The sequence below is a fragment of the Nonomuraea sp. 10N515B genome, from assembly GCF_052245915.1.
Classification (GTDB): domain Bacteria; phylum Actinomycetota; class Actinomycetes; order Streptosporangiales; family Streptosporangiaceae; genus Nonomuraea.
In genome coordinates this window covers 115,344-171,621 of record NZ_JBQQBQ010000001.1, presented here as the reverse complement: position 1 = coordinate 171,621, position 56,278 = coordinate 115,344, and the positions used below count along the sequence as shown (strand labels likewise).

Below are 56,278 nucleotides of genomic sequence, written 5' to 3'. Positions count from 1 at the left end.
CCGACCTGTTCGACGCGGGCACGGCGCGGCGGATGGCCGGCTGGTACGTGACGCTGCTGGACGGCATGCTCGCCGACCTCGACGCCCCGGTGGGTGCGGTGCCCTTGGAGCCGGTCACCGGCCCGCTGATCGCCGGGCCGCGCCGGGACTTCGACCTGTCCAGGCCGCTGCACGCCTGGTTCGAGGACTGGGCGGCCCGCACCCCCGAGGCCGTCGTCGTCGCCGACCCCAACGGCACGATGACGTACGCGGAGGTCGAGCGGCAGGCCAACCGGATCGCGCACCGGCTGGTGGCGGCCGGTGTCGAAGCCGACGACGTGGTGGGCATCCTCGCCGAACGGCACGGGCCCCTGGTTCCCGCGATCCTGGGCGTGCTCAAGGCGGGGGCCGCGTACATGCCGCTCGAACCGGCCTACCCGGACGACCGGCTGGCGTACATGGTGTCCTGCGGAGCGCGCCTGGTGCTGGCCGAGCGGGCGCTGGCCGGGCGGCTGCCCGGCGCGCTGGTCCTGGAGGACGTGCTGGCCGAGGACCTGCCGGAGACCGCGCCGGGCGTGTCCGTCGCGCCGGACCACCTGGCCCATGTGCTGTTCACGTCCGGCTCCACCGGGCGGCCGAAGGGCGCGGCGGTGGAGCACCGGGCCGTCCTGCACTACCTGCGTGCGGTGGCCGAGCGCCTCGACGCGAGCTCCGGCGGCCCGTACGCCTCCTGGGGCGTGGTCTCCACGATGGCCTCGGACCTGGTGATGACCTGCCTGTTCGGCGCGCTCCTGAGCGGCGCCACCGTGCACCTGGTGGACCAGGAGACCGCCACCGACCCCGACGCCTACACCGCCTACCTCGCCGCCCATCCGATCGACGTGATCAAGATGGTGCCCAGCCATCTGGAGCTGCTGGCGGCGCACGGCGAACTGGCCCGCATGTTGCCGGCCGAGCTGCTCATCCTCGCGGGCGAGGCGACCTCATGGGAGCTGGCCGAGCGGGTCAGGGCCGCCCGTCCCGGCCTGGAGCTGCAGATCCACTGCGGCCCCACGGAGACCACGGTGTCGGTGCTGAGCTGCGTCGCACCGCAGACCCCCACGGATTCCGCGAACGTCCCGCTGGGCCGGCCGCTGGCGAACGTGGACTGCTACGTCGTCGACCCGGCCGGCCGCCCGCTGCCCGCCGGCGTGCCGGGCGACCTGTGGATCGGCGGCCCCAGCCTGGCTCGCGGCTATCTCGGCCGCGACGACCTGACCGCCGAGCGTTTCGTGCCCGACCCGGTCACCGGCACCACCCGCTGCTACCGGACCGGCGACCGGGTACGGCTCAACGCCGACGGCATGGTCGAGTTCCTGGGACGGGTCGACGACCAGGTGAAGATCCGCGGGTTCCGGGTGGAGCTGGGCGAGGTCAAGAGCGCGCTGCACGACCAGCCGGGCGTGCTGGAGGCGGCGGTGCTGCCGATCGGGGAGGCGCACAACCGCCGTCTCGCCGCGTGGATCGCGCCCGCCACCGTCGACCTCGCGGCGGTTCGCGCCGGGCTGCGGGAGCGGCTGCCCGAGTACATGGTGCCGCCGGCCATCGTCGTCCTGGACACCCTGCCGCTCACGCCGCTCGGCAAGGTCGACCGGGCGGCGCTGCCCATGCCGGAGGCGGCCGCCGCGGCCGACCGGGTCCCGCCGAGCACGCCTGCCGAGGTGCGGATCGCCGCGGTCTGGGCGAGCGTGCTCGGCACCGATGACCTGGGCGTCGACGACGACTTCTTCGCCCTCGGCGGCGACTCGTTCATGGCGGTACGCGCGGTCAGGGAGATCGATCCGGCGCTGCGCGTGATCGACCTGTTCACCCGGCCGACGATCCGCGAGCTGGCCGCCCATCTCGATTCCGGCAACGGCGCCGAGCCAGGGCTGCTGCACCGGCTCGCCGGTCCCGCGACGGCGAGTCGTACCGTGCTGTGCGTGCCGTACGGCGGCGGCTCGGCCGCCGCCTACGGGCCGCTCGCCATCGAGTTGGCGGCCCGCCATCCCGGCACCGCCGTCCTGGCCGTCGAACTGCCCGGACACGACCCTGCCCGGCCCGACGAGCCGATGCTCACGCTGCCGGAGCTGACCGACCGGGTCGTGGCCGAGCTGTCCACCCTGAGCACCGGGCCGGTGGCCCTGTACGGCCACTGCGTGGGCTCGGCCGCCACCACCGAGCTGGCGCTGCGCCTGGAGGAGTCGGGCGTGCCCGTCGCCGGGTTGTTCGTCGGCGGCAGCTTCCCGGAAGCCCGGCTGCCCGGCCGGATCTCCGCCTGGTGGAACCGGAGGTTCCCGGCCAACAGGTGGTCCTCCGACCGGTCGCAACGCGACTTCCTGCGTACGCTCGGCGCCCTTGACGAGGACACCGGCGACACCGCGATCATGCTGCGTGGCCTGCGGCACGACGTGGAGGAGGCGCAGGCGTGGTTCAGCGGCGAGCTGGCCGCCGCGGGCGCGCGCAAGCTCGCCGCCCCGGTGCTGTGCGTGATCGGCGAACGCGACCGCTCCACCGAGCTCTACCAGGAGCGATACCGCGAGTGGGGCGCCTTCGCCGAGCGCGTGGAGCTGGCCACGATCCCGCGCGCGGGCCATTACTTCCTCAAGCACCAGGCGCCGCGACTGGCCGAGCTGATCGACGGCCATCTCGCCGACTGGGCGGCGGGCCGGCTGCCCGAGCCGGTCGCCGACGTGGAGGTGGTCGGCGAGCGCGCCCGCAGTGACCTGCGCCGTTTCTACACCGTGGCGGTCGGTCAGACCGCGTCGCTGCTGGGCAGCGCGCTGACCTCGTTCGCCCTGGGCGTGTGGGCCTACCAGGAGAGCGGCCGGGTGTCGGACTACGCGCTGGTTTCGATGCTGGCCACCCTGCCGTCGCTGCTGGCCTCCCCGCTCGGCGGGGCGGTGGCGGACCGGGTGGACCGCCGGCTGGTGATGCTGGCCTGCGACGCGGTGTCGGCCGTGGCGACGGCCGCGCTGGTGGCCCTGCTGGTCGCCGGGCGGCTCGAGGTCTGGCAGGTCGGCGCCATCTCCGGTGTGTTGTCGCTGGTGACGGCCTTCCACCGGCCCGCGTACCTGGCGGCGGTGGCCCAGCTCGTGCCCAAGCCGTACCTCATGCAGGCCAACGCGGTCGCGAACCTCGGCACCGGCCTCGGCATGCTCATAGCCCCGCTGGCCGGGGCGGCGCTGATCACCATGATCGGGGTGCACGGGGTGGCGGCGGTGAACATCGCCACCTTCGTCCTCGGCCTGTCGACGCTGCTGCTGGTGCGCTTCCCCGATCGGCTGTTCCGCCGGTTGGAGGAGACGTTCACGCAAGCCATGGCCGGCGGCTGGCGGTTCCTCATCCGGCGGCGGCCGCTGATGATCATGATTGGGTTCTTCGTGGTGGAGAACTACCTCGGCATGCTGGCCCTGGCGATCACCGTGCCCACCGTGCTGTCGTTCGGCGACGTCGCGGCCGTCGGCACGGTGACCGCGGCCCAGGGACTGGGCGCGGTGCTCGGGGCGCTGGTCATGGTGTTCTGGGGCGGCACGGAGCGGCGGGCGATCGGGATGGTCGGCTTCGTCAGCGGCTTCGGCTTCGGCATCCTGCTGATCGGCCTGCGCCCGTCGGTCGCCCTGGCGGCCTTCGGCGGCCTCCTGTCGTGGTTGTTCCTCAGCATCCTGAACACGCACTGGTTGTCGCTCATCCAGCTCAAGGTGGGACTGGAACTGCAGGGCCGGGTGCTGGCCACCAACCAGATGCTGGCGGTGTCCATGACGCCGCTGGCCTTCCTCACCGCGCCCCTGCTGTCCGACCTGTTCGGCCCGCTGCTGGAGCCGGGCGGGGCGCTGGACGGCACAGTCGTCGGGGACCTCGTCGGCGTCGGCCCCGGCCGGGGCGTCGGACTGCTGCTCGCCGTGACGGGCGCGCTCTTGGTGGTGTGGGGCGCCTTGGGCCTGTGGTACCGGCCGTTGCGGCGGATGGAGGACGATCTGCCGGACGCGGTGGCGGGCGCCGAGATCGCCGACGACCTCGACAGCGTCCAAGAGGAGGCGGACAGGGAACTGGCCGGCGTACGCACCTGATGCCGCACCACCGCGACAGCGAGGCCGTCCTCCGTGTGAGCGCCGTGAAAGGCCACGGCCGAGTCTTTGCTGAGAGACACCGGTAGGAGCCGGTCCCTCGGGAAAGGAGACCGGCTATGGACCAGGAGAAGGTGAACGAGTTTCTGGGCCGGTTCGTGGCCGACCTGGCGGCGACGGAAGCCGCCGGCTCCGTCGTGATCGGCCAGCGGCTCGGTCTCTATCGGGCGCTCGCGGAGGGTCCCGCGACGCCCGAGGAGTTCGCCGAGCGCACCGGTTGCCACCGGCGTTACCTCACCGAGTGGCTGCGCGGCCAGGCCGCCGGCGGGTATGTCGCTTACGAGCCCAAGACCGGCCGCTTCTCGCTGACCGAGGAGCAGGCGTACTGCCTGGCCGACCCGAACGGCCCCAACCTGCCGGCCGCGTTCCTGATCGCGCTGGGAATGTTGCGTGCCGAACCGCGGATCACCGAGGCGTTCCGCACCGGTGAAGGCTTCGGCTGGCACGAGCACCACGAGGACGTCTTCGTCGGATGTGACGCGTTCTTCCGGCCCGGCTATGCGGCCGAGCTGATCCCGCACTGGATCCCGGCGTTGGACGGGGTCGACGAGAAGCTCACCGCCGGGGGCCGCGTGGCCGACCTCGGCTGTGGTCTCGGCTCGTCGTCGCTGCTGCTGGCAGAGGCGTACCCGCGGGTCACGGTCGCCGGCTCGGACTACCACGCCGATTCGATCGCGCTGGCACGCAAGAAGGCCGCGGAGGCCGGGCTCAGCGACCGGGTGAGCTTCGAGGTGGCCACGGCGCAGACCTTCACCGGGACGGGCTACGACCTGGTGACCATGTTCGACTGCCTGCACGACATGGGCGACCCGCTCGCGGCCGCACGCCGGGTGCGGGAGGCGCTGGCTCCGGACGGCACGTGGCTGCTGGTGGAGCCGAACGCCTCCGACACGGTGGAGGAGAACTTCAATCCGGTGGGACGCCTGTACTACAGCGGCTCCACGTTCCTCTGCGTGCCCAACGCTCTGTCTCAGCCGGGCGGCTACGCGCTGGGCGCGCAGGCCGGCGAGGCGGCGATGCGCGAACTGATCGCGGAGGCGGGTTTCTCCCGGTTCCGGCGGGCCGCGGAGACTCCGTTCAACGTGGTCTACGAGGTCCGCTTGTAAGAGGCCGACGCCGCCGTGTGCACCGTGGGCCCGGACGGGCCCGCGATGTCGTACACGACGTGCCCGTCCAGCGTTTCCTCCGCCAGCAGCCGCTCGACCAGGTCGTGCAGCGCGTCCCGGTGGGTGCTGAGCAGGTCGAGCGCGTACTGCTCGGCCAAGCGCACGAAGCGGGCGACCTCGCGGTCCACGATCCGCTGGGTGGCCTCCGCGTAAGGGCGGTCGGACAGGTCAGGCGGATAGGCGACCGGGCCCAGCTCGGGGGACAGGCCGTACTCGCGGACCATGCGTACGGCCAGCTGGGTCGCGCCGACCAGGTCGCTCGCCGCGCCCGTCGAGGCCTCGCCGAAGACCAGCAGCTCCGCCGCACGCCCGCCGAGGCGGACGGCGAGGGAGTCGTGCAGGTGCTGCTCGGTGTACAGGCGCCGCTCGTCCTCGGGAATCTGGTGGGTGGCGCCGAGTGCCATGCCTGACGGCAAGATAGTGATCTTGGAGACGGGGTCGGCGGTGGGGGAGAGCGCGGCGACGAGGGCGTGGCCGCTCTCATGGACCGCCACCCGCTCGCGCTCCTCCGGCAGCAGGGCGATGCTCTCGTCGCGGCGGCCGAGGACGAGCCGGTCGCGGGCGTCGTCGAAGTCGGCCGCCCGGATCTCCGCGCGATCGCCACGGGCGGCGCGCAGCGCGGCCTCGTTGACCAGATTGGCCAGGTCGGCACCGCTGAATCCGGGCGTGGCCCGCGCTACGACCGACAGGTCCACGTCCAGGCCCAGCCGCTTGCCGCGGGTGTGCACGGCCAGGATGCGGGTGCGGTCGGCCAGGGTGGGCAGCGGCACATGGATCTCCCGGTCGAACCGGCCGGGACGCAGCAGCGCCGGGTCGAGTGCCTCCGGGCGGTTGGTGTTGGCCAGCACGACGACCGAGCTGTCGCCCGCGAACCCGTCCATTTCCGCCAGCAGCTGGTTGAGCGTCTGCTCGCGCTCGTCGTGCCCGCCCACCCCGGCGATGGTACGGCGGGCGCCGATCGCGTCGATCTCGTCGATGAAGATGATCGACGGGGCGCTCCGCCGGGCCTCGGCGAACAGCTCGCGCACCCGCGAGGCGCCCAGCCCCACGAACAGCTCCACGAAGCTGCTGCCGGTCACCGCGTAGAACGGCACGCGGGCCTCGCCGGCCACCGCGCGGGCCAGCAGCGTCTTGCCGGTGCCGGGCGGGCCCATCAGCAGCACGCCCCGGGGGCCGCGTGCCCCCGCCAGCAGGTAACGTCCCGGGTTCTGCAGGTAGTCGACGACCTCCATGATCTCCTGCTTCACGCCTTCCTACCCGGCGACGTCGGAGAAACGGGTGTCCGGCCGCTCGGCGTCGGCGACGCGCGCCTTCGTACGCAGCAGACCGCTCATGCCCCCGCTCAGGCTCTGTGCCCGCCGCCCGAGCCACCAGAAGCCGCCGAGGAGCAGCAGCGTCGGGAGCATCGAGACGACCAGCTGGTAGAGGGTGTCGGTCTGCTGGTACGCCGACACCCCCACCTTGGCCGCCTCCAGGTGCGAGGACAGGTCGCCGGTCGTGAGCGCCCAGGTCGGCGCCTGGGTGGTGAAGCGCCGGCCGTTCGTGAGTGTGCCGGTGACGGCGCCGTCGCTGCCGACGGCCACGGTCGCGACCTGGTGGCCATCCACTTTGGCGAGCATCGTGCTGTACGGCAGGCTCTCGGTCGTGATCGCCGTCCCTATGGCGGGGCCGAAGAAGAACAGCGCGAAGAGCAGGAGGGCGAGCACGAACCACCAGCCGCGCCATTGCGGCGGCCGCGGCGGCTTGGACGGCGGGGCGGGAGCGCGCGCGGGCTTCGGCGGCGGGCCCACCAAGGGGTGCCGATTGATTTCGGGCATGGCGAAGCTCCTGTACAAGCCGGGGCCGGTCAAGAAGAGCTCAGACCGCGGGATCGAGGCGGTAGCCGGCGCCGCGCACGGTCTGGATGGTGTCGCGGCCGAACGGCCGGTCCACCTTGTCCCGCAGGTAGCGGACGTACACGTCGACCACGTTCGAGCCGCCGTCGTAGGCGAAGTCCCAGACGTGCTCGATCAGATGGGTGCGGCTGAGCACCTCGCCGGGCCGCCGCATGAACTCGTGCAGCAGTGCGAACTCCTTCGGCGACAGCGTGATCGCCGACTCGCCGCGCCGCACCACGTGGCTGACCGGGTCCAGGATGAGATCCCCGACCTCGAGCACGGCCGGCCGCTCGTGCGGGTCGCGGCGGGTCAGCGCCCGCAGCCGGGCGTACAGCTCCGACAACGCGAACGGTTTGGTGAGGTAGTCGTCGGCGCCCGAGTCCAGTCCGCGGACGCGGTCGGTCACGGCGTTGCGCGCGGTGAGCATGAGCACCGGTGCCCAGCGGCCCGCCGCGCGCATCCGCCGGCACACCTCGAACCCGTCGGGCGCGGGGATCATCGCGTCGAGCACGACGGCGTCGTAGTCGTTCTCCGTGACGCTCCACAGCGCGTCCTGGCCGTTGCCCGCGGCGTCGACGGCGTAGCCCTCGCGGCGCAGTCCGCGGATCAGCATGCGGGACATGCCGGGATCGTCCTCCACGACCAGCACCCTCATGATTCCACCCTAAACGTCCGTCAGGCGAGCAGGTCGTCGATCGTGCGGCGGGCGCCGTTGATGGCGATGGCGAAGCCGATGTTCTGGGCGTCGCCGGCGGCGGCCGTGTTGATGCCGACGATGCGGCCGGAGGCGTCCACGAGCGGGCCGCCGCTGTTGCCGGGGTTGATGGCCGCGTCGGTCTGGATCACGTGCTGCAGGCGCGCCCCGGCGTCGGTCTGGACGGTACGGTCCAGCGCGGACACGATGCCCTCGGTCACCGTCGGCCCGCCCGGCAGGGCCAGGGCGTTGCCGATCGCGATGACCGGGTCGCCGACCTTCAGCGTCGAGGAGTCCCCGAGCGGCGCGACCGGCAGGCCGGTGGCGTTCACCCGCAGCACGGCCAGGTCGGCCGCCGGGTCGTTGCGCAGCACCTTCGCCGTCAACGTCCGCCCGTCCCGCAGCGTGACCGTGATGGCCTGAGCGCCCTCGACGACGTGGTTGTTCGTCGCGATGAGGCCGCCTGCGGCGAGCACGAATCCGGTGCCGGTGCCCTGCTCGGCGACCGGCTCCATGAGCGCGTTCACCCCGACGGAGCGGGTGCGTACCGTGACGATCGACGGCTCGATCGTGGCCAGGATGGCGGGTGCGTTCACCGCGGCCCCGGACACCGCGGGAACGGCGGCGGCAGGCGTGCTCGCCCTGGCGACGTCGCGGCCGCCCAGATAGCCCCCGGCGCCGGCGGCCGCCACCGCGGCGACGATGGCGAGGGAAGCGGCCAGCACCCGGCCGCCCGCCCGCCGCGACCGGTGAGAACGGACGTGGGGGGCGGGCCCGGGATAGACGTGCGACTGGCGTGGCTCGAAGGTGGGGACGCTCATGACAGGCTCCTCGGGTGAGATCCGGTCTTCGTGGCTTCAGGATGTGAGCCCGTCGATGAGAGGCAGATGAGAGCCGTCTCGGCCCGATCGGGCGGACTGTGCCAGGCTGTGCACGTGCGGCTGCTACCAGCCTCGATGCGGGCCCGCGTGACCCTCGTCACCGCGGCGGGGGCCGCCTGCGTGCTCGCCGTCTGCCTCGCCCTCCTGTACACCGCACTCGACCGCCAGCTCTGGGCCGCCATCGACGCCGGGCTGACCGCCCGCGCCGGCGACCTGGCCGCGGCGCTCGAGGTCGGCGACGCCGCCGCGCTGACCGACGACCCGATGGCCCAGCTGTATGGCCCGGACGGCGGCGTGCTGGCCGGCTCCGCCGCGCTGCGGGAGCGGCGTCTGCTCAGCCCCGAGCAGGTCCGCCAGGCCGTGGACGGGACGCCGGCCACCCGGTCGCTGCCGGTCGGGGAGGACGACGAGCCGATCTCCGTCCGGGTGCTGACCGAGCGCATCGGCTCGGGCGTGCTGGCGGTCGCGGTGTCGGCCGAGCCCGTCCACACCGCCCGCGACCGGTTGGCGCTGGTGCTCTTCATCGCCGCGCCCCTGCTTGTCGGCGCGCTGGCCATCGGCGCCTGGGCGGTCGTGCGTGCGGCGCTGCGGCCCGTAGACGCCCTGACCCGTGAGGCCGCCATCATCTCGTCGCTGGAGAGCGGCAGCAGCCTGCCCGCCGTGCCGGGGGACGACGAGATCGCCCGGCTCGCCCGCACCCTCAACGACATGCTGGCCCGGCTCGGCGTCGCGGCCGAGCGCGAGCGGGCGTTCGTGGACGACGCCAGCCACGAGCTGCGCACCCCTCTCGCGGTGCTGCGGGGCGAGCTGGAGCTGGCACTCGACGCCATCGGCGACGACCGCGAGGTCGAGCAGTCACTGCGGGCCGCGCTCGGCGAGGCGGACCGGCTGTCGCGGCTGGCCGACGACCTGCTGCTGCTGGCGCGGGCCCGGACGGGCGCGCTCGTCGTCCGCACCGAGGCCGTGGATCTGCTCGACCTGGCCGCCGCCGAGGCACATCGTCTCGGGCCCGCGCTCGGCCTGCGCATCGAGGCCTCCGGCGAGCCCATCGTGGTGAACGCCGACCCCGAGCGGCTCCGGCAGGTCCTGGCCAACCTGGCCCGCAACAGCGCGGCCGCCGGGGCGGGCACCGTGCGGATCCGGGTCACGGGCGAGCGCGAGTCGGCCACGGTGGAGGTCGCCGACGATGGGCCCGGCTTCCCCGACGACCTGCTCGACGCGGCGTTCGCCCGTTTCACCAGAGGCGACGACGCCCGCAGTGGCGCGGCGCCCGGCGCGGGACTGGGCCTGTCGATCGTGCGGGAGGTGGTCATCGCGCACGGCGGTTTCGTCTCGGCCCGCAACGGCCCGCCCCTCGGCGGCGCCGTGGTCACCGCCCGCCTGCCGCTGATCTAGCCGCGCTTTCATCCGGTTCTCATGCGCGGCCCGGCACGATCGAGCCATGCAGACCGATCACCACCTCGGCCGGTCCTGGCGAAGCCGCTGGGAGCGTCATCCGGGGGTCCGCACCGGCAGCCGGCTCACCCTCGGCGAACGAGCGGCCGACCGGACGCGGCTCGTCATGGGGTCGTGGCCGTTCGTCATCACCTTCCTCGTCGTGCTCGCCGTCTGGATCACCGGCAACGGCCGGCACGGCTTCGACCCGTATCCGTACATCCTGCTCAACCTGGTGCTGTCGTGCCTGGCGGGACTGCAGGCGTCCGTCCTGCTCATCGCAGGCAGGCGCAGCGACCAGGTGGCCTCCGAGCTCGCGATGCACGACTACCAGACCAACAAGAGCACGGCCGTGGCCATCGCCTCGCTGCGTTCCGAGGTCGCCGACCTGGCCGCCCAGCTGGCCCGTGTCGAGGCGTTGATGAAGACACGGCTCTAAGCCGCGCTGCGCCGCAGCGTCACGAGACCGCCTCGCTGCCCGCCGCCCACACCGCGCACCTGGCAATGAGCCGCCGCGCCGAGGTCGTGAACTCAGCGGTGGCGGGCGGCGGCTCGGGTGTGGGCGTCGGCCAGCAGGGAAAGCGCCTGCTCGCCGGGGTTGAGGATAGAGATCCACCCCTGGACGGCGTACACCGGGTGTGGCAGGACCTGGTCCGTGACCGTGTAGTCGAAGCCGGCGTGACGGTCGGCGTGCGCGGCCGGCGGGTAGCCGAGGAGGCGCTCGAACGCGGCCCGCCCGGCGGCCACGTTGAGCCGGAACACCTCCGGCCTGTTGAGGTCGGAGGCGGTGTCGAAGCCGGGGTAGTCCTTGGTGACGATCGTGGCGAACGGCTGCTGCCGCTCGGGCACCTTGCCGTCCGGGGCGTAGTAGACGAACGTGTCTCCCCATGCCACTTCCGGGGCCTCGGTGCCGGGACCCGCGGTGAAGACGACGACGCCGGGCAGGCCGGTGACGAAATCGATGATGTCCTTCTCGGTCATGCCTTGAAGTCTGTCATTGAACGACCCTGTGAGACTTTGCACGCAAAAGCCGAGGAAATCGGCCGCAAACCCTCAATGCGCGGCAAGCTCCGGGACGGGCACGTAGTCGTGGCGCATGCCGTGATCGCCCAGCCACCGGCGCAGCCCCGCCACCGCCGCCGGGTTGGCCGCCACCTGGGCCGCGTACTCCGACAGCGCCACTTCCTCCCCGTCGTCGAACAGCAGCCGCGCGGGCCCCGACCACGACAACGTCCACTTGGCCTCGCCGAGCTGGATCAGCACCGCCTCGAGCGCCTGGCCCAGCACCCCGGCGAGCAGGGTGTCCGACGGGTTCCAGCCCAGCTCGCGCAGCCGCTCCTCCAGCTCGGCCTGCCGCCCGCGCGCGATCGCCTCGAACGCCGCGTCCAGGTACGGCCGCGCCGCCCCCATCACCCGCTGACCGGCCACCGCCAGGTCGTGCAGGGCCTCGGCGTTGCGGCCCGCGTACATGCCGTGCGCCACCAGCTCGTCCCACGGCACCGGCCGCAGCCCGGTCAGAGCCTCCGGCGTCCACATGGACTGCTCGACCGCCTGCACCGCCACGTTCGCGTCGCGCAGCAGGGTCAGGGCGGAGCGCGGGTCGGGCACGTGCTGCGGTTCCTGCAGGTACTCGATGGCGGCCAGCCGCTCGGCGAGGCTCGGGTGTGAGTCGTACGGCGAGACCTCCTCCGGTTCCTCGCCCAGCTTGGTGATCTCGGCCTGGCGGGCGGGATCGCTCATCATCGCGTGGAAACCGCCGAACACCGAGGCGGGACGGGCGCCGCCCGAGCCCGTCAGCGACAGGTAGTGGTTGACGTACAGGTCCCAGCCCAGCGCGGTGGCGTGGATCTTGCGCAGGGCGCCCGCCATGGCCTGCCGGCCGCCGATCGCGACCGCGAACTGGTCGGCCTCCAGCTCCTGTTTGCGTGAGACGGCCTGCGAGGCGCGTAGGTAGAGCTTGGCGTACCAGGCGAACAGCCGCTGGATGAACGGGTGGTTGCCCAGCCCCTGGACCGTGGCGATGAGCGAGACCCGGCCCCGGTAGACCGGCGCTCCCAGGCGGGTGTGGGCGCCGCTGTAGTGGCCGAGCTCGTGCCCGAGCACCGCCCGCATCTCATCCACCGTCAGCGTTTGCAGCAGGGGCAGGCCGACGAACATCCGCCGCCTCGTCGCCCGCAGCCCGAGCCAGCGCGTGTCCTCCGACACGGCCGCGTTGACCTCGGGGACCAGCCGGATCTCGTCCGGCGGCGCGGTGCGTACCCGCTGGGCCAGGTCCTCGACCGTCTGCCATAACACGGGCTCGTGCTCGCGCCCCACCGGCACGCCCGGCTGCTCGCCACCCTGGCGGCGGCTCACCATGAAGAGGGCACGGACGAGCGCGCCCGCCGCCAGGGTGAGCACGATCGCGATCTTGACGGTGTTCGCGTGGAAGTCGACGAGCAGCATGACGTCGAAGAAGATCGCGGCCGCCAGGATGAGGCCGACAAGGACGTAGAAGCCGGCGAGCAGGGCGAAGGCCAGCACCGCTCGAAACGCTGTGGTCATGGGGGAGGGCTCCCAAGGAAATGGTTTCTCGCGAGGCTCGACCTTAGCGGAGTCGGGAAACTGGATAAAATTGCTGATACAGATGTCGTACTACGACCAGCATGACCAGGAGCGTTGGGTTCCGGAACCTCCCGGCAATCCTGAGCGAGCCGCGTTCGAACGCGATCGCGCCCGCGTCCTGCACAGCGCCGCACTCCGCAGGCTGGCCGCGAAGACGCAGGTCGTGGGCCCTGGCGAGACGCTCGGCGGCGGCCAGCACATCCCCCGCACCAGGCTCACGCACTCCCTCGAGTGCGCCCAGGTCGGCAGGGAGATGGGGGCCACCCTCGGCGTCGACCCCGACCTGGTGGAAACCGCCTGCCTGGCGCACGACCTCGGCCATCCGCCGTTCGGCCACAACGGCGAGGTCGCGCTCAACGCCCTGGCCGCCGCGTGCGGCGGGTTCGAGGGCAATGCCCAGAGCCTGCGCCTGCTCACCAGGCTGGAGGCCAAGGTCCTCACCGAGGACGGCCGCAGCGCCGGGCTCAACCTGACGCGGGCGGCGCTCGATGCTTCCATCAAATATCCCTGGACATGCGAAAAGTCAGCCAAATTCGGCGTTTATGACGACGACCTGCCCGTGTTCCGGTGGATCAGGAAGGGCGCCCCGGAGGGACGGGTGAGCTTCGAGGCGCAGATCATGGACTGGGCCGACGACGTCGCCTACTCCGTCCACGACCTCGAGGACGCCCTGCACTCCGGCCACGTCACCCCCGAAGCGCTCCAGTCGCCCACCGAGCGCCGGCACGTCTGCGAGATCACCCGCACCTGGTACGCCCCCGGCGCGGACCTCAACGAGCTCGAGGAGGTCTTCGCCAAGCTGATCGCCGACAAACTCTGGCCGCGCCGCTTCGAGGCCACCCTTGCCGACCTGGCCGGGCTCAAGGCCCTCACCAGTGGCCTCATCGGCCGCTTCTGCCGCTCCGCCCAGGCCGCCACCAGAGGGGTGTACGGCTCCCGCCACCACGCCGACCTCATCGTCCCGCACACCACCCGGCTGGAGTGCGCGCTACTCAAAGGCGTCACCGCCCACTACGTGATGACCACCGAGGACCACCACGCCAACCAGGCCAGGCAGCGCGAGCTCATCACCGAGCTGGCGTCCCTGATCACCCTCGGCGCGCCGGGCACGCTGGAGCCCGCCTTCCGCCCCGCGTACGCCGAGGCTCGCGACGACGCCGCCCGCGTCCGCGTGGTCATCGACCAGATCGCCTCACTGACCGACACCTCGGCCGTCGCCTGGCACCGCCGGCTCTCGCGCTGACCCCCTCGTGCTGACCAAGGTTTGCCAATGAGGCTGGTCACCTGACAGAACCCGCTTTCCGGATCTGCGCGGCGGGCGGATACTGCGCCCATGGCCACATATGTGATCGTCGGAGCCGGGCTGGCCGGGGCCAAAGCCGCGCAGACACTGCGCGAGGAGGGCTTCGACGGCGAGATCGTGCTGATCGGTGCGGAAACCGAACGGCCCTATGAGAGACCGCCCCTGTCCAAGGACTACCTCCAGGGCAAGAGCGAACGAGAGAAGATCTTCGTGCACGCCCCCGAGTGGTACCCGGACAACGGCGTGGACCTGCGGCTCGGCATTCCGGTCACCCGCATCGAGCTCGATCACCATGTGGTCAGGCTCGGCAATGGGTCGCGCCAGCCGTACGACAAGCTGCTCATCGCCACCGGCGCCACGCCCAGGCGCCTGCCGGGGCCCGGCCACTACCTGCGCACGGTCGACGACAGCGAGACGCTGAAGGAACGCTTCGAGCAGGCCGAGAGCGTGCTCATCGTCGGCGCCTCCTGGATCGGCCTGGAGACCGCGGCGGCGGCCCGCGCCGCCGGCCGTGCCGTCACCGTCGTCGAGCCCGAGCCCACCGCGCTGAACCGGGCGCTCGGCCCCGAACTGGGCGACGTGTTCGCCCGCATGCACGCGCGTAAAGGCGTCGACCTGCGCTTCGGCACCGCCGCCGCGGAGATCACCGACACCGGCGTGCGGCTCAGCTCCGGCGAGCGGCTCACCGCCGACCTCGTCGTGGTCGGCATCGGCGCCGTGCCCGAGGTCGGGCTCGCCCGCGACGCCGGGCTCGAGGTCGAACAGGGCGTCCTCACCGACGCGGCCCTGCGGACCTCGCACCCGGACGTGTTCGCGGCCGGCGACGTGGCCGAGCCCTTCCACCCCCTGTACGGCCGCCGCCTGCGCGTCGAGCACTGGGCCAACGCCCTGAACGGCGGCCCCGCGGCCGCCCGTTCCATGCTCGGCCAAGAGGTCGCCTACGACGCGATCCCGTACTTCTACACCGACCAGTACGAGCTCGGCATGGAGTTCTCCGGCGACATCGAGGGCTACGACGAGATCGTCTACCGCGGTGACGTCGAGAGCCTGGAGTTCGTCGCCTACTGGCTGCGCGACAGCCGGGTGATCGCCGGAATGAACGTCAACGTCTGGGACGTCGTCGAAGAGATCCAGGAGCTGATCAGATCACGCACCATCGTCAACCCTAAGGAGTTGGCGACGGGGCAATCGTGACCGCGGCCGGGGTTTCTTCGTCGCCGGTCTGCGGCTCCGGCCGGTCGTCGTCCGCGACCTTCTTCGACGAGCACAGCACGGTGCAGCGTGGGGTCTCGCCCAGCCTGCCGCGCAGCGCCAGCGTCTCCTCGCGGGGCGAGAGCGTGCGGTTGCCCGACTGCCAGGCGTCCAGGTAGTCCCACGGCTCGACCATGCCCCTGCGTACCCACCACAGGGACGGACCGGTCTTCCACGAGATCGCGAAATAGAGGTTGGGGCCGGTGTCGCGGGCGTTGCCCGACCGGCCCACCCGCCCGAGCAGCTGTCCGGCCTTCACCCGCACGCCCGGCTTGACGCCCTCGGCCACCGTGTCCAGGTGGCCGCCCAGGTAGCGGACGCCGTCGTCACCGATGATCGTGACGAACCTGCCCTCGCGGTCGGCGCCCGCGTCCGTGGACGGCCGCCACTTGTTCTGCGCGTTCACCTCGTCCACCACGCCGCCGATCGGCGCCACGAACGCGCACCCCTCGCCGGCCCAGATGGTCGTCTTGGGCAGCACGAGCAGCTTGCGCTGGTAGGTCGTCTTGCAGCCCTTGACCGGGAACGTGTAGGTGTATTTCGACAACTTCGGCGGCGGCACCTTGACGGGATCCTCGCCCTGCGGCGGCTGTTCGGCGGCCTGGTGCTCGGCCGAAGGGCTGGGCGTCGGGATCGTGGCCGTGACCGCCGGCGTGCCCGTCGCCGGGGCGGTGGAGGGCGACTGGGCACTCACGCCCGCCAGGCCGGTGGCCTGGGTGCAGGCGCCGGTCAGCAGCAGAGCGCCTGCCATGGCCGCCCATCGTCCGAGATGCCCCGATCGCATGATCTCCACCCGCGTCACCGTTTCCACCGACAACCTTTACCTTTGTAGCCGACCGGGGACCCGCGCAGAGCCGGTTTCCCTCTCTTGCAACCCAGGGGTGAGACCATTCTGGCGGCAGGTGCCGGGAACGTCGGTGGGTCCGAATAGACTCACCGGCGTGGCTGGCCGGATCCGTGATGTCGACATCGCGCTCGTACGCGAGCGTTCACCCATCGCCGACGTGATCGGCGAGCACATCCAGTTGCGCAACGCCGGAGGCGGCAACCTCAAGGGCCTGTGCCCCTTCCACGACGAGAAGTCCCCGTCCTTCAACGTCACCCCCGAGCGCGGAATGTACTTTTGCTTCGGTTGCTCCGAAGGTGGCGATGTGATCACCTTTGTCGAGAAGATCGAGCATCTGACCTTTGGCGAGGCGGTCGAGCGGCTGGCGCAGCGGGCCGGGATCCAGCTGCAATACGAGCAGGGCGGCTACGTTCCCCGGCGGGATCACGGCGAGCGGGCCAGGCTGATCGAGGCGCACAAGGCGGCGGCCGAGTTCTACGCCGGCAAGTTGTTCGGGCCCGACGCGGCGCCCGGGCGGCGGTTCCTGTCGGAGCGGGGGTTCGAGCGGGCGGACGCGGAGACGTTCGGGGTCGGATATGCGCCCAACGAGTGGGAGGCGCTGACGCGGCACCTGCTGGCGCGCGGGTTCACCACCGAGGAGCTCGTCAAGGGCGGGTTGGCCAAGGAGGGGCGGCGGGGGCCGATCGACCGGTTCCGCGGGCGGCTGATCTGGCCGATCAGGGACGCCACGGGCGATGTGATCGGTTTCGGCGCGCGCAAGTTGCTTGATTCCGATGAAGGGCCGAAATATCTGAATACGCCTGACTCGCCGCTTTACAAGAAGAGCCAGGTGCTTTATGGGATTGACCTGGCGAAACGGGAGATCTCCAAGCGGTCCCAGGCGGTGATCGTCGAGGGCTACACCGATGTGATGGCCTGTCATCTCGCCGGGGTGCCGACGGCGGTGGCCACGTGCGGCACGTCGTTCGGCGCGGAGCACATCAAGATCCTGCGCCGGTTCCTGCTGGACCAGGCCGAGTTCCGTGGCGAGGTGATCTTCACGTTCGACGGTGACGAGGCTGGGCAGAAGGCAGCGCTGCGGGCGTTCGCCGACGAGCAGAAGTTCGTCACACAGACCTACGTCGCGGTGCAGCCCGACGGGCTCGACCCATGCGACCTGCGGGTCAAGCAGGGGGACGCGGCCGTGCGGGATCTGATCGCCAGCCGGGAGCCGCTGTTCCAGTTCGCGATCAGGAGCACGATCTCCCGCTACGACCTGCGCAGCAACGAAGGCAAGATCGCCGCGCTGGACGCGGCCGCGCCGATCGTGGCCGGGATCAAGGACGTCGGGCTGCGCAAGCGCTATGCCATCGACCTGGACCGGTGGCTCGGCTTCATGGACGAGCGGTTCGTCATGCAGCGCATCGCCGCGGTCGCCGGGGCGCAGCAGGGCCGCCCGCAACGCGCGCAAAGGGCGGCGCCCGTCGATCCGAGCATCCGGGTGGAGGGCGAGTTGCTCAGGCTGGCCGTGCAGCGGCCCGCGCTGCTCGGGCCGCGTTTCGACGCCCTGGATCCGCAGGCGTTCACGGCGCCCGACCATGTCGCCCTGCACAAGGTCATCGCGGCCGCGGGTGGTGTTGTCGCGGCCGGATACGGTGGCCGGGAGTGGGTGGATCTGTTGCTGGAGCACGCCCATGAGGAGGGGGCTCGGGCGTTGGTGACCCGGTTCGCGGTGGAGCCGATCCAGGCGGACGCGCACGCGGAGGAGCGCTATGCGGGTGCGATGCTGGCCGCCATCGAGGCCATCGCGGTCGATCGGGCCATCGCCCAGGTGAAGTCACGGATCCAGCGGCTCAATCCGGTGGAGGAGCAGCAGGAGTACAACAAGTTGTTCGGTGAGCTGGTGGCGCTGGAGCAGCAACGCCGGGTCCTGCGCAATCGCGCCGCAGGCAGCCCGTGACGGGTTCGCGATCGCCCGCGGGGGCGTGTCCAGCTATGGCGAGTCGTTTTCGTCGTTGCCTGCCCCCGCTGCCGCCCGCGCCTCGCGCAGAATCGGATAACCCTCGCCGAGGTCCCGGTTGATCGGCAACGTGACCAGCACGTAGTCCTGCCGGGCCACCTCGACGCCCTGGACCTTGCACACGGCGGAGGCCACGCAGTCGCCGCCGGTCAGGCGTATCAGCCTGCCGTTGCGCACGCTCGCCTGCAACCCCGTGACGTGCAGGACCAGATCGATGCCGAAGCGCAGCCGGCCCACCGGCTGCCCGTTGACCTGGACCTCGACGGAGGGCTCGTGGCGGGAGACGACCTCGTGGTCGACCAGCGGCACCATCTGTCCGGTGCCCGGGTTGTCCAGGGTACGGCGGGCGGCGGCACGCAGGTTGCGGTACGTCGCCCAGCCGCTCAGCAGGACCGAACCCACATTGATCCCGCGCAGCAGCTCGACGCCCGCCGTGGCCGCCTTGTCCGCCAGCTCGCCGGGCGGCGTCCGGACCTGCTGCCTGATCTCGTCGAGCGCCCCGTCCATGCGCCGAGTCAGCTCCTCGCCCGCTTTCTGCGGGTTGGCGTAGAGCAGCAGGTCGGCGGTGTTCGGGTCGGTGCGGAAGCTGACGGTCACCGTACGATCTCCCTGATCTCTTGGCGGCCCTGGTCGTGATGGCAGACGAGGTCGAACCTGAACGAGGGTGCGACGTCACGGAACTCCACCTGCGGGGAGGGGTCCGCGTACGGCACACAGACGACGGAAGGCGGCGACGGCTGTGGCTCGTCACCGGAGCCGCCTGGGCTGTCACCGGCCCCGCTCGCGCCACGGCGAGCGCGCCGCAGCAACCAGCCGAGCACGGCCAGTACCGCGATCACGATCAGCAGCACGAGGGACGACGGCCCGCTCGACGCCCCCGTCTCAACGCTGTCCCCGGTGTCGATCCCCGGTGACTCCTCACCCTCGCCGGACTCGCCGGACTCGCGGGCCGGAGAGGCCTCAGGGCTGCCGGTGCCGACCGGCCCGGTACCCGGGGTCAGCGTGACGGTGACAGAGCCGCCTCGTTCGACGAGGCTCCCGGCAGCCGGGTCCTGGGCGCTCACCTTGCCCGAATCCCCGTTGCCGACGACGAGCGTGAGCCCCCGGTCATCCAGCCGCCGCCGTGCCGCGTCCGCGCTGAGCCCACTCAGGTCGGGGACTTTGACGCGCTCGTCGGGTGGCGACGTCGGCGGCGCGCTCAGGCGCAGGGTGACGGTGGTGCCAGGCGCCACCGGCGTGCCCGCGGCGGGGTCCTGCGAGGCCACCACGGCCGGCTCGGCGAAGGCGCCTTCGGCGACCACCGGTTCGAGCCCCACCTCCCGTATCCGGTCCTTCGCCAGGTCCGCCGGCTCACCGACGACGTCCGGGACCCGCACCTGCGGCGCTTGGAGGGTGACGGTCACACGGGAGCCGCAGATCTCGCTCGTCCCGCCGGGCGGTGACTGGTCGATCACCGTCCAGTGGGCCGCCGCGTCGGAGGGCAGGGGCTCCGTCGCGAAGCCGCTCTGAGCCAGTGAGGCGGTGGCGGCTTCCAAGGTCTGCCCCGTGACGTCGGGCACAGGTCCCGTATCGGCGGAGAAGCCCCGGCCGCCCAGCGCCGGACAGGTCTGCCGCGGCCTCGGCGTTTCCTGCACGTCCGGCGTTTCTTGTGTGGTCGGTGCGCAACACGGGTCAGCAGCCGCCGCTCCGGTCGGTGTCGCCGGGGCCGACAGCACGATCAACACAGCGACCAGCGCCTTCACCGCAAGGCGGTACCGCATCGCCACCTCCAGGCCATCAGCGCCGACGCTAGGCGCCCGGCCCGCTCAGCGCATGAGTAGGCCCTACTCAACGGCGCGCGGGGAAATTCGGGCCGCGCCGACGGGACAGCCGGGACGTGATGACACGATCTTCAGCACGGCCGCCGCGCGACCCGCCGCCGATCAGCAAGCCACGCCAACGGCGCCGGCGAAAAAGATCGTTGAGCGGATCCCGTGGGACGCAGGCGGCGGGAGCGGTCGCCGGTTGATAACAGTTCAGCCGCGATCTTTATCGAGATTACTGGGTGGTTGACCAGGGAACTTGGCCCGGTCCAACATGCGACAAAGGTGATGGACAACGCGATAGAGGCAGTCAAGGAGTTGCGTCCGACCGGAGGGTCGTGCCGGGCGCGTGAATCCTGATCGCGTAATTGACTTTACTTTCCTGATCGAACTCTGGCCAAACCTTATTTCGATCTCAATTCGGTAAGGACGATCGCCTTACCTTCAGTGACAAAAATGGGTCTGCCATTTGATGGAACCAATACTGCAGACTGTCTCCCGTGGGTGCATCGGTGCTGCCAAGCAGTCCGCCATCGGTAGATCAGGTGGCGGACCTCGTCGCGAAGGGAAGAGAGCGCGGGAGCGTAACCGTCGATGACGTCGCAGCCGCGCTTGACCGATCCGAGCTGCCGTCCGACGCGCTGGAACGCGTCGTGCGGATGCTCGCCGAGAACGGCGTGGAGGTCCTCGAGCCCCAGGGCGACGAGGAATCCACCCGCGCCGATGAGGAAGACCTAGGCAAACGGGCCCCGACCAGCGATCTCGTCCGCATCTACCTGCGGGAGATCGGCCGGGTGCCGCTGCTGACCGCCGAGGAGGAGGTGGAGCTCGCCAAGTCGATCGAAGCCGGCCTGTTCGCCGAGGACAAGCTGGCCAACGGGGTCTCGCGTCTGGCCTTCCCGGAGTTCAGGGAGCTCGTCTGGCAGGGCACCCGAGCCAAACAGCGGCTCATCGAGGCCAACCTCAGGCTCGTGGTGTCGATCGCCAAGCGCTACGTGGGCCGCGGCATGTTGTTCCTGGACCTGATCCAGGAGGGCAACCTCGGGCTCATCCGGGCGGTCGAGAAGTTCGACTACACCAAGGGTTACAAGTTCTCCACCTACGCGACCTGGTGGATCCGGCAGGCGATCACCCGGGCCATCGCCGACCAGGCACGGACCATCCGCATCCCGGTGCACATGGTGGAGACGATCAACAAGCTCGTCAGAGTGCAACGCCAGCTCCACCAGGACCTCGGCCGCGAGCCGATTCCCGAGGAGATCGCCAAGGAGATGGATCTCCCTGTCGATCGGGTGGTGGAGATCCAGCGCATCGCCCAGGAGCCCGTGTCGCTGCAGTCGCCGATCGGCGAGGAGGACTCCGACCTCGGTGACTTCATCGAGGACGCCGACGCAGTCGTGCCCATGGAGGCCGCGGCCTTCATCATGCTGCAGGACCAGCTCGACGACATCCTGGCCACGCTGTCGGACCGCGAGCAGCGCATCATCCAGCTGCGCTTCGGCCTGGCCGACGGGCATCCGCGCACGCTGGAGGAGGTGGGCAGGGAGTTCGGGGTCACGCGGGAGCGCATCCGCCAGATCGAGTCGAAGACCCTGGCCAAGCTCCGCCACCCGACGCGCGCCCAGATGCTGCGGGACTACCTGGACTGAGAGCCGTGCGAAGCGGGCCGGGGCGACACGACCCGGCCCGCTCGCACGTTCAGGAGCAGCCCTCGAACTGCGGGACCGCGATCGTGCTCAGGTCCAGCCCCGACCCGTCGAACCACTTGTGCAGCAGCTTCGCCGCCGTCCCGTCCTGATACATGTCGGTGATCGCCCGGTTGACCGCCTCGCAGCCCGGCACGTCGCCTCTGCGCAGGCCCACCCCGGTGCGTTGCTCGTTGAACTGCGCGTTGTTCAGCCGCAGCCCCGACCCGTCCTGCTTGGCCAGGCCCGCCAGGATGACGTCGTTGGTGGTGACCGCGTCCACCTTCTTGCTCTTCAGCGCCGCCAGGCACTGCGCGTAGTCGGCGAACGGCACGAGCTCCGCCGCCACACTCCGCTCCTGGACGACTCGCTGGGCCGCGTTCGAGCCCTGGACCTCGCAGATCTTGCGGCCCTTGAGGTCGCGCACGTTCGTGATCGTCTCTCCCTGCCGCGTCAGGATGTCCTGGTAGGAGATGTGGTACGGCCCCGCGAACAGCACCTTGGCCTTGCGATCCTGGCTGATCGTGTACGTCGCCACCACCATGTCGGCCCGCCCGTCGAGCAGCACCTGCTCCCGGTCCGCCGCCAGCACGGGGACGAGGTGGTAGTCCTTGCCGAGCTTGCCCGCGATGTACCGGGCGACGTCCACGTCGAAGCCTTCGTACTCCTCGTCGGGCCGCAGGAACCCGACCGAGGGCAGATCCTCGCGCACCGCGATGCGCAGGAACTCGTCGTCATCGACGATCGACTCCGGCTCCCCGGTCCCGCAGCCCGCGACCAGCGTCGCGGCCAGGGCCAGCACCATCACCAGCGCCCGTTTCACCGGTACTCCTTGAGTCGTGGCCACACCCCGCCGATCACCAGCAGGCCGATCGCCCCCATTGCGAACTCCTCCAGCGTCCACAGGCTGTCCAGCGTGCTCTCGCCGCGCTTGATCGCGCGCTCGAACTCGTCCTGATGCCGGTCGGTCAGCGCCACCAGCGAGCGGTCGTAGGCGCCGAACGCCTGGCTGACCTGGCCGAGGCGCGCCGGGACCGCCTCGGCGGTGCGGCCGCTCGTCACCAGGTCGCGGAATGCCTCGTCGGCAGCCTGGAACCGCTGGTACGCCCGCATCACCTCCTGGCCCTGCTTGCCGACCAGTTCGGGCCCCAGCAGGCCGAGGAAGCCGCTCGCCGAGCCCTTGCTGACGATGCCGTGGTAGGCGCTCAGGTTGCCTGCCGGGCTGTAGATGAGCGACAGCGACTTGTCGAGGTAGGTGTGCTCGTAGGTGTCGGCCCGCTCCTTGTCCAGCAGGTAGCGGCTCTGGTCGCCCTGCATGCTGGTGCTGATCGCACGGGCCCTGGCCAGCGTCAGCACCGGATCGAAGCCGGCCGACTTGGCCTGCCGCAGCGCCTCCTGATCCCGCCCGAGCGCGCCGGCCCCGGAGATCATCGCCACCGCGGTCGCCACCGTGGCCACCAGCAGCGCCGGCCCCAGGATGCGCCGGAAGCGCGTGGCCAGGAAGACCTGGAGCCAGATCAGGCAGCCCAGCGCGAGCAGCCCGGCCAGCACCACCGCGACCCGCAGGAGCGGCACCATGACCGCCTTCTCGTCATAGGAGCTGCGCACGATCGTGCCGGTCTCCAGGGTCAGGTTGTACGCCTGCGGCAGCAGCACCTTCCGCATCAGGTCAGTGGCCTGGCGGTAGATCGCCACGACGTCCTCGGGCGGCGGTCCCGGAGGGTGGTTCGCCCGCTTGTCGAGCACCAGGGCCTGCCCGGCCAGCCGCTCGTACGCGCCGAGCCCGTCGAGCACCGACTGCACGGTCCGCCGCTCGGCCGGGTTGTCGCCCGCCAACTCGAACGCCTTCAGCAGCGCCCGGTTGGCGTCGGACCGGCGCTGCTCATACTGGACCATGGCCTTCTGGCGCAGGTTGGCCCACCCGTTGCCCATCACCAGGATGTTGGCGACCTGCGCGTCCATGTCGCTCAGTGCGAGGTGCAGCCCGGCGGTGGCGACCACCTGTGGGCCGGCGTCGTGGCCGATGACCTGCAGGCCGTCGCGGGCGCTCGCGCTGCCGACCGCGAGGGCCGCGAACAGCAGCGCCAGCGAGGCGACGGTGATGCCGGAGATGACCCGGATCCTGCCGGGCACGCTCCTGCGGACCGGCGGCGGGGCCGCCCCGCCCGGCGCCACCGCGGCCCGGCCGGGGGCCATCACGGTCATGGTGTGCCCTCCCTGAGGGTGATGACGGTCCACGCGCCCAGGTGGATGCGGTCGCCGGGGCGGATCGGAACGGGCACGTTGACCTTGAGGAGCTTGCCGTTCACCTGGGTGCCGTTGGACGATCCCGGGTCGACCAGCGTCCAGGAGCTGTCCGGCTGCGCCAGCAGCACGGCGTGCAGGTGCGAGACGCCCGGGTCCTCGGGAGGCCCGGTCAGGTCGATCTCGGGCTCCAGGTTCCTGGCCTGGCTGCGCCGCCCGATGCGCACCTGGTCGCCGTACAGGCCGAAGGAGCGCTCGGGGCAGTACGGCGGGAACGCGACCGCGTCGGCGTCGGGACCGCCCTCGGCGATGACCTTCTCGTAGTAGGCGCGGTCGGCGGCGGTCACGGCCTCCCACCTGGCCCCGGCCGCCGGGACCCGGAAGGGAGCACTGCCGCCTTGCTCGGAGTGCAGCGCTGAGTGTCCTCGCTGCGCTGCGGATCCAGCACTGCTGTAGTCGTGGCCGCACACCTCGCAGAACTGCCCGGCACGCGGCGTCTGGCAGATGGGGCAGCTTTCGGCGGCGGCCGGGGTGGAGGTGGGAGCCGGGGCGGGCGCCTGAGGCGTGGAGGCCATCTGGGCGCCGCACACGTCGCAGTAGTCGTCGGCGCCGGACGCGTGCCCCTGCGGGCAGGTCGCCATCAGTTTCCTTCCTTGCGCAGCCGGCTGGTGCGGACCGATCCGGTGTCGAGCTCGATCTCGTCGGCCTTGTCGACGTTCCTGCGCAGTCGGGCCGTGCCGGTGGCGGGATCGACCTCGACCACCTTCTCCAGCAGCCGCGCAGTGTCCTCGCGGCCCGACTCGGCAGCCAGTTCCCTGGCCTTGACCAGGCGGGCGGTGGCGGTGTCGACGTCGCCCATCGCCCGGGCGCTCAGCCCATCCTGGATCAGGTCGTGCAGCTCGGCCTGGCCGGTGTAGTGGGCGACCTTTCCGTTGATCCGGGTGGACTGCGCCAGGTCGTCGGTCCACTGGGCGAGTACGTTGCCGCTCGCCACGACGTCCCCGGTGTCGGGGCGTACGAGCTTGACCCAGCCCGCCCTGATCTCCTGTCCGACCTGCCCGGGCGGCACCTCGACGCACACGTGGTATTCGCGCTCCTCGGCTCCCCAGGACCCGGTCGGGTAGTCGCCGGTCAGCGGGTTGACGTCGGCACGCTTGCCGGTCAGGTCCAGCAGTACGGGGGAGACCTGCTTGACGAACTTGAGCTGCGCCGTCTGTGGCACCCAGACCCGCAGCGACAGCTCCGCCACGGTCTTGCTCATCGACGTCTGCGTGAGTCGACGGAAATACTCCGGCAAATCCCCCTGGTTACGGACGAAGTCAAACGTGCCGAGCATCGCCTCGGCCACCTTCCGCAGCTCGGCCGGCACCCAGTCGTCGCCGACCCCGAGGCAGTCGCACACGAATTTGCCGCTCCAGCCCGCCAGGACGTTGCCGAAGACCTCGGCGCTCTCGTTGTTCTGGCCGTCGGTCATCAGCAGCGCGTGCTTGATGGCCGACGGATGCGCGGACAACACGTGCCCGGCCAGCTTCAGCCACTCGCCCATGGCGGTGCCGCCGTGGGCGAGCAGCCGGCCGATCGCCCGCTCGGCCTCCGCCTTCGTGGCGGCGGTGGCCTTGACCAGGCGCGGACTGCCGCCCGGGTAGACCATCTTGGCCGACTCGGTCCCGGCGATCACCGCGAAGAGCACGCCGTCGCGCAGCGTCCGCACGGCCGTGGCGGCCGCCTGCCGCGCCTCGCGGATCTTGCCGCCGCTCATCGAGCCCGACGTGTCCACGATGATCACCTCGGCGGCATCGGCGGGCACGACCTGTGTGGTGACGCCGCCCGTGGAGCCGACGGTGAGGATGGCGTGCACCTCGCGGCCGTCGAGGGGGAGGTACTTGTTCTGGTCGATGGTCAACGTGAAAGCGGGCTGGTCACTCACGGGCATCTCCTAAGGGGATCAAGGCGATCGTCACGTTGTCCTGGCCGCCTGAGTCCAGTGCGTGCCGCAACATCTCGCGGGCCATGTCGAGTGGGGCACCGGAGCGGGGGAAGGCGTAGCCGTCCAGGTAGCGCCACAGGCCGTCGCTGCAGACGAGCAGCAGGCCGGGCGCGGCGGGGGTGAAGGTCCGTACGTGGAGCGTGACGTCTTCGGCGTCCGCCCCGAGCCAGGCGGTGATCTCGCCGGTCTCCACTGCGTCGTCCTCGGTCAGCAAGGCGCCGTGTCCGTCGCCGCGCATCCAGTAGGCCCGCGTGTCACCGGCCCAGCCGAGCGTGAACCGGTCCCGCTCGACCACGGCGGCGACGTACGTGCAGGCGGGAGCGTCGTACACGGAGGTCGCCAGCTTGGTCACCGCCCGGCCGGCCAGCTCGAACGCCTCCTCCTGCGACAACCCCCTGGCCAGCGCGGCGGCCGCGGTCTCCACCGCCACCGCGGAGGCCTCATCGGCCCTGGGCGAGCTGCCCACTCCGTCGCACACCACGGTCACGACCGTGTGGCCGGAGGCCAGCAGCGCCATCGCGTCCTCGTTGCGGCTGCGGCGCAGCCCCCTGTCCGTCAGGGCCGCCGCGCCGTTGGCCAGCACGGTCTCCGCGTGGTCCCGCCCGGTGGGCTGGCGCAGGCCGCACCGCTCGCAGTAGCCCTCCGCGTCGACGGCGGCCGCCCCGCAGGACGCGCACGTGGGAGCGCCCAGCGGGTGACCGCAGGCCTCGCAGTAGGTGTCGCCCGCGAGCACGGGAGCTTCGCAGACCGGGCAGCAGGCGGCGCGCGCGGTGTCCCCGGTCACAGCCATGTCCTCGGTCGTACGGCGTTCGCCTGGTCGATGAGCGCGTAGCGTTCCTGCCGGGAGTTCGCCGTGACGGCGAGCTTGCGGTAGATGGACTCCAGTCGCCTGCGCAGCCCTGGCTCGGTGAACCGGGCTCCGGCCAGCTCCAGGTCCGGCGGCGGCGCGTTCGTCTCCAGCCAGGTCAGCCCGCCGTGCAGCAACTCGGCCGTCAGCAGCTCGCGGCGGCGCGTTTCGAGGTCCGGCAGGTTCGCCAGCCGGCCGGCCGCGGCCACCAGATCGCCGGGGGCGATCGCGTCCGGGTCGGGGCGGCGCACCGCGGAGGCGGCCAGCGCGACCTGCGCCGCCATCCGGTGGCTCGACGTGGCGGGCACCTCGTCGAGCACGCCCATCCTGCCGGTCCTGGCCAGCCCGAACGCCGCGCTCACACAGCCGTGGTCGGTGCGCCAGACGCTCTCGTACCAAGGGGCCGCGCCTGACGGGCCCGACCGTTGTCCCGCGCACTCCAGCGCGAACGCCAGCGCCAGCTTCGGCGCCAGCTCACCGGGCACCAGCGACACGCAGGCGTCGAACATCGACACCGCCTGCCCCATCTGCCCCGTGGCCAGCGCAAGAACGCCGCGGTACCACGTGACCCGCCAGTCGCCGGGCAGCTCCGTGGCCAGCGCGCTCAGCGCGACGGGCGTCTCCGCCGCGCCGTCCTCGGCCAGAAGTCTGGCCCGCATGAGCTTCGTCTCGGGCGTCGGCGGCATCGCGGCGAGCTGGTCCAGCAGCTCCTTGCCATCCCGGCCGAGCAAACCGGCCAGCGCGCCCGCGGCCGGGTCGCCCGGGTCGACCAGCGGCACCGGCAGCCGGTGCGCGACCACGACGGGGTCGAGCGGCCCGAACACCTCATCGTCCGCCTCCGACAGCGCCGTCCCCACCGCGCCCCGCTCGGGCCCGAACAACGTCGACGGGTGCGGGTACGGCACTCCCTCCTCTTGGGCGCAGATCGCGCGCAACACCCCGAGGAGCTGCTCCTCCATCTCCCACGCGCTCTGGAACCTGTCGGCCGGATGGACGGCGGTGGCCCTGCGCAGCCATCGGGTGAACGACGGATGCCCGCAGTCCTGCGGCAGCGGGGCGGCATTGCCGTTCACGACCGGGCTGAACCCCGGGATCGTCAGCACCGCCAGCGTCCTGGCGACGGTGTAGAGGTCGGAGGTCACCGACGACGGATGGGTCTCCAGCTCGGGGGCGTGATAGCCGCGCGTGGCCCACGACGTGCCCGGCGGGGAGCCGAGGGGCTGCACCGCGCCCAGGTCGATGAGCTTGAGCCCCTTGCCCACCCTGATCACGTTGGCCGGCTTCAGGTCGCAGTAGACCAGGCCGGCCTCGTGCAGGTAGCCGAACGCCTGCAGGATCTCCCGCCCGTAGATCAGGGCCTCGCGCAGCGGCAGCGGGCCCTGGCGGCGCAGCTCGTGCAGGGACTGGCCGCCGACGTACTCCATGACGATGTAGCCGAGCCCGGCCGAACGCTGGAAGTTGAACACCTTGACGATGTTGGGATGATCGACGGTGGTGAGCACCTTGCGCTCGGCCTCCGCCGCCGCCAGCGCCTCGGCGTCGTTGGTGTTGAGCAGGCCCTTGAGCACCACCCAACGGCCGTCGAGGTTCTCGTCGGCGGCCAGGTAGATCCAGCCGAGCCCGCCGTGCGCCAGGCAGCCCAGCACCCGGTACTGGCCGGCCACCAGGTCGTCCTTGTCCAGCTTCGGGGTGAAGGAGAACGCGGTGCGGCAGTGGGGGCAGAACCCGTCCGTGAGCCCGGGCCGGCCGTCCCTGGAGCGGCCGACGGGCTTGCCGCAGTCGGGGTTGGCGCAGAACCGTTTCTCCTCGGGCACCTCGGGGTTGGTCATCACGGCGGTCGCCGGGTCGCGGTAGGGCGCCGACGGCAGGTCGGCGATGGTGGCCAGCACCCCGGCCCGCGACCTGCCGCTGCTCGTCGGCCCGCTGGTCGGCCGGCTCACCGGGTTCGTCTGCGGCGACGAAGGCTGCGTCCGGTACGAGGCGGGAGGCGCGGGAGAGCTCTCCGCGGCGCCGCACAGGTCGCAGTAACCCTCGTCGATCGTGCCCGTGCAGCCTGGCTGCGCGCAGCGGCTCATGAGGTCCCTCCGTGGATCGCGCGCTGATAGTCCTCGACGGCGGCCGCCGCCTTCGTCAGGTCGCACGGGGCGCTCCACAACAACGCGCGGGCCCGTGCGAACAGGCCGGTGGCGGCCGGATCCTCCGCCATCCCCTTGCGCACCGCCATCACCTGGCAGGCGCCGAGCCGCCCGCGTAGCTCGTCACGCCTGCCGACCAGCCCGTAGAGCGCCTTCGCGGTGGCCAGCGCCTGCTCGGCCGCCCCGTCGGCGTCACTTTCCAGCTCCGCCAGCCGCTTGGCCCGCAGCACCCAGGTGTCGGCCGAGACGTCGAGCGCGTCCAGTGCGCCGGTCAGGGCGTCCACCCTGCTCCTGGGCTGGGCCTGGGGCGGCAGGGCGATCTTGACCACGACCGCGCCGTGGGCCAGCCTGGCCTCGCTCTCGGCCGCGCGTACCCGGTCCAGCGCGGCCGCCAGGTTCTCGCGGCGCCTGGCGTAGTCCTGCTTGACGACGATGGCCAGCTCCAGCTCGGCCAGCGAGGCGGTCAGGAGCCGGGCGACCCGGTCGAGATCGGGCTCGATGGCCGCGCCGAGCGGGTCTTCCACGACGGCGGCACGCATCCGCTTCAGCTCCGCTTCCAGCGTGTCCAGGCCGGCGGCGCTCTCGCCGAGATCCTGCTCCAGCTCGCGGATGCGCCGTAGCTCGGCGCCAGCGGTGTCGAGGCGGGGCAGCAGGGTGTTCCACTGGGCGTCGATGTCGTTGAGGGCGGAGGTGACGTCCTGGAACGCGGCGTCCATCTGCGTGACGGTGGCGTCGAGGGTCAGCCGCTCGTCCGCCTCGGGCAGCAGCGAGCGCTGCTCGACGGGTTTGGCGGCGGCCCGCAACAACACGGACGTGCCCGCGAGCAGCTCGGTCAGCTCGGCCAGTTGCTCGGTGCTCAGCCTGCTCCGCGCGGCCTTGATCTGCTCGGCGTCGCGTAACACGGCGCGATAGGCGTCGTTCAGCCGCCAGAGGCGGGCCAGCGACTCCTGCGCCGCGGCCCAGCGGCGTTCGGTCGCGCCGCGTAAGGTGGCCCCCTTGAGTAACCGGTAAGTGGTATGGGATTCGAGATCGAGCAGGTCGCCGGAGATGCGGTCGCGTTCGTCGGCCCGAGCGCGCAGTGCGTGCTCGACGCCTTCCCTGCTCATAGGTGGTCCCAGGCTCATCACGCTCCCCGTGAAGAGATCCCCCGTGCCCCGGTTTATACCGGCTCAACGGCGGGTCGGACGGCTTAAGTTCCTTTGGCTCGGGGGGACCCCTGACTTGTCCCTGATTCAACCCTGTGTCGCCTGCAATCCGCTTAAAGGATCTCTTAGCGTTACGGACATGGGACGCATATTTCTGATCATCGCAGCGGTCGTCGCCGCGCTCGTACTCCTCGGCCCGCTCGTGGGGTTCGCGCTCACGCTCCTCAAGTGGGGCCTCATCATCGGGGCCGTCGCTCTCGGCGTCATGTTCGTGTCGAAGTGGGTCCAAAGGAAGTCGGGGCAGGGGACATAGCTTCCTGAGGGATCCCCAGTCATAGTTGGGTGATGGAAGCGCGGCCGGCGGTTGACGATGCCGCGCTCGGGCGCGAGGCCATGGCCGTGCTCGAGGCGAACTGGACGGGCACTGGCACCGTGCCCGCGCCAGGCCTCTATCCGCACCAATGGAGCTGGGACTCCGCCTTCGTCGTCATCGGCCTGGCCAGGCACCGGCCGGACCGGGCCCGCGACGAGCTCCTCAGCCTGCTGCGCGGCCAGTGGGCGACGGGGATGGTGCCGCACATCGTCTTCCACACGCGCGAGGCGTACTTCCCCGGGCCCTCCGTATGGCGCTCCCAGGAGCACGAGGCCGCGCCGCACGTGCTCACCTCGGGACTGACCGCGCCGCCACTGCACGGGCTGGCGTTGTGGTGGCTCTACCAGCACACCGGCGACGAGGCGTTCGTCAGGAAGGCGTACCCGGCGCTGGTCGCCCAGCACGACTACCTCGCCTCGGCCCGCGACCTCGGCGGCGCGGGGCTCGCCGCGATCGTGCACCCGTGGGAGTCGGGCATGGACGACAGCCCCGCCTGGGACGAGCCGCTGGCCGCGCTGCCCGTCATCAGGTACGGCTACCGCCACGTGGAGCTCGAGGAGCGCCACCCCGACAGCGACCACGACCGCTACGTCTGGCTCGCCATGCGCTACCGCGACGCCGGATACAGCCCCGGCTACCTGCGTGACGAGCACCCCTTCGCGGTCGAGGACCCGATGTTCAACGGGATCTGGCTGGCCTCCTGCCAGGCCATGGCGGAGCTGGCTCCGCTCGCGCACGCCGATCCCGCACCCCACGTCGAGCAGGCCGCGCGCATCAGGCAGGCCATGCTCGAGCGCCTGTGGGACGGCTGCTTCTACGCCAGGGACCTGCGGGCCGACCGGCTGATCAGAGTGTCCACAGTGGGCGGGTTCGGGCCGCTGCTCGACCCCTGGCTGCCCAGCGAGCACCTGCAGGCCGCCGTCGAGATGCTCGAGTCGGCCAGGTTCATGGGCGCCACCGGCTACCCGGTGCCCAGTTGCGAGATCCGCGCCACCCAGTTCGACCGCACCCGCTACTGGCGCGGGCCCTCGTGGGTGAACACCAACTGGCTGCTGCGCCGGGCCGCGGCCGTGCACTCGCTCGACCATCTCGCCCAGCAGCTCACCAACGGCACGCTGCGCCTGGTCAGGCAGGCCGGTTTCCGGGAGTGCTTCGACCCCTTCGACGGCAGCGGCCGGGGCTGCCGGGACTTCTCCTGGAGCGCGGCGCTCACCCTCGACCTGCTCGCCGATACCGTTGAGGAATGAGCATCTTCCGCCGTCTGCCCGCCGACGTGCGCAAATCGTTGACCACCGAGCCGGGGGAGCGGGTGCTGACGTTCGCGCCCGGTCAGGCCGGCGGCTTCCTCGTCGCCACGAACCTCGCGCTCTACCTGCCCGACGGGACGCGGGTGCCCTACGAGACGATCGACAAGGCATCGTGGAGCGAGGAGGGGCTGATCGTCACGACCATGGACGGCGGGTCCTACGCCGAGCGCATCGACGAGCCGCGCATGCTGCCCGAGACCGTCCGGGAGCGCGTCAACGCCACGATCGTGGTGAACAAGCACGTCAAGCTGCCCGGCCGGGGCGGCGTGCGGCTGGTGGCCAGGCGCCGGCCCGGCGGCGAGGTGCTGGGCTGGACCCTCGTCTTCGACGAGGGCCTCGACCCCGAGGATCCCGGCCTGCGCGCACAGGCCGAGCAGGCTCTGGAGGGAGTGCGCCGCAGCATGGGCGTGTGACCTCGCGCACACCCCTGCGCTCGGTCAGTACGGGATCCCGCTCTCGCGGGCCTTCTTCTCCACGCCCTCGCCCTGGGCCTCCTCCTCCGGCCAGCCGGTGCCGCCATCGTGCTTGTGGGCCTCACGGCTCAGGAACGGGATCCGCTGCTGCAGCGTGTCGCCCATCCTGGACCTCGCCATTCCCGCGTACTTCGATGCCTGCGCGCCGACCACGCCCGCGGCCTCCTGAACCCGGGGGTTGTCGGCGATCCGCTGCGCCGCCCGCTTGATCTGTTCGTACCGTTCGCGTCCGGCCCGGCTGCCCAGCACGTAGCCGATCGCCAGGCCCGCAGCGAATGTCATCCGATATCGCATTTCGCACCTCCGCTGTCTCCGGGCCTACCCCGCTCACGATGCGACACGCACTCCCGGAGTGCGCTAATCTATTCCTGCGCACGACGCAAGGGCCGAAGGCCCTGGTGATCAGCGCAGAGACGGTGTCGATCCCGCGTAGCTCAACGGCAGAGCAGCCGGCTGTTAACCGGCAGGTTATAGGTTCGAGTCCTATCGCGGGAGCCACTCATCAAGGCCTCTTCCCATTCGGGAGAGGCCTTGTTGCTTTGTGGGATCACCTTGACGCGTTTACAGGGATCATAGATCGCTGAAGATCACTTCGGGTGTCTTAAGCCCCGCTTCAGGCGCCGCGTACGACCCTCCAGGAGTCCGAATCACCTCGGGGAGGGAGATCCCATGTTGAAGCGGCGCCTCGCGATCGTCGGGACGGCGGTCGTGCTGGGACTGGCCGGCATGGCCGGGACCGCGCTGGCCGACCACGAGCCGATCAGAGTGCACCCCAAGCCGGGCCACGAAGGCTCGGTCCAGGTGCACGCCGAGCCGGCCGAGCCGGTCTTCGTCAGCGGCAAGCTGACGTGCTGGATCAGCGGCCGCGGCAAGGCTGTGACATTCTCCAGGGCCAAGGTCGCCGAGCTCATCGATGAGAAGGTCATCGAACCGGAGCACACCTGGGAAACCGCCGCGGACGGCGTCACGCTGATTCCCGCCGACCGGGTGTCGATCGCCGTACCCGCCAGGGAACTGCCGCGTAAGGTCGTCGGCAAGCGCTGGCACGAGCGCCGCGTCCTCCACCTCACCTGCGTGTGGGACGACTTCGTGGCGCAGTAGAGCGTCGTGCCCCCGGTGCCTCCGGGGGCACGCTGCCTTTTCACGCTTTGTGATACCACGAGCACATGATTTTTCATTTGGCGGGACAAAGGCGGGTGGGGCGGGAAAGGATGGAGGCGCCGGTCCCCTGGGCCGGAGCCGCGGGAAGGTCGAGACGGAGGCGAGGAAAGGGCGCCCCCGCCAAGGACGTGCCGCCGAACCCGGAACCGGCGGGGCGATCCGCTGATGGAGAAGTGCTGGTTGCCGCGTGCGTACCTGGATCACGTCCCTGCGTCCCTTCGACGCGCCCGCCATGCGGTCATGGCTGGAGCGAACCACCGACCTGCGCGAGGCGGAGCGCTTCATCAGGCTCTACCACGCCGAGAACCCCTCCGTGGGCGGCCTGTACGCCCGGCTGCGCGACGTCACCAGGGACGTCGCCCGTACCGGGACTTACACGCACACGTTCGAGGAGCTCGAGTTCGGCGCCCGGGTGGCCTGGCGCAACAGCAGCCGATGCATCGGCCGGCTCTACTGGCGCTCGCTGCGGGTACGCGACCGCAGGCAGGTGAGCACCGCCGAGGGCGTGGCCCTCGAGTGCGTCGACCACCTGCGCGAGGCCACCGGCGACGGCAAGATCAGGCCCACGGTCACCGTCCTGCAGCCCGACACCCCCGCCCTGCCGGGGCCCCGCATACTGAACGACCAGCTCGTCCGCTACGCCGGGCATCGGGTTCGTGGCGGCCAGGTTGTTGGCGACCCCAAGAACGCCGAGCTCACCGACACGGCCAAGGCGCTGGGGTGGCGCGGCGGCACCGGCGGCCGGTTCGACGTGCTGCCGGTGATCATCCAGGCGGCGTTCGGGGATCCGCTCCTGTGCAACCTGCCCGGTGACGCCGTCCTGGAGGTGCCGCTGATGCATCCCGAGTACCCCTGGTTCGCCGACCTGGGGCTGCGCTGGCACGCCGTACCGGCCATCTCGGACATGTGCCTGGAGATCGGCGGCATCTGCTACCCCTGTGCGCCGTTCAACGGCTGGTACATGGGGACCGAGATCGGCGCGCGCAACCTCGCCGACACCGACAGGTACGACCAGCTCGCGGTGGTGGCCGAGCGGCTCGGCCTGGACACCTCCACCGAGCGCTCGCTGTGGCGCGACCACGCGCTGGTGGAGCTGAACGTGGCGGTGTTGCACTCGTTCGAGCAGGCCGGGGTGACGATGACCGACCACCACACCGAGTCGCGGCGCTTCCTCACCCATCTGGCGAAGGAGGAGAAGGCGGGGCGCGTCTGCCCGGCCGACTGGTCGTGGATCGTGCCGCCGCTGTCGGGCAGCGCCACGCCCGTTTTCCACCGCTACTACGACACCAGCGTCCTCACCCCGGCCTTCGCCCATCACCGTTAGCCGCCCGCGCGCGGCGTGCTCGCGGTGAGCCGCTCGCGCAGGGCGGCCAGGTCGGCGGCGCTCACGTAGGCGTCCAGACTGTGGAGGCCGTCGAGCGCCGCCAGCACAGCCTCGCGCGCGGTGGTGCCCGTCCTGGCCAGGTATGCCTGCACCCGCAGGTCGTCGTCGGGCTGGCCGAGCGCCGCGTAGAGCGGGCGCAGGCGGGCCGTCGACCGCTCGTAGTCGGCCAGGATGTCCGGCGCGCCGACCCCGGCCAGCGTGAGCAGCAACAACGCGATCAGGCCGGTGCGGTCGCGTCCTGCCACGCAGTGCACGAGCACCCCGCCGGGCGGCGCCTGCGCGATCGCCTGCAGCACGCGGGCGCATCGATCCGGGTGACGCTCCAGGAAGGCGCGGAGATAGAGCGGCGTGCCGCCGTGCTGGTGGGGCTCGCCGGGCTCGTGCAGCGGCACGTCGATCACGGTCATCCACCGCGGGCGATGGCCCTGGCCCGCTGCCCGGTGCTCGCCCGGCGTGCGGAGGTCCACGATGGTCCGTACGCCGTGAGCCGCTGCCGCCGCCCAGCCCGCCTCGGTCAGCCGGTCGGGCGTGTCGGAGCGCACCACGGCTCCCCAGCGGGTACGCCGCTCTCCGGCGGCCGGCAGGCCGCCCAGGTCCCGGACGTTGTGGCAGCCGTCCCAGGCGAGGTCTCGGTCCATGGGGACACGGTACTTGCCGTCGCGGGCTAGAACATGGTTCGGTTGGAGCATGGCGGAACTCGTGCTTTCAGCTGTCGACCAGGGCGTGCTCACGCTGACCTTCAACCGTCCCGACACGCTCAACGCCTGGACGGACGCGATGGGGCGGCGCTACTTCGACCTGCTGGCGGAGGCGGAGAAAGACCCCGGGGTGCGGGCCGTGGTGGTCACGGGTGCGGGCAGGGGGTTCTGCTCCGGGGCCGACTTCAAGACCCTGAACGCCATCCAGACCGGCTCCTACGACGAGACCCCCGATCCGCGGCCCACCAGCTTCCCCACGACCATCGGCAAGCCGATCATCGCGGCGGTCAACGGGGCCTGCGCGGGGCTCGGCATGGTGCATGCCCTGGTCTGTGACCTGGTCTTCACGGCCGAGTCCGCCAAGTGGACCACCGCCTTCCCGCGGCGCGGCCTGATCGCCGAGTACGGGCTGTCATGGGTGCTGCCCCGGATCATGGGGCAGCAGCGGGCCATGGACGTGCTGTTGTCGGGGCGCGTGTTCACCGGGCGGGAGGCGTACGAGCTGGGGCTGGTCAACCGGGTGGTCCCGGGGGACGGGGTGGTGGCGGAGGCCCAGGCATATGCGCGGGAGCTGGCCGTGCACAGCTCGCCGGCGTCGATGGCGGTGATCAAGCGGCAGGTGTGGCGGGATTGGGACGTCACGCTCGAGGAGTCCGCCAAGGTGGCCGTCCAGGAGATGATGGCCTCCTTCGGCCGCCCCGACTTCGCCGAAGGCGTCGCCGGCTTCCTGGAACGCCGCCCGCCGAACTTTCCCCCGCTGTAGACCCGCGGCGAAGGGGCGGCCTCGTCGGCCGGGCTCGAACCGGCGTCCACCCGGTCCCGAGCCGGGCGCTCTACCACTGAGCTACAACGAGGCCTCGCCATCGCCGACCGGGCTCGAACCGGCGTCCACCTGGATGAAGAGCCAGGCGTTCTACCACTGAACTACGGCGTGGCAGCCCTAGTGTGCTCGGTTCCCGCGAACACGCGCCACCCCTTTACGACGGGTGCTCTTTCACGGGCAGATCGCTGAGCACGACGCCGGACCGCAGCCCGTGCCGGGCGTCGGCGGCCAATTCCTCCTTGACGTGCTGGCCGCTGAATACCCCGGCGCGGCGCAGCAGCGCCGCCCACACCGGGTCGGCGATGGTGACGCCGTGGACCAGCTCCGGCGTGGGCCGGAACACCGCGGTCGCCCGTGCAGGCGCGGGCGCCGTCCAGCCAGAGGAGACCGGATCGAGGCCGGCGCGCCGGCAGGCCGCCTCGACGTCGGCGCGCGTGCAGGGTACGTCGCCGTCGAGTACCTCCCAGGGCGGCGGCAGACCCGCCCACACCTTCGTGTTGGGATCGACGTCGCCGCCGTCGGCACGATGCCAGGCCGCCAGGTCGGCGGCCATGAGCCGCATCACCTTGCCGGGGCAGGCCGCGTCCAGGAGTTCCAGGGCGTTCAGCGCGGCCAGGCAGGCCAGCCAGCCCGCCCGGGCCGCGTTGTAGGCGACGGCCAGGTTGTTCCAGGTGGTGGAGTCGTGGCCGCGCCGCACGATCATCGTTTCGCGGTCGGTGTCCGGCCACCAGCGCTCGCGGAGCATCGCCGCGCTGTGCCGCATCACCGACGACCAGCGGCCGAGCAGGAGGCCTCGCTCTTCCTCGTTCAGGTGCTCCAGGACGTCCGGGCTGGTACGCACCTGGGCGATCATCCACCAGTCGGAGCGGCTCGTGCACCGATCCAGCAGGAGCGAAGCGATCTCGTCGAACGGGTTGTCCCGCCCGGCGAGGCTGAACTCCCTGCGCAGCTTGCGGCGCGCGGTGTAGTAGGCCACGAAGCAGGCGGCGTCGGCATCCGCGGCGAACCGCTCGAACGGCACCTCGGCCGCGAATCCAGTGACCCCCACCATGAGCAGGCGCCGCTTTCCCTGCTCGGCAGCAAGCGTCCCAGCCTTGGCCGAGAGCCTGCGCAGCATCCGGAACCGCCGGTTGTACTGCCGCTTGGACAGCTCCATCCCGGCCGCGTCGCGGGCCTGCCGGTTGAGCCGGTCGGCCAGAAAGTCACTGTGGCCGGGCGTCCACCGGATCGAGCGGCCCATCCTCGCCGCGAACTCCAGCAACGACTCCGGATCGTCCGGGTCCACCTCCACCGACCGCTCGAACAGCCGGCTGGCCGCCGCCACCTGCCGTGTCCCGCCCACCGGGCGGGCATAGTCGGTCGACATCGACGAGAACGACGCCGCGCCCCGCGATGAGTGCTTGGCCGCGCGCTCCAGCACGACGCGCTCGCGCCGGGTCAGCTGCCCCTCCAGCGCCTGCATCACCAGGTCGGCGACGTCTTCGGGGCGGTAGCGACGGTCCAGCGAGCCATGCAACTCGGCCATGATCTCCCGGCGGGACGCCGGCCGATGCCTGCGCTTTGTCATGGCCGCCATCATGACGAGGTCGGCCGTCGGAATCGACTGTTTTACGGAGCTGGATGCTCTTACGCCAGGCGGTGGGCGCCGGGGGCCGGGGTGGCGGGGAGGAAGCGGGGAGGCTGGAAGCCGTGCTCGGCATAGGCGCCCACGACCGACTGCTGGACGACCTCCAAGCGGTCGTCGGACACCAGGGCGATGGCCGAGCCGCCGAAGCCGCCGCCGGTCATCCTGGCGCCCCGGGCGCCGCCCTTGACGGCGGCCTCCACCGCCACGTCCAGTTCGGGCGACGACACCTCGTACTGGTCCCTGAGCGACAGGTGCGAGGCGTTCAGCAGCGCGCCGATCTCGGTGATGGCGCCGGCCCGCAGCAGGCCGATGAGGGCCTCCACGCGGTGGTTCTCGGTCACGACGTGCTGGGTGCGCTTGCGCTCGTCGCCCTGCAGCAGCTCCAGGGCCGCCGCCAGATCGGTCACGTCACGCAGGGCCGGGACGCCGAGCTTGCGGGCAGCGGACTCGCATTCCGCGCGGCGCTTGGCGTATTCGCCGCCCGAGTGCTCGTGGTGGACCTGGGTGTCGATGATGAGAATGCTCAGCCCGTGGGAGGCCAGGTCGAGCGGGATGTTGCGGGAGCCGAGCGAACGGCAGTCGAGGAACAGGGCGTGCCCCTCCTCAGACAGGGCGGAGGCGGCCTGGTCCATGATGCCGGAGGGCACGCCGACGAAGCCGTTCTCGGCCTTCTGGCTGAGCAGGGCGATCTCCATGGGCGTCATGCCCAGGTCGTGCAGCTCATTGAGCGCGGAGGCGACGGAGACCTCGAGTGCGGCGCTGGAGCTCAGGCCCGCGCCCGACGGGATGTCGCCGTCGATCGCGATGTCGGCGCCCGCCACGCGGTCGCCCAGCATGGCCAGGACGCCGACGACATAGCGGGTCCAGCCCGTGGACTCCTCGTGGCTCGTGATCGTGACGGGCTCGCCTGAGGACTGGAGGGAGAGCAGGCGGATGGTCTTGTCCGTGCGCGGGGTGACCGCGGCCGTCACGCCCCACGGCACCGCGAACGGCAGCACGAAGCCGTCGTTGTAGTCGGTGTGCTCGCCGATCAGGTTGACGCGGCCGGGCGCGTGCCAGACGGTCTGGGGGGACGCGCCGTAGGCGGCACGGAAAGCTTCAGCAACGCGCATAATCGAACACTCCTCAACAAAGACCCGACCGTAGACTAGCGCCATGGAGGAGCTCCTGGATCCAGGGCTCGGTCAGGTCCGGGTGTTCCTGATGCACGACGACAACAAGCCGCGCAAACTCAAGCACAACCTGGGCCATCGCCGGCTGCTGACCTTCGGCGGCGCCTACTCCAATCACGTCAGGGCCGTCGCGGAGGCCGGGCGCCGGCACGGGATCGAGACGATCGGCGTCATCCGGGGCGAGGAGCATCTCCCGCTCAACCCGTCCCTGGCCTACGCCGAGGCCTGCGGGATGACGCTCACCTATCTCGACCGGGCCTCCTATCGGCTCAAGCACACCGAAGAGGTGCAGGCGCGACTGCGCGCGCGGTGGGGCGAGGACGTGGCGATCCTGCCCGAGGGCGGCAGCAACGCCGCCGCCGTGCGCGGGTGCGCCGAGCTGCCCGGGGAGATCGCCGTGCCGTACGACGTCGTCTGCTGTCCGGTCGGCACCGGCGGGACGCTGGCCGGGATCTCGGCGGGACTGCCGGAGGGCAAGCGGGCGATCGGGTTCGCGGTGCTCAAGGGGGCGGGGTTCCTCGCCGGCGAGGTGGCCAGGCTGCAGCGGGAGGCGTACGGGCGCACGTGGTCGAACTGGTCGCTCAACCTGGACTACCACTTCGGCGGATACGCCAAGACAACACCGGCTTTGGACGGATTTATCGAGAAATATCGAGTCGAAGGCGTCTATGTCGCCAAGATGCTCTACGGGATCCTCGACCTCGCCCGCCAGGGCGCGTTCGCCCCCGGCACCCGCGTCGTCGCCGTCGTCACCGGTCAGCCCTCGACCCCCGTGGCCAGGTGAGACGCACCGACCGGCTTCGACTCGGGCGACCCGCGCTGGCGCAGATAGATCGACAACACCACCATCGACAACACGGCCAGCAGCTCCGACTGCCAGTTCTGCAGACTCCGGTCCCAGAACTCCGGCGAGGTGACGTATGAGCCCCACGTGACCGGATCCCGCAGGTCGCCGAGCCGCTCGGCGTTGTACGCGGCCTGCCCTGCCACCGACTGCGCCAGCCACGACAACAGGAAGAGCAGCCCCATCACCAGCCCGAGCGAGTTGCTGTACAACCACAACCGCCACCCCTTGGCCTTGGCCCAGGAGGGGGACTGGGGAGTGGCGTGCGCCCCGATCTGCTGCTGATGGTCGGACTCCGTGCCCATCGCGTCCACCTTCTTGGACTCGGGCGACCCCTTCTGCACCAGCCACACAGTGAGCATGACGAACAGGAAGAACTGCAGGTACTCCGACTGCCAGTTCTCGGCCACGTTCACCGCGAACGCCGAGGACGCCACGTACTGGAGCACCGAGACCGGCGGGGCCCCCTCGGCCCGCTGCTGGTCGTTGAACTCCAGCGTCCCGGCCACCGCCTGGCCGGCGACCGCCAGAAGGAACATGATGAGGAAGGCCAGAGCGAGCGAGTTCTCCTTGACCCACCTCACAGCCTCGACCACCCCACGTAGAAGAACAGCGTGAGACCCACCACGATCACGAGCGTGGTGAGGGCGAACATCACGCGCATCAGTCGTCCACCTCGCAGTCGTAGGGAAGGTCGGGCACCGGCTCGCAGCCCGCGGCCCTGACCCGCCACCCGTCGCTGTAGCGGTGCAGGAAGATCGTGTCACCGGCCAGTCGCACCTGGGCCTCGTCCCCCCACACGCTCACCGAGACGACCACGCCGCCGGGGCCCAGCCTGAGCTCACGCAGCGCGTCGGCGCACGACTGGCCGCGACGGGGCAGCTTGTCGGCGGTCTTGCGGGCGAGCATCCCGCACGCGGCCTCGTCCTGGCCCGCGGTGATCAGGGCGTGGAACCGCTCCGCCACCCGCGTGGGGGAGGCCGTGTCGACGGAGCAGCCGGCCAGGGCCACCGCCAGCACGATGAGCAGGATCCTCATGGGGCGCCTGCTACCCCGCCGTTAATCAAACATGCTGGCCGGTCAGCCGCCGAGCTGATCGAGGACGGGGGACACCAACGCGTTCAGCTCGCGGGCCAGCACCGTCACCGCGCGGTGGGCACGCTGTTCGACCTCGTCGTGCGGGCCCTCCGGCTCCGGCGGCAGGTCCTCGAGCGGCACGGGCGCCTCGACCAGCAGCGACGCCCGCAGGAACGGGATCCTGGCGAGGTCCTGCTGCGACGGATCGACATATTGGCCGAAGGTCTCCTGCCAGCCCAGCCAGCCGCGATCGCGCCACCAGGCCCGCGAGCGGGTCAGCTCCTCGGGCAGCGGGGAGACCAGCCTGACGCGCGCGTAGAGCGTCCCGTCCCAGGTGTTGCGGTGGCAGGTGGCCTCCAGGACGCGGCGGTCCCACCGTACGTACCCGGGTGTGAGGGACGGCGGCGTGGCCAGCCGCCATGCCGCACAGGCGAACCGGACGGGTGCGATGTCGCCCCACTCGAACTTCTCCAGGTTCTTACGCACGTGCACGGCATAGCGCCCGTCACGGTCCCTGTCGAACTCTTGGTCGATCCAGAACGCCTTGGCCATGGGATCTACGCTACGGCGCTCCGGCGTTCCGCAGGGCGAGGACCGGAGATCTCGGAATGTCCTGTGACCGACGCGGCGCATCTGTAGCTTTTTCACATCATTGGCTGACATTGGGGTGGAGAATGGCGTCAGAAGAGCTCGACGCGGCCATGACGTGCTGGAAGGCGGGGGAGCTCGACCGGGCCGCCGCGCTGTTCAGGCAGATCGCGGCCACGGGCGATCCGGAGGCGTCCCATCTGCTGGCCGGTCTGCTGCAGGAGCAGGGTGATCTGGAGGGCGCCGAGGCGGCGCACCGGTCGGTGATCCAGTCGGGCGACCCGGTGTTCGGCCAGCGCTCGGCCATGGCCATGGGCATGATGCTGGTCACGGCGAAGGAGTGGCCGGCCGCGCACCGGGTGCTGACGATCGCCTCGGACGGCGCCGACTTCGAGGTGGCCGCCCTTGCCGAGACGGCGATGGTGCTGGTGTGCACGCAGCTGGGCGACGCGCGGGGTGCGCAGCAGGCGCTGGAGCGGGCCCGCCGGTGCGACAGTCCCGCCGTGGCCGAGCTGGCCGCGCGGCTGGAGCTGCCGGAGTTCCACCAGGACCCGGCCTCGGCCCGCGAGCTCTACGAGCAGGCCGAGGACGAGGACGACTACCGGGTGTTGCTGACCTGCGGCGACCCCCACGTCGTGTCGCTCTCGGCGTTCCAGCTCTACCGGGTGTACGCCGAGGAGGGGGATTTCGACGCCGCTCGCGCGGTATGCGAGCACGCCATCGCCGTCGGCCACCCCGACCACCTGGCGACGGCGCACAAGCTGCTCGGCGCGGTGCTGGTGGACCTGGGCGAATACACCGAGTCGGCGGCCGCCTACCGCGTGGCCGCCGAGGACCCCCGCCCCGACGTCCGGCTGCCGTCGCTGATCGAGCTGGCCAAGGTCACCGCCCAGCTCGGCGACGAGGACGAGACGAAGGCGATCTTCCGCCGGGTGATCGCCAGCGGGCAGCGCGAGTACGTCGTGCAGGCCCAGACATGCCTGGCCCAGATGCACACCGAGGCAGGCGAGGTCTCCGAGGCGCTGGCCGCGTTGCGGACGGTGCTGGAGGCGGGGGAGGGCGAGTGGGCGTCGGTCTGCGTGACGCTGCTCGGCCTGCTGCTCGTGCAGCATCCGCAGGCGTACGACGAGGTCATGGAGCTGGCGCGGCTGGCCGCCGGGCACGTGGACCCCGACGCCGCGTTCAAGGCCAGGCTGCTGCTCGACCACGACGACCGGCGGCAGCCGCTCGCCGACCCGGTGGAGGAGCAGGCGGTCCAGGACATCGACGCGGCGCTGGACCACCTGCGCGCCGGCGACCTGGCCGAGGCCCGGCGGCTGCTGCGCGGGGCCTGCGACTGCGGGGCGCCCGCGCAGTCGATCCGGGCCATGATGGCGCTGGCGGAGCTGGAGCTGGGGGAGGGCGACCGGGAGCAGGCCGACGAGCTGCTGACGTACGTGGCCGAGGGCGAGGACGTCGTGCAGGGCTTCGCCGCGGCATTCCTCCTGCACCTGCTGCGGATCTCCGGCGAGGACCTGCACCCGGTGCTGCGCGCGGTGATCGACCACCAGCGGCTCGGGCGCGAGGAGGGGCTGACCCGCTACCACGAGACCATGAGCCACGCCGACCCGGCCGTGGCCGCGGTCGGCACGGCGGTCTTCGCCCAGGTGCTGGCCTCGTTCGGCTACGCGCTGTCGGAGACCTCCAGGCTGCTCCACGACGCGGCCGAGTCCGGGGAGCCGCTCGCCCTGTCGTACGCGGCGGCGTTGGCCAAGGAGATCCTGCCGGACCGGGAGGAGGCGGTGGCGCTGCTGCGGCGGGCCCGGGCGGAGGGGCATCCGGTGCTGGCCCCCTGGGTGGGCTACCTGCTGGGCGGGCTGGTGGAGGACGAGCCTGCCGAGGCGCGGGCGGCGTACACGATGGCGCTGGACAGCGCGCACCAGGGGTTGCGGAGCGAGGCGGCCGGGTCGCTGGCGGCGCTGTTCGAGCAGCAAGGGGACCTGCTGGCGGCCTGCCGGCTGCACGAGCGGCGGATCGCCGGGGAGAGCGGTGACGAGGCCGGGCGCAGCGCCTGGTTGCTGGGGCTGACCTGGACGCGGCTCGACGACCTCGCCGCCGCGCGCCGCGCGTTCGAGCTGGCGACGGGCGAGCCACCGGCGATGGGGAGGTTCGCCAGGCGCCTGCTCGACCGGGACTTCGACGGCGCGGCGGAGGCGCTCGCGGGCGTGCCGGAAGGCGGCAACGCGCTGCTGACGAGCATGCTCGGGATGGAGAGCGCGCACGCCTGGCAGCGGCGCGGCGAGACGGCCGCCGCCGACGCGGCGCTCTCGCTGGTGGCCGCCGCCGGGCATCCGGATTTCCGCCAGGAGGCGGACTGTTATCTGGGCGCCTTGCGTAACGAGGCCGGGGACAAGCTGGGGGCGATCGAGGCCTGGTCGCGGGCCGCGGAGGGCGAGAACGAAGGATTGGCCGCGATGGCGCTGAGCGACCTCGCGCGGGTGCGGCAGGAGCTGGGGCAGCTGGGCGAGGCGGCCGAGGCCTGTCGGCGGGTGGTGCGGGACGGCGACGAGCGGCGCCGGGCGGACGCGACGGTGCGGCTGGCGGACGTGCTGGTGGCGAGTGGCGAGCCCGAGGAGGCCCGCGCGCTGCTGGCGGCGTTCGGGGCCGAGGGCCGGCTGTACTTGGCGGGCATGCTGCGCGACCACGGCGACCTGACGGCCGCCCTGACGGTCCTGACGACCCCGCACACCGACGACGCGTCCAGCGCGGACGGCGCGAGCGCGCCATCGGGCGGGGACGGTGGGGGTGAGGCGCGGTTGCTCGGCGAGTTGCTGGCCAGGACCGGTGACCTGGCGGGTGCGAAGGAGGCGTTCGAGCGGGCCGTGGCCGCCGGGTCCGAGTCCGCGGGCGGCACGCTGGTGACCGCCGCCCGGCTGCTCGCCGAGGCGGGCGACGCCGAGTACGCCCGCGCCGCCTACCAGCGGGCAGCCGCACTGGACGAGGACGGCTGGGCCGCGGCCGTGGCCCGGGTGCGCCTGGGCACGGGCACGGCCGAGGAGCGGGGATGGGTGCTGGCCGCCGATGGGGACCGGCAAGAGGCCATCGCGGCGCTGGCCGAGGTCGTGGGCTCGGCGGCGCTGGCCGAGCTGGTGCTCGTGCTCGACGACGGCGACGTGCCGCACGCCCGCCGCCTGCTGGCCGCGCTCGCCGGTGACGACAGGCGCGACGGCCTGGTCCACGCGCTGCGTGTGGCAAGGGGCAAGGACGACGAGGCGACGGCCAGACGGCTCTACCGCCTGGTGATCGAGCTGGCCGGCCGGGAGACCGCCGGGGCCGCAAGGGAGACGGCGGCGGAGGATCGGCAGACGGTCGCGGAGGCGTACCTTTCGCTGGGTGCGAGCTGGGCCGAGGCCGGCGAGCCAGGCCGAGCCGAGCTGTGCTTCCTGCCTGCCACCGAGCATCCGGAGACGGCCCACGCCGCCTGGCACAACCTCGCCATCGTCCGCGAGCGCCGCGGCGACCTCGCCGGCGCCGTGGAGGCCCTGCGTTCCGGGATGCCCGGCACGGCCGTCGCGCTCGCCGAGATGCTGGACGAGCGCGGCGACGCGGCAGGCGTACGGCAGGCGCTGGCGGACGGCGCGGCGGGTGGCGACCTGGAGTGCCTGCGCCTGCTGGTCACCCATCTGGTAGGCGAGTGGGAACACGAGGCCGCGGCCCAGGCGGCCGAATGGGCGGTGGCCACCGGCGACCCGCGGACCGTGGCCACGGGCTACTGGGGATGGGGCGACGCCTACCGGGGCCTGGGCGACCTGGCGGGCGCGGCGCAGATGTACCGCAAGGGCATCGACAGCGGTTTCCCACCGCTCATCCCCGGTCTGCGGACGAACCTGGCCAAGGTCCTGTACGACATGGGCGAGCAGGCAGGCGCGTACGAGGAGGCGGAGGCGGCCGCCGCGGCCGGGGAGCCGGACACCGCCGCCATCGGCCACATCATGATCGGCTGCTGGCGGCACGACGAAGGCGATGTGCTCGGGGCCGCCGAGGCGTTCGCCGCCGCCGCTGCCACCGGCGCCGAGCTCGCCGGGGAGGCACTGGGGAACCTGCGTGCCCTCGCCCACGAGGAATTCGAGCGCGGCGCGCACGACGCGGCCGGTCAGGTGCTGGAGCTGATGGGTGAGCCGGGCGCGGAGGTCGCGCGGGAGCTGGGGAGGAAGTGCACGGACCCGGCCGCCGTACGGGCGTACTTCGAGCGGGCCGGGCGGGGGCCGTTCACCGAGCTGGACGTCGCCGACCGGCTGGCCGCTCTGGGGGAGCGGGCCGAGGCGCGGGCGATCTTCGAGCGGCTGAGCGAGCACGGCGAGCCCGAGGTGCGCTTCGTCGCCGGCGGCAGGTTGCTGGAGCTGCTCGACGGCGAGGGTGACGACGAGGCGTTCTACGACGTCGCACGGCGGCAGGCGGCCGACGCCGACAGCCCGATCAGGGGCGTGTTCGGAAGCCTGCTCGGCATGTTGCAGGACAACCGGGGCGACACGACCGAGTCCTTGCGCACGCTGCGGGAGGCGGCCGCCGGCGGTGAGCCCATCGCGCTGGCCACGCTCGCGCAGACGCTGGTCGGCGCCGGGATGGTGGACGAGGGGCGGGAGACGTATCTGCGGGTGCTCGACGCGGGCGACGACGGGCTGGCCGCGCGGGCGATGGTCGCGCTCGGCCAGAGCTATCACGACGAGGACGAGGAACGGGCGCGCGAATGGTACGTGCGGGCCGTCGAGGCAGGCGACGGGCACACCGGCGCGCTGGCCGCGATGTACCTCGGCGCGCTGGCCAAGCGGAACCGCGACTTCCCCGAGGCGCTCACCTGGTACCAGCGCGTGATCGACGCCGGCGACTGCGAGTCCGGCATGGCCGCCGCGCACCTGGGCGAGCTGTGCTACTGGCTCGGCGACCGCGACGGCGCCCTGCGTTACTACGAGCTGACGCTGGAGCTGACCGAGCAGGCCGACCTGGTGGCCGAGGCCGCCTGCAGGCTCGGGGAGATCCGGTACGAGCGCGGCGACCTGGCGCTCGCCCGCCGGATGCTGGAGGCGGCGGCGGGCACCGGCGATCCGGCCTTCGCCCCGCAGGCCGAGCTCCTCCTGGAGAAGATGGGGTGAACTGGAGCGGGCGCACCGGATCCTCGATGTCGCCGCCGAGCTGATCCTGCGCTGGGGCTACGACAAGACCACGATCGACGACGTGGCCAAGCGGGCCGGTGTCGCCAAGGGCACGATCTACCTGCACTGGAAGACCCGCGACGAGCTGTTCGCCGCGCTGCTGCGCCGCGAGCGGGTCCGCATGCTCGAGGACGTGCGCGCGAGCGAGCCGGCCACGGTGAGCGAGCTGTTCGGGCGGTTCGTGAGCACGTTGCTGCGCCGGCCGCTGCTCCGCGCGGTGCTGATGGGCGACTCCGAGGTGCTCGGCAAGCTCACGCGCGGCAAGCGGCAGAGCACGACGGCGCTGGGGCTGGGCGGCGCCTTCGACACCTATCTCAAGCGGCTGATCGAGCTCGGCGCCGTGCGAGCGGAGCCCGGGGATCACGCCACGGTGATCAGCTCGATCGTGTACGGGTTCGTGGCGCTGCCGGACATGTTGCCGGAGGAGGAGCGGCTGCCGGACGAGCGGATCGCTGAGCTGGTGGCCGACACCATATCGCGCGCGATGGACACCGGCCGGCCGCCGTCGGCCGCCGTGGCGCGGGCGACGCGGGATTTCATCGAAGCCATGGTGGAGATCGCCCGCCACAAGCTGGCCGACTCCCTGGGCGCTAAGGAGCGTGTGACGTGAGCGCTGTGCTGCCTTTGGACGATGCCGCGGCCGATCTGGCGACCGTGGGTGGGAAGGGTGCGTCTCTGGCCCGGCTGGTGAGGGCCGGGCTGCCGGTTCCCGACGGGTTCCATGTCACGACCGAGGCATACCGGGCGTTCGTGTCCGCCTTCCACGACGAGATCGACCCGGCTGATCCCGAGCGCACTGCGGCGCTGTTCGCCCGTCACGACGTGCCCGAAGGCCTCGCCGCCGAGATCCGGCAGGCGTACGCGGCGCTGGGCGAGGACGTGGCGGTGGCGGTGCGTTCGTCGGCCACCGCCGAGGATCTGCCGGAGATGTCGTTCGCCGGTCAGCAGGACACCTACCTCAACATCAGGGGCGACGCCCTCCTCGATGCGGTCAAGCGGTGCTGGGCCTCGCTCTGGAACCCGCGTGCGGTCGCCTACCGCGACCAGCACGGCGTGCCGCACGACGAGGTGGCGCTGGCGGTCGTCGTGCAGGAGCTGGTGGACGCGGACGCGGCAGGCATCATGTTCACCGCCGACCCGGTCACCGGCAACCGGGCGGAGACCGTCGTCAACGCCTCCTGGGGGCTGGGCGAGGCGGTGGTCGGCGGCCAGGTCACCGCGGACACGATCGTGCTCTCCGGCGGCGTGGTCACCCGGTCCCAGACCGGCGACAAGACGGTCATGACCGTACGCACGCCCACCGGCACCGAAGAGCGGCCCGTCCCCGACGAGCTGCGGCGCGCGCCGGTGCTCACCCCGGCGCAGGCGGTGGAGCTGGCCGCGATCGGCACCCGGGTGCAGGACCTGTACGGCATGCCGATGGACGTGGAGTGGGCCAGGTCCGGTGGCGCGTTCTCGGTGGTGCAAGCCCGGCCGATCACTGGTCTCAAGCCGCAGGTCGAGGAGTGGAACGACAGCCTCAAGGGCGACTACCTGTGGACCGCCGGCAACCTGGGCGAGGCCATCCCCGACGTGATGACCCCGGTGACGTGGTCGTTCGTGCGGCTGTTCATCCATGAGGCCATGGCCGCCTCCTCCTTGCCCGGCTTCGACCTGGTCGGCAATATCGGCGGCCGCTTCTACATGAACCTCAGCATCGTCTACACGATCGCTGAATCCCTCGGCATGAAGAGTCGGCTCGGCGTGATTGAGAACGTCTTCGGCAAGCTCCCGCCCGGCCTCGACGTGCCCCGGGTGAAGATCTCCCGCTGGGCGATCATCAAGCGCGTCGTGCCCATGGCGATCAACATCCAGCGCCGGGTCCGGGAGAACCTGAAGGGCATGCCGGCGTTCCTGGCCACCTCGCAGCAGCGGTGCGAGGACCTACGCGCCCGGATCGCGGCCACCGGCTCCGGCCCCGAGCTGGCCGACCTGTACGAGCGCGAGATCCAGCCGCACATGGTCACCTCCTGCCGCATGCTGGAGGCCGCCGGCCGGCAGGGCGGCTCCACCCTGGTCTACACCCGCGACAAGCTGCGCAAGATGATGGGCGACGTCGACGCCGAGGCCATGCTCACCGGCGTCAACGCCGATGGCGAGCTGGCCAGCCTCGGCCCGGTCATGGGGCTGTCCAGGCTGGCGCGCGGCGAGATCACCCGGGAAGAGTTCGCCCGGACGTACGGCCATCGCGGTCCCCACGAGTTCGAGGTCTCCATCCTTCGGCCCGGCGAGGACCCCGGCTGGATCGACGCCCAGCTGGCGGGCCTGCGCGACCTGCAGGCCGACACAGAGGCGCTGCTCGCACGGCAGGAGAAGGCCAGGGAGGAGGCCTGGGCGCGCTTCGCCGAGCGTTACCCGGGCAAGGAGACCAAGATGCGGGAGCGGGTGCGGCGCTGGAGCGCGGTCGTCCGCGATCGCGAGGACACGCGCTCGGAGAACATGCGGGCGTTCTGGGTGCTGCGGGCCTTCACCGTGCGCGCGGGGGAGCTGACCGGGCACGGCGACGACGTGTTCGCCCTGTACCTGGAGGAGCTTCTGGACCTGCTCCGCGGGAACGCGGCGGCGTTGTCGGAGGTGCCGGTGCGGCGGGCGACGTTCGAGCAGTACGCCGCGTTGCCGCCGTACCCGACGCTCATCGTCGGACGCTTCGACCCGGTCCGCTGGGCCGCCGACCCGGGCAGGCGGGCCGACGTCCACGACGCGCGCGGCCACACCGTGCCGGTGAGCGACACCGTCACAGGCTTCCCCGGTGCGCCCGGCGTGGTGGAGGGCATCGCCCGCGTGATCTCCGGGCCCGAGCAGGGAGATCGGCTCAAGCCCGGCGAGATCCTGGTGACGACGCTGACGAACGTGGGCTGGACGCCGATGTTCCCGCGTGCCGCCGCCGTCGTGACCGACATGGGCGCCCCGCTGTCGCACGCCTCGATCGTGGCTCGGGAGCTGGGCATCCCGGCCGTGGTCGGCACCGGCAACGCGACCATGCGGGTACGTGACGGGGATCGGATCAGGGTGGACGGGGAACGTGGCACGGTCGAGTTGCTCAGGTGAAAAAACTGTGCCAAGTCCGCCGCCTCTCGCCCCTGGGTGTGGTCACTTGGGTGACCATGATCGAACAGTGGATCCTCGAGGACGAACGCGAGCTCGAAGCACGCTGCGCCCGCTTCCGGGCGGCCCGGCTGGCGCTGGATCGCAGCGGCGACCAACCCGACGAGGAGGATGAGAACGATACGGCGGCGTAGCCGACCCGAGCTGCCTCGGCCGATCGCGGCCGAGGTCGAGCAGCGGCTGGGCGTGGCCGTGACGAGCTTCTCGCCGCGGCGGGCGGTTTCTCGGACGGGGTGGCCGGCGTGGCCGTGCTCGATGGCGGCGGCCGGGAGTTCGGGGACGATGGCCGGGAGTTCGGGGACGGCGGCCGGGTGTTCGTCAAGGCCACGCCGGGCCACGGTCGCCTCGCCGACGACTACCGGTTCGAGGCGGTCGTGACCGCTGCACCCGCGTCCGGAGCGGCCGCTGGCACCCCACATGCTGCGGCCATGGGGACCGTTGGAGCCTGGGAACGCGCGTGCCTTCCCAGGCGGGCCGCGCGGCTCGTGGACTGGGGACGCGCCTGTGGCGGCCCTGCCTGGGCGGATCTGGTCTGAGCGGGTGGACGCGCTGCTGGTGGCGCTCCTGGGCTACTGGACGCGGACCGTCGCGATCTCTGCGCAGGAGCCTCACCTGCGGGAACGGTGCGAGCACTCGCGGCGCGCCGCACTCGCCTGGCTGCGTTCACGCTGGAGCAATGAAATACCGGTATAAGTCACGCATGCGCGAAATCAGCACCGCCATCGACATCCAGGCGTCTCCCGAACAGGTGTGGTCGATCCTCGTCGACTTTGCCGGGTACGCGGCGTGGAACCCGTTCATCAAGGAGGGCTCCGGCGAGGCGGTCGTGGGCAGCACGCTCGTGTTGCGGATGTTCCCGGAGAACGGGCGGCCGATCACGTTCAAGCCCAAGGTGCTGGCCGCCGAGCCGGGCAAGGTGCTGAGGTGGGTCGGCCACCTCATCGTGCCGGGATTGTTCGACGGCACGCACGAGTTCACGCTGACGGCCACCCCGGACGGCGGCACGCGTCTGACGCAGAGCGAGAGCTTCAAGGGCCTGCTCGTGCCCTTCCTCGGCAAGATGATCGAGGGCACCCGGAGGAACTTCGAGAATCTCAACGGGGCGCTGAAGAAGCGCGTCGAGGGCTGATCGGGTCAGCCGGAACGGCTGGTGATCAGGTTGTGGCCGCCCGGGCTGAGCGAGTTGACGAACAGGCGGTTGCCCCCAGGCAGGGCGGCCAGGCGGAACAGCAGGTCGCGCGCGCCGATCCGCCATCGGCTCGACGGCGCCATCCACTTGACGAATCGGCGCCCGAACCGCTGGACCTCCCCGATCCTCGGCGCCATCTGCGCCTGGTAACGCGCCAGCGTGACCGAAAGGTCCCCGTCGGCGGACGGGCGCTCGCCGTGCACGCCGGACGTAGCCGCCCGGCCGCCCGTCGTCAGCTCGTCGGCGAGGACCCAGGCGGCCGCCATCGCCATCGACGCGCCGTGCCCGGCGAACAACGACACGGCCTGGCAGGCGTCTCCCACGAGCACGACCCTGCCGCGGTGCCAGCGCTCCAGCTCGACCTGGGTCACCTGGTCGTAGTACAGCTCCGGCGGGTTCGGGCAGCGTGACAGCACGTCGGGCAGGATCCAGCCGAGATGGCCGAAGTGGCGGCCCAGCGCCGCGGCCGGATCGGCGGGCAGCGCCGGGTCCGGCTCGCGGCGCAGGAACAGCAGGGCGAGCCGGCCGTCGCGGAGCGCGTACGCGCCGGCCATCAGGCCCGGCTCGGTGAGCATCTGGTAGCGGGTCCCGACCCGGCGGCTCAGCTCCTCGTCCTCCACGATGTAGGCCGCCACCTGGTGCCCGAGGTAACGCGGCGTCACGTCGCCGAAGACCAGCCCGCGCACCCGCGAATGCGCCCCGTCCGCGCCCACGAGCAGGTCCACGTCCCGGGACGTGCCGTCGGTCAGCCGGAGAGACACGCCGCCGGCGTCTTGCTCTACGGACTCGACGGTGGTCCCGTACGTGATGGGAGCCCGCACGTCGTCGGCGATGGCCCGCGCCAGGTCGCCGCGGGGCAGGCTGACCACCTGGTCGAGCCCGGACGTCAGCGTCAGATGGCTGGTCTGCCTGCCGGCCCGGTCCACGTAGCTCAGCTCGTTGACGGGGTAGCGGGCCTCCAACAGCCGCGGCCGCAGCCCCATTCGCGTGGCGACCTCGAAGCCGGGCCCGTAGAAGTCGATCATGTATCCGCCGTCGCGGAACGCCGCCGCGCGTTCGACCACCTCCACTTCCCAACCGGCCCGCTCCAGATGCCAGGCCAACGTCAGCCCGGCGATCCCGGCACCGCAGATGAGAGCCTTCAAGGTCGCCTCCCTTTCTCGAGCCCGAACCCGAGCTCGCGTTGGTCGCCGTGCGCCCGCATCAGCCGCCGAGCCCGAACATGGCTCGCAGCGGCCCCGCCAGCGCGGCGATGTCCAGGTCGGGGTCCAGCGCGCGGTGCAACATGATCCCGTCCACGGCGGCCGCCAGCAGCGCGGCCGCGATCTCCGCGTCACCCTGGTAGCCGCGCTCGGCCAGCCAAGACGCGACACGCGAGCGGAATGCGGCGATCTGCTCGCCCAGCCGCTCGCGGAGCCCCGGCAGCCGCGTCGAGGCCAGGAACATCTCCACCACCAGCAGCGAGGCGGGATCCACGCCGCTGTAGCGCGCCAGCTCGCCCAGGAGCCAGTCCACCCCCTCACCGATCTCGGCCCGGGCCGTCAGCTCCCCGGACATCTGGTCGAGCAGGCCGCCGCTGAAGCCCGTCCCGGCCGCGATGAGCAGCTCCGTCACCGACGCGAAGTGGTAATGCACCACGCCGGGTGCCACCCCGGCCCGCTCGGCGACCAGCCTGGTCGTGACGCCGCCCCACCCGAGCTCGGGCACGAGCGCGACGGCCGCGTCGAGCAGCCGCTGCCGGGTCTCCTGACCGCGGGCCGCGGAAGGTGAGGTCATGTGCGCACTTCCTTGGACGATCGCCTTGGGCAGTTGTCCAAACTCTACAGGACAAAGCCGACCAAGCAGTACTTGACGTTTGCCATCAAGTACTTAGACACGTCTGACGACGTGCAGCAGATACTCCTTCCGGTCGAGGGGGTTGTGGTCGGTACGCGGCCGTTCCGGGGACGGGCCGCGTACCGGCCGATAGCCGTCGAAGGCGGTCTCCAGCACGCCCTCGCCGCGGGTCAAGCCGGGCAGGCGCTGCTCGAGCTCGTGCACCCTGGCCGCCGGGATCTCGCCCTCGATCAGGGACGACGCCTGCGTGCGCGGCACGGCGCCCAGGCGGGCCAGCACCGGCAGCGCCGGGCCCAGGGTGTCGGCGGGCAGTTCCAGGGTGAAACGGTGCATCGGCTCGTACACCCTGGTCCCGGCCCGCTTCAGCGCGGCCATCAGGACCAGCGGCGTCAGGTTGCGGAAGTCTCCCGCGGTGCTGGACATGCTCTTGTCGAAGACGCCGCCCATGTGGCTCTGCCGCGCCCAGTAGCCCGAATGCGTCAGCGTGACCACGCAGTCGATCACCTGCCAGCCGTGCAAGCCCTGCAGCAGCGTCTCGTGCACGGTCTCCTCGATGGTCTTCATGAACGAGTACGGCAGCGAGCCCAGCTCCACCTCCAGCCGCAACTTCACCCCGCTGCCGGGCGGGCCGGGCTCGACCCGCAGGCCGACGGTCGCCAGGAACGGGTTGGGGTCTTTACCGATGAGCTCGAACGCGGACCCGGCGCCGATCGGGCGTTCGACGCAGATCGTGGTGGTCTCACGGAAGGTGACGTCGAGCCCGAAGTCGTTCAGCAGCGTCGCCTGGATGACCTCCTTCTGGACCTCGCCGTAGAGCGAGACCGAGACCTCCTGCCGCAGGTCGTCCTGGCGCAGGCCGATCAGCGGGTCCTGCTCGGCGAGCTGGGCCAGGGCGAGGTGGAGCGTGCCCTTGTCCGCGGGCCTGGCCGGGACCACGACGGTCTCCAGGGTCGGCGGCACGAAATGCCCCTCCGCGGCGCCCTTCTGCGGCTCGCCTATCGTGTCCCCGATCTGGATGTCGGTCAGGCCCCAGAGCCGGGCGATCTGTCCTGCGGCGACCTCCTGGCGCTGGGCGGCGGAGCCGTGGTCGAAGACGCTGATCGCCGTGACCTTGCCCTCCTGCCCGCCGGTGAACCGCAGCCGGTCGCGGGTGCGTACCGTCCCGGAGAACATCCGGACGTATGTGATCTTCTCGCCGGCCGGGCCGCGCTCGACCTTGAAGACGGTGCCCGAGACCGGTCCTCCGGGGTCGCCCTGGGCCGCGGGCAGCAACTCGCGGACACCCGCGATCAGCGCGTCCACGCCGGCACCCGTGATGGCCGAGCCGAAGAACACCGGGTGCACCAGCGCCTGCCCGGTCTGGGCCACGAGCTCGGCGCGGAGTCTTTTGCACGAGACCGAGCCCTCGTCCGCCACGTACGCGGCCACCAGCTCGTCGCCGTGGTCGGCCAACACGTCGAGCAACCCCGGCGCGTCCGCGAAGGGGGCGAACGAGGCGCCGCCCGTGCCGAGGCCGGTGACCGAGCCCATGGCCACGACCGGGACGGAGAGCTTGGCCGCGAGGTCGTCAAGGAGGCCGTCGTATCGGGCCCCGCGCCGGTCGATCTTGTTCACGAAGACCAGGGTGGGGATGCCGAGCCGGCGCAGCGTCCGCATGAGCACGCGGGTCTGCGCCTGCACGCCCTCCACGGCGGAGACGACCAGCACGGCGCCGTCGAGCACGCTCAGCACCCGCTCCACCTCGGCGATGAAGTCCGGGTGGCCGGGGGTGTCGATCAGGTTGACCGAGGTGTCGCCGATGACGAAGGAGACGACGGCGGACTTGATGGTGATGCCGCGCTGTCGTTCCAAGGCGAGCGAGTCGGTCTGGGTGTTGCCGTCATCGACGCTGCCGATCTCGTCGATGACTCCGGCGGCGTGCAGCAGCCGCTCGGTCAGGCTTGTCTTGCCGGCGTCTACATGCGCCAGGATCCCCAAGTTGAGCGTACGCAACGAACCTCATGTCCTCCGGGTTGAGCTGTCCTTTCGCTGGGGGACATGAACGTTGTCAGCATCGCGTGCTCCTGGTCGGCGGTCGTCGGCTGACGCCAGCACATCAGAGCGCCCTTCGCGCGGGCAACCGATTTACGGGGCCACCGGACGCGTTGTCCACAGAATCGCCCAGCCGATGGGGGTGGTTTGGTCGAGAAGTTCTAGGGTGGTGTGCATTCCGAGGAGAGGAAAAGATCCGGTGACCGGTGACCTGGCCGTTCCCGCGGTGGTCGACAGCCCTTCGCGCCCGGCGCCCCCGTCGAGCTCGGTGGCGCGGTGGCTGCTGCGGCATCAGGTCCATCCGGTCGGCCCCGAGACGGAAGAGGGGCACGCCGAGCCGCAGCCCTGGTGGAAGGTCATGTGCTTGACCGGCGTCGACTACTTCTCCACGCTGGCCTACCTGCCGGGCATCGCCGCGCTCGCGGCCGGCGCGCTCTCGCCGCTGGCCACACTGCTCATCGTGGCGCTGACGCTGCTGGGCATGCTGCCGATGTACCGCAGGGTCGCCAAGGAGAGCCCGCACGGCCAGGGGTCGGTGGCGATGCTGGAGCGGCTGCTGCCGTTCTGGCGGGGCAAGCTGTTCGTGCTGGCGCTGCTCGGCTTCGTGGCGACGTCGTGGATCGTGACGATCACGCTGTCGGCGGCCGACGCGTCCGTGCACGTCGTGGAGAACCCGTTCTTCCCGAGCTTCCTGCACGGCCACGAGGTCGCGCTGACGGTGGTGCTGCTGCTGGTGCTCGGCTGGGTGTTCCTGCTCGGCTTCACCGAGGCCGTCGGCGTGGCGATCCCGCTGGTCGCCCTGTTCCTCGGGCTCAACGCCGTCGTCGTGGCCGTCGGGATCGCCGAGGTGCTCGCGACGCCGGACGCGATGTCGCGCTGGATCGAGGCGCTGACCAGCGGCGGGGGCGGTCTCGGCGGCGTCATCGGGCCGGCGGTGCTGGCCTTCCCGCTGCTGGTGCTGGGCCTGTCGGGATTCGAGACGGGCGTCAGCATGATGCCGCTGGTGGCCGCTCAGGGCAAGAGCCCCGAGGAGCGGCTGGCCTCGCGCATCGCCAACACGCGCAAGCTGCTGACCGCGGCGGCGCTCATCATGAGCGTCTACTTGGTCGCGACCAGCTTCGTGACCACGGTGCTGATTCCGGCCGAGGAGTTCAGGCCGGGCGGCGCGGCCAACGGCAGGGCGCTGGCGTACCTGGCGCATGAGCAGCTGGGCGATGCGTTCGGCACGGCGTACGACATCAGCACCATCCTCATCCTCTGGTTCGCCGGGGCCTCGGCGATGGCCGGGCTGATCAACATCGTGCCGCGTTACCTGCCCGGATACGGCATGGCGCCCG

At 71.5% G+C, this 56,278-nt stretch carries 48 protein-coding genes and 3 tRNA genes (2 of these 51 only partly in view); 23 read left to right on the top strand and 28 right to left on the bottom strand.

Annotated features, from left to right (window positions below; translation table 11 throughout):
• Together ACTWQA_RS00725 and ACTWQA_RS00720 are read left to right on the top strand one after the other, a co-directional pair.
• Positions 1–4,067: the 3' portion of an amino acid adenylation domain-containing protein gene (locus tag ACTWQA_RS00725; RefSeq protein ID WP_443157365.1), read on the top strand. 1,258 nt of this gene lie to the left of the window's left edge; 4,067 of the gene's 5,325 nt are visible here — the last part of the coding sequence; the start codon falls outside the window, past its left edge; the stop codon is at positions 4,065–4,067.
• Positions 4,068–4,183: 116 nt separating this feature from the next.
• On the top strand, positions 4,184–5,230 hold the full coding sequence (locus ACTWQA_RS00720) for a class I SAM-dependent methyltransferase (RefSeq protein ID WP_443157364.1): 1,047 nt from the start codon (positions 4,184–4,186) through the stop codon (positions 5,228–5,230).
• On the opposite strand, the gene ftsH is transcribed toward ACTWQA_RS00720, so the two are convergent.
• From ftsH to ACTWQA_RS00700, 4 genes are read right to left on the bottom strand one after another with little or no spacing between them, the layout of a single operon-like run.
• Positions 5,212–6,537 (bottom strand): ATP-dependent zinc metalloprotease FtsH, encoded by a 1,326-nt coding sequence (gene ftsH / locus ACTWQA_RS00715; protein WP_443157363.1) that lies wholly within the window; start codon positions 6,535–6,537, stop codon positions 5,212–5,214. The genes ACTWQA_RS00720 and ftsH overlap by 19 nt on opposite strands.
• 6 nt (positions 6,538–6,543) lie before the next feature.
• Positions 6,544–7,107, bottom strand: coding sequence for an ATP-dependent metallopeptidase FtsH/Yme1/Tma family protein (locus tag ACTWQA_RS00710; protein WP_443157362.1), 564 nt, complete (start codon positions 7,105–7,107; stop codon positions 6,544–6,546).
• Between the two features lie 40 nt (positions 7,108–7,147).
• A complete protein-coding gene (locus tag ACTWQA_RS00705; protein ID WP_443157361.1) occupies positions 7,148–7,822 on the bottom strand; it encodes a response regulator transcription factor in 675 nt (224 codons plus the stop codon).
• Positions 7,823–7,842: 20 nt separating this feature from the next.
• Positions 7,843–8,682 carry a S1C family serine protease gene (locus ACTWQA_RS00700; protein ID WP_443157360.1) on the bottom strand — a complete coding sequence of 280 codons (840 nt, stop codon included), beginning with the start codon at positions 8,680–8,682 and terminating at the stop codon, positions 7,843–7,845.
• A 114-nt stretch (positions 8,683–8,796) separates the two neighbouring features.
• On the opposite strand from ACTWQA_RS00700, the gene ACTWQA_RS00695 reads away from it, so the two are divergent.
• Positions 8,797–10,137, top strand: coding sequence for a sensor histidine kinase (locus ACTWQA_RS00695; RefSeq protein WP_443157359.1), 1,341 nt, complete (start codon positions 8,797–8,799; stop codon positions 10,135–10,137).
• Between the two features lie 46 nt (positions 10,138–10,183).
• Complete coding sequence (locus tag ACTWQA_RS00690) at positions 10,184–10,615, top strand: DUF1003 domain-containing protein (protein ID WP_443157358.1); 432 nt, start codon at positions 10,184–10,186, stop codon at positions 10,613–10,615.
• A 92-nt stretch (positions 10,616–10,707) separates the two neighbouring features.
• Here ACTWQA_RS00690 and ACTWQA_RS00685 read toward each other — a convergent pair whose 3' ends face one another.
• Positions 10,708–11,157, bottom strand: a complete 450-nt coding sequence (locus ACTWQA_RS00685) for a DUF6194 family protein (RefSeq protein WP_443157357.1) — start codon at positions 11,155–11,157, stop codon at positions 10,708–10,710.
• 72 nt (positions 11,158–11,229) lie between these two features.
• On the bottom strand, positions 11,230–12,720 hold the full coding sequence (locus ACTWQA_RS00680) for a M48 family metallopeptidase (RefSeq protein ID WP_443157356.1): 1,491 nt from the start codon (positions 12,718–12,720) through the stop codon (positions 11,230–11,232).
• Between the two features lie 82 nt (positions 12,721–12,802).
• On the opposite strand from ACTWQA_RS00680, the gene ACTWQA_RS00675 reads away from it, so the two are divergent.
• On the top strand, positions 12,803–14,023 hold the full coding sequence (locus tag ACTWQA_RS00675) for a deoxyguanosinetriphosphate triphosphohydrolase (protein ID WP_443157355.1): 1,221 nt from the start codon (positions 12,803–12,805) through the stop codon (positions 14,021–14,023).
• Between the two features lie 90 nt (positions 14,024–14,113).
• The gene (locus ACTWQA_RS00670) at positions 14,114–15,277 is read left to right on the top strand and encodes an NAD(P)/FAD-dependent oxidoreductase (RefSeq protein WP_443157354.1); all 1,164 of its coding nucleotides are present in this window, start codon (positions 14,114–14,116) and stop codon (positions 15,275–15,277) included.
• Here the strand turns inward: ACTWQA_RS00670 and ACTWQA_RS00665 are convergent.
• A complete protein-coding gene (locus ACTWQA_RS00665) occupies positions 15,249–16,145 on the bottom strand; it encodes a M23 family metallopeptidase (RefSeq protein WP_443157353.1) in 897 nt (298 codons plus the stop codon). The genes ACTWQA_RS00670 and ACTWQA_RS00665 overlap by 29 nt on opposite strands.
• Before the next feature lie 130 nt (positions 16,146–16,275).
• Between ACTWQA_RS00665 and dnaG the strand changes: the two genes are divergently transcribed.
• Complete coding sequence (gene dnaG, locus ACTWQA_RS00660; protein ID WP_443157352.1) at positions 16,276–18,120, top strand: DNA primase; 1,845 nt, start codon at positions 16,276–16,278, stop codon at positions 18,118–18,120.
• 33 nt (positions 18,121–18,153) lie between these two features.
• On the opposite strand, the gene ACTWQA_RS00655 is transcribed toward dnaG, so the two are convergent.
• Together ACTWQA_RS00655 and ACTWQA_RS00650 are read right to left on the bottom strand one after the other, a co-directional pair.
• A complete protein-coding gene (locus ACTWQA_RS00655) occupies positions 18,154–18,777 on the bottom strand; it encodes a hypothetical protein (RefSeq protein ID WP_443157351.1) in 624 nt (207 codons plus the stop codon).
• The gene (locus ACTWQA_RS00650) at positions 18,774–19,940 is read right to left on the bottom strand and encodes a PASTA domain-containing protein (RefSeq protein WP_443157350.1); all 1,167 of its coding nucleotides are present in this window, start codon (positions 19,938–19,940) and stop codon (positions 18,774–18,776) included. Before ACTWQA_RS00650 ends, ACTWQA_RS00655 begins: the two co-directional genes overlap by 4 nt.
• Before the next feature lie 587 nt (positions 19,941–20,527).
• Between ACTWQA_RS00650 and rpoD the strand changes: the two genes are divergently transcribed.
• On the top strand, positions 20,528–21,631 hold the full coding sequence (gene rpoD, locus ACTWQA_RS00645; RefSeq protein WP_305920815.1) for an RNA polymerase sigma factor RpoD: 1,104 nt from the start codon (positions 20,528–20,530) through the stop codon (positions 21,629–21,631).
• A 49-nt stretch (positions 21,632–21,680) separates the two neighbouring features.
• Here rpoD and ACTWQA_RS00640 read toward each other — a convergent pair whose 3' ends face one another.
• From ACTWQA_RS00640 to ACTWQA_RS00610, 7 genes are read right to left on the bottom strand one after another with little or no spacing between them, the layout of a single operon-like run.
• Positions 21,681–22,490 (bottom strand): transporter substrate-binding domain-containing protein, encoded by an 810-nt coding sequence (locus ACTWQA_RS00640; protein ID WP_443157349.1) that lies wholly within the window; start codon positions 22,488–22,490, stop codon positions 21,681–21,683.
• Positions 22,487–23,872 (bottom strand): hypothetical protein, encoded by a 1,386-nt coding sequence (locus ACTWQA_RS00635; RefSeq protein WP_443157348.1) that lies wholly within the window; start codon positions 23,870–23,872, stop codon positions 22,487–22,489. The genes ACTWQA_RS00640 and ACTWQA_RS00635 overlap by 4 nt, the downstream gene beginning before the upstream one ends.
• On the bottom strand, positions 23,869–24,552 hold the full coding sequence (locus tag ACTWQA_RS00630) for an FHA domain-containing protein (protein WP_443157347.1): 684 nt from the start codon (positions 24,550–24,552) through the stop codon (positions 23,869–23,871). Before ACTWQA_RS00630 ends, ACTWQA_RS00635 begins: the two co-directional genes overlap by 4 nt.
• Positions 24,552–25,838: a vWA domain-containing protein gene (locus tag ACTWQA_RS00625; protein WP_443157346.1), complete on the bottom strand. Its 1,287-nt coding sequence runs from the start codon at positions 25,836–25,838 to the stop codon at positions 24,552–24,554. The genes ACTWQA_RS00630 and ACTWQA_RS00625 overlap by 1 nt, the downstream gene beginning before the upstream one ends.
• A complete protein-coding gene (locus tag ACTWQA_RS00620; protein ID WP_443157345.1) occupies positions 25,831–26,688 on the bottom strand; it encodes a PP2C family serine/threonine-protein phosphatase in 858 nt (285 codons plus the stop codon). Before ACTWQA_RS00620 ends, ACTWQA_RS00625 begins: the two co-directional genes overlap by 8 nt.
• On the bottom strand, positions 26,679–28,820 hold the full coding sequence (locus ACTWQA_RS00615; RefSeq protein ID WP_443157344.1) for a tetratricopeptide repeat protein: 2,142 nt from the start codon (positions 28,818–28,820) through the stop codon (positions 26,679–26,681). Before ACTWQA_RS00615 ends, ACTWQA_RS00620 begins: the two co-directional genes overlap by 10 nt.
• Entirely contained in the window at positions 28,817–29,986 is a 1,170-nt protein-coding gene (locus tag ACTWQA_RS00610) for a hypothetical protein (protein WP_443157343.1), read from the bottom strand. The genes ACTWQA_RS00615 and ACTWQA_RS00610 overlap by 4 nt, the downstream gene beginning before the upstream one ends.
• A 178-nt stretch (positions 29,987–30,164) precedes the next feature.
• Between ACTWQA_RS00610 and ACTWQA_RS00605 the strand changes: the two genes are divergently transcribed.
• The 3 genes from ACTWQA_RS00605 to ACTWQA_RS00595 are packed head-to-tail and all read left to right on the top strand — an operon-like array spanning position 30,165 to position 32,118.
• Positions 30,165–30,338, top strand: a complete 174-nt coding sequence (locus tag ACTWQA_RS00605; protein WP_305920807.1) for a hypothetical protein — start codon at positions 30,165–30,167, stop codon at positions 30,336–30,338.
• Positions 30,339–30,370: 32 nt separating this feature from the next.
• Positions 30,371–31,645 (top strand): amylo-alpha-1,6-glucosidase, encoded by a 1,275-nt coding sequence (locus ACTWQA_RS00600; protein WP_443157342.1) that lies wholly within the window; start codon positions 30,371–30,373, stop codon positions 31,643–31,645.
• Positions 31,642–32,118: a hypothetical protein gene (locus ACTWQA_RS00595; RefSeq protein ID WP_443157341.1), complete on the top strand. Its 477-nt coding sequence runs from the start codon at positions 31,642–31,644 to the stop codon at positions 32,116–32,118. The genes ACTWQA_RS00600 and ACTWQA_RS00595 overlap by 4 nt, the downstream gene beginning before the upstream one ends.
• Positions 32,119–32,142: 24 nt before the next feature.
• Here the strand turns inward: ACTWQA_RS00595 and ACTWQA_RS00590 are convergent, their stop codons facing one another.
• Positions 32,143–32,460 (bottom strand): YtxH domain-containing protein, encoded by a 318-nt coding sequence (locus tag ACTWQA_RS00590; RefSeq protein ID WP_443157340.1) that lies wholly within the window; start codon positions 32,458–32,460, stop codon positions 32,143–32,145.
• Between the two features lie 141 nt (positions 32,461–32,601).
• On the opposite strand from ACTWQA_RS00590, the gene ACTWQA_RS00585 reads away from it, so the two are divergent.
• From ACTWQA_RS00585 to ACTWQA_RS00575, 3 genes are all read left to right on the top strand, one after another.
• Positions 32,602–32,676 (top strand) — tRNA-Asn (locus ACTWQA_RS00585).
• Between the two features lie 171 nt (positions 32,677–32,847).
• Entirely contained in the window at positions 32,848–33,279 is a 432-nt protein-coding gene (locus ACTWQA_RS00580) for a hypothetical protein (protein ID WP_443157339.1), read from the top strand.
• Positions 33,280–33,526: 247 nt separating this feature from the next.
• On the top strand, positions 33,527–34,663 hold the full coding sequence (locus tag ACTWQA_RS00575; RefSeq protein ID WP_443157338.1) for a nitric oxide synthase oxygenase: 1,137 nt from the start codon (positions 33,527–33,529) through the stop codon (positions 34,661–34,663).
• On the opposite strand, the gene ACTWQA_RS00570 is transcribed toward ACTWQA_RS00575, so the two are convergent.
• Positions 34,660–35,361: a tyrosine-protein phosphatase gene (locus tag ACTWQA_RS00570; RefSeq protein WP_443157337.1), complete on the bottom strand. Its 702-nt coding sequence runs from the start codon at positions 35,359–35,361 to the stop codon at positions 34,660–34,662. The genes ACTWQA_RS00575 and ACTWQA_RS00570 overlap by 4 nt on opposite strands.
• A gap of 49 nt (positions 35,362–35,410) precedes the next feature.
• Between ACTWQA_RS00570 and ACTWQA_RS00565 the strand changes: the two genes are divergently transcribed.
• Positions 35,411–36,184 carry an enoyl-CoA hydratase-related protein gene (locus ACTWQA_RS00565; RefSeq protein WP_443157336.1) on the top strand — a complete coding sequence of 258 codons (774 nt, stop codon included), beginning with the start codon at positions 35,411–35,413 and terminating at the stop codon, positions 36,182–36,184.
• A 19-nt stretch (positions 36,185–36,203) separates the two neighbouring features.
• Here the strand turns inward: ACTWQA_RS00565 and ACTWQA_RS00560 are convergent.
• The 4 genes from ACTWQA_RS00560 to galK form a co-directional block, all read right to left on the bottom strand.
• A tRNA-Pro gene (locus ACTWQA_RS00560) sits at positions 36,204–36,275 on the bottom strand.
• Positions 36,276–36,281: 6 nt separating this feature from the next.
• A tRNA-Lys gene (locus tag ACTWQA_RS00555) sits at positions 36,282–36,355 on the bottom strand.
• Positions 36,356–36,398: 43 nt separating this feature from the next.
• Positions 36,399–37,811, bottom strand: a complete 1,413-nt coding sequence (locus ACTWQA_RS00550; protein ID WP_443157335.1) for a hypothetical protein — start codon at positions 37,809–37,811, stop codon at positions 36,399–36,401.
• 59 nt (positions 37,812–37,870) lie between these two features.
• Complete coding sequence (gene galK, locus ACTWQA_RS00545) at positions 37,871–38,983, bottom strand: galactokinase (protein ID WP_443157334.1); 1,113 nt, start codon at positions 38,981–38,983, stop codon at positions 37,871–37,873.
• Between the two features lie 43 nt (positions 38,984–39,026).
• Here galK and ACTWQA_RS00540 point away from each other — a divergent pair, with 43 nt between their 5' ends.
• On the top strand, positions 39,027–39,827 hold the full coding sequence (locus ACTWQA_RS00540; protein WP_443157333.1) for a 1-aminocyclopropane-1-carboxylate deaminase/D-cysteine desulfhydrase: 801 nt from the start codon (positions 39,027–39,029) through the stop codon (positions 39,825–39,827).
• Here the strand turns inward: ACTWQA_RS00540 and ACTWQA_RS00535 are convergent.
• The 3 genes from ACTWQA_RS00535 to ACTWQA_RS00525 all read right to left on the bottom strand — a co-directional run bounded on the left by ACTWQA_RS00535 (position 39,800) and on the right by ACTWQA_RS00525 (position 41,516).
• Positions 39,800–40,483 (bottom strand): DUF6766 family protein, encoded by a 684-nt coding sequence (locus ACTWQA_RS00535; protein ID WP_443157332.1) that lies wholly within the window; start codon positions 40,481–40,483, stop codon positions 39,800–39,802. The two genes, ACTWQA_RS00540 and ACTWQA_RS00535, sit on opposite strands and share 28 nt — an antisense overlap.
• Before the next feature lie 67 nt (positions 40,484–40,550).
• On the bottom strand, positions 40,551–40,925 hold the full coding sequence (locus tag ACTWQA_RS00530; protein ID WP_443157331.1) for a hypothetical protein: 375 nt from the start codon (positions 40,923–40,925) through the stop codon (positions 40,551–40,553).
• Positions 40,926–40,967: 42 nt separating this feature from the next.
• The gene (locus ACTWQA_RS00525; protein WP_305920793.1) at positions 40,968–41,516 is read right to left on the bottom strand and encodes a hypothetical protein; all 549 of its coding nucleotides are present in this window, start codon (positions 41,514–41,516) and stop codon (positions 40,968–40,970) included.
• Positions 41,517–41,638: 122 nt separating this feature from the next.
• Between ACTWQA_RS00525 and ACTWQA_RS00520 the strand changes: the two genes are divergently transcribed.
• The 6 genes from ACTWQA_RS00520 (at position 41,639) to ACTWQA_RS00495 (ending at position 51,014) form a co-directional block, all read left to right on the top strand.
• Positions 41,639–46,681: a hypothetical protein gene (locus tag ACTWQA_RS00520; RefSeq protein WP_443157330.1), complete on the top strand. Its 5,043-nt coding sequence runs from the start codon at positions 41,639–41,641 to the stop codon at positions 46,679–46,681.
• A complete protein-coding gene (locus tag ACTWQA_RS00515; protein ID WP_443157639.1) occupies positions 46,632–47,351 on the top strand; it encodes a TetR/AcrR family transcriptional regulator in 720 nt (239 codons plus the stop codon). The genes ACTWQA_RS00520 and ACTWQA_RS00515 overlap by 50 nt, the downstream gene beginning before the upstream one ends.
• A complete protein-coding gene (locus ACTWQA_RS00510; RefSeq protein WP_443157329.1) occupies positions 47,348–49,828 on the top strand; it encodes a PEP/pyruvate-binding domain-containing protein in 2,481 nt (826 codons plus the stop codon). Before ACTWQA_RS00515 ends, ACTWQA_RS00510 begins: the two co-directional genes overlap by 4 nt.
• A 50-nt stretch (positions 49,829–49,878) precedes the next feature.
• Complete coding sequence (locus ACTWQA_RS00505; protein WP_443157328.1) at positions 49,879–50,019, top strand: hypothetical protein; 141 nt, start codon at positions 49,879–49,881, stop codon at positions 50,017–50,019.
• Between the two features lie 108 nt (positions 50,020–50,127).
• Positions 50,128–50,421 carry a hypothetical protein gene (locus ACTWQA_RS00500; protein WP_443157327.1) on the top strand — a complete coding sequence of 98 codons (294 nt, stop codon included), beginning with the start codon at positions 50,128–50,130 and terminating at the stop codon, positions 50,419–50,421.
• 164 nt (positions 50,422–50,585) lie between these two features.
• Positions 50,586–51,014, top strand: a complete 429-nt coding sequence (locus ACTWQA_RS00495; RefSeq protein ID WP_443157326.1) for an SRPBCC family protein — start codon at positions 50,586–50,588, stop codon at positions 51,012–51,014.
• 5 nt (positions 51,015–51,019) lie between these two features.
• Here the strand turns inward: ACTWQA_RS00495 and ACTWQA_RS00490 are convergent, their stop codons facing one another.
• The 3 genes from ACTWQA_RS00490 to ACTWQA_RS00480 form a co-directional block, all read right to left on the bottom strand.
• On the bottom strand, positions 51,020–52,219 hold the full coding sequence (locus tag ACTWQA_RS00490; protein ID WP_443157325.1) for an FAD-dependent oxidoreductase: 1,200 nt from the start codon (positions 52,217–52,219) through the stop codon (positions 51,020–51,022).
• Between the two features lie 58 nt (positions 52,220–52,277).
• On the bottom strand, positions 52,278–52,850 hold the full coding sequence (locus tag ACTWQA_RS00485) for a TetR/AcrR family transcriptional regulator (RefSeq protein WP_443157324.1): 573 nt from the start codon (positions 52,848–52,850) through the stop codon (positions 52,278–52,280).
• Between the two features lie 93 nt (positions 52,851–52,943).
• Positions 52,944–54,902, bottom strand: coding sequence for a GTP-binding protein (locus ACTWQA_RS00480; protein WP_443157323.1), 1,959 nt, complete (start codon positions 54,900–54,902; stop codon positions 52,944–52,946).
• Between the two features lie 238 nt (positions 54,903–55,140).
• Between ACTWQA_RS00480 and ACTWQA_RS00475 the strand changes: the two genes are divergently transcribed.
• A protein-coding gene (locus ACTWQA_RS00475) for an amino acid transporter (protein WP_443157322.1) crosses the window boundary here: on the top strand, positions 55,141–56,278 show its 5' portion. The gene runs 839 nt beyond the window's last position; 1,138 of the gene's 1,977 nt are visible here — the first part of the coding sequence; the start codon lies at positions 55,141–55,143; its stop codon lies off the right edge, out of view.

Bases quoted from the DNA above. Each gene is read 5' to 3' on its own strand.
- ACTWQA_RS00720 (WP_443157364.1), top strand. From the start codon at position 4,184: ATGGACCAGGAGAAGGTGAACGAGTTTCTGGGCCGGTTCGTGGCCGAC.
- ACTWQA_RS00710 (WP_443157362.1), bottom strand. From the start codon at position 7,107: ATGCCCGAAATCAATCGGCACCCCTTGGTGGGCCCGCCGCCGAAGCCC.
- ACTWQA_RS00705 (WP_443157361.1), bottom strand. From the start codon at position 7,822: ATGAGGGTGCTGGTCGTGGAGGACGATCCCGGCATGTCCCGCATGCTG.
- ACTWQA_RS00700 (WP_443157360.1), bottom strand. From the start codon at position 8,682: ATGAGCGTCCCCACCTTCGAGCCACGCCAGTCGCACGTCTATCCCGGG.
- ACTWQA_RS00690 (WP_443157358.1), top strand. From the start codon at position 10,184: ATGCAGACCGATCACCACCTCGGCCGGTCCTGGCGAAGCCGCTGGGAG.
- ACTWQA_RS00685 (WP_443157357.1), bottom strand. From the start codon at position 11,157: ATGACCGAGAAGGACATCATCGATTTCGTCACCGGCCTGCCCGGCGTC.
- ACTWQA_RS00680 (WP_443157356.1), bottom strand. From the start codon at position 12,720: ATGACCACAGCGTTTCGAGCGGTGCTGGCCTTCGCCCTGCTCGCCGGC.
- ACTWQA_RS00675 (WP_443157355.1), top strand. From the start codon at position 12,803: ATGTCGTACTACGACCAGCATGACCAGGAGCGTTGGGTTCCGGAACCT.
- ACTWQA_RS00670 (WP_443157354.1), top strand. From the start codon at position 14,114: ATGGCCACATATGTGATCGTCGGAGCCGGGCTGGCCGGGGCCAAAGCC.
- ACTWQA_RS00650 (WP_443157350.1), bottom strand. From the start codon at position 19,940: ATGCGGTACCGCCTTGCGGTGAAGGCGCTGGTCGCTGTGTTGATCGTG.
- ACTWQA_RS00635 (WP_443157348.1), bottom strand. From the start codon at position 23,872: ATGACCGTGATGGCCCCCGGCCGGGCCGCGGTGGCGCCGGGCGGGGCG.
- ACTWQA_RS00630 (WP_443157347.1), bottom strand. From the start codon at position 24,552: ATGGCGACCTGCCCGCAGGGGCACGCGTCCGGCGCCGACGACTACTGC.
- ACTWQA_RS00620 (WP_443157345.1), bottom strand. From the start codon at position 26,688: ATGGCTGTGACCGGGGACACCGCGCGCGCCGCCTGCTGCCCGGTCTGC.
- ACTWQA_RS00615 (WP_443157344.1), bottom strand. From the start codon at position 28,820: ATGAGCCGCTGCGCGCAGCCAGGCTGCACGGGCACGATCGACGAGGGT.
- ACTWQA_RS00610 (WP_443157343.1), bottom strand. From the start codon at position 29,986: ATGAGCAGGGAAGGCGTCGAGCACGCACTGCGCGCTCGGGCCGACGAA.
- ACTWQA_RS00605 (WP_305920807.1), top strand. From the start codon at position 30,165: ATGGGACGCATATTTCTGATCATCGCAGCGGTCGTCGCCGCGCTCGTA.
- ACTWQA_RS00600 (WP_443157342.1), top strand. From the start codon at position 30,371: ATGGAAGCGCGGCCGGCGGTTGACGATGCCGCGCTCGGGCGCGAGGCC.
- ACTWQA_RS00595 (WP_443157341.1), top strand. From the start codon at position 31,642: ATGAGCATCTTCCGCCGTCTGCCCGCCGACGTGCGCAAATCGTTGACC.
- ACTWQA_RS00590 (WP_443157340.1), bottom strand. From the start codon at position 32,460: ATGACATTCGCTGCGGGCCTGGCGATCGGCTACGTGCTGGGCAGCCGG.
- ACTWQA_RS00580 (WP_443157339.1), top strand. From the start codon at position 32,848: ATGTTGAAGCGGCGCCTCGCGATCGTCGGGACGGCGGTCGTGCTGGGA.
- ACTWQA_RS00570 (WP_443157337.1), bottom strand. From the start codon at position 35,361: ATGGACCGAGACCTCGCCTGGGACGGCTGCCACAACGTCCGGGACCTG.
- ACTWQA_RS00565 (WP_443157336.1), top strand. From the start codon at position 35,411: ATGGCGGAACTCGTGCTTTCAGCTGTCGACCAGGGCGTGCTCACGCTG.
- ACTWQA_RS00550 (WP_443157335.1), bottom strand. From the start codon at position 37,811: ATGACAAAGCGCAGGCATCGGCCGGCGTCCCGCCGGGAGATCATGGCC.
- galK (WP_443157334.1), bottom strand. From the start codon at position 38,983: ATGCGCGTTGCTGAAGCTTTCCGTGCCGCCTACGGCGCGTCCCCCCAG.
- ACTWQA_RS00540 (WP_443157333.1), top strand. From the start codon at position 39,027: ATGGAGGAGCTCCTGGATCCAGGGCTCGGTCAGGTCCGGGTGTTCCTG.
- ACTWQA_RS00530 (WP_443157331.1), bottom strand. From the start codon at position 40,925: ATGAGGATCCTGCTCATCGTGCTGGCGGTGGCCCTGGCCGGCTGCTCC.
- ACTWQA_RS00525 (WP_305920793.1), bottom strand. From the start codon at position 41,516: ATGGCCAAGGCGTTCTGGATCGACCAAGAGTTCGACAGGGACCGTGAC.
- ACTWQA_RS00520 (WP_443157330.1), top strand. From the start codon at position 41,639: ATGGCGTCAGAAGAGCTCGACGCGGCCATGACGTGCTGGAAGGCGGGG.
- ACTWQA_RS00495 (WP_443157326.1), top strand. From the start codon at position 50,586: ATGCGCGAAATCAGCACCGCCATCGACATCCAGGCGTCTCCCGAACAG.
- ACTWQA_RS00485 (WP_443157324.1), bottom strand. From the start codon at position 52,850: ATGACCTCACCTTCCGCGGCCCGCGGTCAGGAGACCCGGCAGCGGCTG.